This is a genomic window from Parasediminibacterium paludis (assembly GCF_042651445.1).
In the GTDB taxonomy this organism is placed as follows: Bacteria; Bacteroidota; Bacteroidia; order Chitinophagales; family Chitinophagaceae; genus Parasediminibacterium; species Parasediminibacterium paludis.
Window position 1 is genome coordinate 1 of sequence record NZ_JBHSDC010000029.1, and the last position, 57671, is coordinate 57671.

The following is a 57671-nucleotide window of genomic DNA, read 5'->3' on the forward strand; positions in this document are numbered from 1 at the left end:
CAAAGCTAACCGCAACGAGGAAAAAAGATTAAAAAATCAATAAACAGAGTTTTTTCACAGTCTGACGGCTGACCGTCGACGGTTGACCGATTAAATCGTCATCATTTCTTTTTCTTTTGCAGCCAAATGCTTTTCAACCAACGCTATATGCTTGTCGGTAAGATCTTGGGCTGCTTTTTCTGCGTCTTTTACAGCGTCTTCGCTTAAGCCCTCTTTTTGCAATTTTTTAAATTGCTCAATAGCATCTCTACGAATATTTCTAATCGCTACCTTGGCTTGTTCGCCCTCTGCTGTTGCTTTTTTAAATAATTCACGCCTTCTTTCTTCGGTTAATGGTGGCATAAACAAACGAATTTGTACACCGTCATTTTGTGGCGTAACGCCAATATTTGCGCCCATAATTGCTCTATCTATTTTAGGCAACATAGCTTTTTCCCAAGGTTGAATGGTTAATGTTCTAGCATCTTGCACCGTTACATTAGCCACTTGATTAATGAGTGTTGGTGCACCGTAATATTCAACAGTAATGCCGTCTAACATTGTGGGTGATGCTTTTCCAGCACGCACTTTTACAAGTTCTGCTTCTAAATGATTGATGGCTTTTTGCATGGTCTCTGCTGCATCATCTAGTATTAAATCTACTTCTTCCTGCATGGTAATGTTGTTTTTTACGTGCGGCGAATTTAAGGAATGTAATTAAAAATTGCTGCCGTTTAAATTTATTAAACCACTAATAAAAAAGCCAATACGTTTGTATTGGCTTCTAGTATTGTGAATAGTATTATTTATTGTACCACTATGGTAAACGTTTTTTGTGATTTCGCTGTGCTCACTGTTACTACATAGTTACCCTTTGTAAGTAATGGCAGTGTGTGTTGCAATACCATATTACCATCGTTTACGTTTACAGTATTTTGCTGCAATACTTTACCATTTAAGGCCGTTAATTTAATAGTTGCTTTACCAGCTTTTTGCTCGTTAAACACAATATTGATGCTATTGCTATTAACCAATGTTGGATATAATTTTAAGCCGCTAGTTACTTGAGCATTTATTGTGATGGCGGCTGAATAATTTGACGTACCGTCTTTATCTACTAGCTTTAAGCGGTATGTGTTACTACCATTGTCAGGGGCATTATCTATAAATGTATAGCTACTGCCACCAATATTTTGCGCTGCTACCGTACCTATAGTGTTCCAAGTACTGTTGTTGGCCAATTTTTCTATGTTAAAATTATTAGCATTTATTTCTGCATTTGTTTTCCAATTTAAACTTATCGCCTCATTATTTGATGTGCCTGTAAAAAACTGCAAGTTTATTGGTAATACAACAGACGCATTATAGTTTGCATGGTTGTTATCATCATACCTTAAAACAGAAATAGATTTAGCTAATTCAGAAGCATTATTTAAATCTATCAAGCTTCTAGTACTTGAAAATACATAGTATTTGACAACTGTAGACGTAGATGGTGCGGGAATTTTAAAATAGCCGGTTGTTTTACTCCCTGTTAAGTGAGTGGTATCATTGGGATCTGAACTTTGTCCTTTTATAATTGAAGTTGTAACAGCACCTGAAAAATCACTTCCACCAGTAACATAACGCAAATAGAAATTTTCTTGATCAGAAGGTTTTCTGTCTAAACTAACAAAAACAAAAACAGAATTATCAGAATTGATCTTTTGTGAAGTCACCGTAATATTTGCTGGAACAGAATCAGTTCTTCCTACATAGAATTGTGTATTAGGGCTAGCTGAGTAACCATAATCATTCATTACGAAAGTATAATAGCCAGCAGTAGCCATATTTAAGCCCATATCTGTAGTCCCGCCATAAACAGCAGTACTAACCCCATCAAGTGTTGCTTGCATGACACCATTAAACACCCACTTGTTATTATATGGGGTTGCTGTTGGCCCAGATATAAATAAAAAACCGCCGCCTGCACCACCGCCACCTAGCATATTCACAGGCTGAACATCACCACCTGTCGCGGCAACATTAATTGTCGTTGCCCACTGACCACGGCCGTCTGTTGGATTTCCTGTAGCAACGGAAACCGTGCGGTAAGTTGTAGTGCGATAATCTGTGCCATAAGGCGTTGTTGTATATCCATTAAAAGAACCTACAATCTGTACCCGTTCTAATGAATATATGTTTTGTGAAGTTCCTTTAGTAACAATGATTACTAAAAAAAAGAGGAGGAGTGGAAGTAAAATTTTTGATTTCATAAAGCGAGTTTTTAATTTAATGTGTAAATTAAACATATTAACTGAATGACAAAATTTTTTGCTTCATTTATTTTTTTAAACTTAATTGTCGGCTTGTTTTATATTAGTTTTAATAATTTTTTCTCTTCAAATAAAGTTTAAATGTAATTTTTAGTTATGAATTTTTTATTCCTATCATTAGCGATTTGTAGTTCTGTTAATATTATCTAGCAATGATAATGCTAAATGCACATGTAAACTTTGTTTTCCTTATAGAAATAAAGGCTGAAAATTTTACTAAAACTTAGCGTTTTTTGTAAATAGGCACTGTGCTGCATGGTTCGCCGTACATAATGCTTTTAGCAAATGGGCGAAGTTTATTGGTAATATCCACATAGGCGGTTTCTGGTATAGCAATATCGCCACAACCCTTTACTACCACACGTTTATCGGTATATTCTTCACCATTTACGGCGGCTAAATTTTTAGTAAGAACGTTAGTAATGAGTTGCTGCTCGTTGCCAAAAACCACATCTTTTGCTATCGGCTGCAAATAACTAGCAGCTAGCATATTAGCCCACATGGGTATTATAGCATCGGCTGTACAAGTAATGGCAACATATTTGTCTTGGTATTGCGTCCAATCGGTGGCCAATAAGGCGGCACGATAGTCTTTCTCTTTTAAAATTAAACCCATAAACAAGTAATCTTTTAGGTCGAACACCGCAATCTCACCTTTTGGATAAAAATCTTCTAAGTCGAATGTAATCAATCCGCTTTCGGCTACTTTATTTACAATACTATCAGACATAATCACATTTAAATATGACTACAAAATTACAACATATTGTAGCGTTGCAAGTTTCGGTATCAGAAACAAAAAAGCCCACAGTGGCGTCACTGCGGGCTTTTGTATTCCTTAAAATATGATCTACTAATAAAATTTAGCTCTATTGTCTTTAATTGTTGCGGCTTTCTTTAAAGCATCGCCACTTCTATAAGCTGCCATTTTTTGCCCTTGCAATATGGATTGTTTTACTGCGTTAGCATCGCTAGTAGTTGCTTTATCTGTAATATTCTCTACACGCACTGCATATACACCACTATTACCAGCAATAGCTTCGCTTACTTTACCTTTTAAACTTGGGTTAAAGGCCGCACCTACCACTTTTAATTCCATACCAATACCAGGTATAAATGGATTGCTAAACAAAACGCTATCAACTTTTTGTACGGCTGTACCTGCGCTTGTAGCAATTGCTTCTAATGTTGCACCTTTAAATTTGGTATCAATAATTTGTTTTGCCTTTTTCTCATTGCGTACTTGTGTTTCTACAAGTGGGCGTAAGGTGGCTACTGAGGGTAAACCTGGTTTGTTAACACTTGTAATAACAGCTACCACGTATTTATCAGTAAGTTCAAATGGTTCTGAAATATCGCCTGCACTACCATCATAAACCCATCTTACTAATTTACGCGCATCATTGCCAGCACCAATGCCAGTTACAGAAAAATCCATGTCTTTAATATCACCTGATGGTAATGGTTGTTTGTTTAGTTTCAAAGCATTTTCGTCGAATGCTTTTTTGTTTTTGCTAGTAGCAGCAAACTGAGACGCTGCGGTTTGCGCAGCAGAAACTGTTTCGTTGCTTGCAATAATTGCTTTAGATAAGTAAGCTATTTTAAACGCAGGTTGTGGGTTTTTTTGACCCAATACTTCGATGTAGTGGTAACCATACTCTGTTTTTACCACACCTTTCGTACCTACTGGTTTGTCGAAAGCAAAATCGTTAAAGGCTCCTACCATTTGCCCTTGTGGGAAGTAATCGTATACGCCACCTTTGTCTTTACTACCAGGATCTTCTGAGTATCTAGCACATAAGGTATCGAAGTTGGCGCCGCCTTTAATTGCTAATTCAATACTGTCGATCAATTTTTTACCTACAGAATCTGGTTTTAATTGTTGGCCACTTCTTGGGTCGGCTGTTGCAACTAAAATATGGCGCACTTTTACGCTATCAGGCCATTGTTTTACACCAATCATTTTTGCAATGGTATAGTTACTAGCATCCAAATAAGGTCCATAAGTTTGACCAACGCTTAGTGCCGTGATGCTATCTTTATTAGCTTGTTGCATTTTGGTTTTACTTAAATAGCTATCATAAAATTGGATATCGCTACCAACTTTTGCTAAATAAGCTTTCGCATCTTGTGCAGCAGCAAAATCAGCTTTTAATTTATTGATTTGGTCAAGAGCAGCAGCACTATCAGCAGCACTTGGAGTAGTTGCAAAACCCACATAACTAACAGTTCTGCTTTCTTCGTCTCTATCAAATTCTTTATGGTGTTTTTTAGCGTAAGCTAAAATGTCTTCCTCAGTAAGTTTAATAGTACTATCTACAACTGAAGAATAGGGCACATTTACATAACTAATAGAAGCAACCGCACCATTATCCGCTTGCGTTCTTTCAACTAGCCATTTAGGTGCATACGCAGCACCTTGTAACAAGGCTGCATATTTTTGACGCAATGTTTGTTGTACAGTTGGCTCTAAGTAAGCCTTATTAATCATATCAACTTGTTCAGCATTTTTGCTTTTCTTAATTTGAGCAAAAGCATTTTTTGCATCAGCCACTTTAAATTCACCAGTTTTAGGGTCGGTAAACTCTCTTTTTAGTGGTGAAAAATTTGGGTCAAATAAAACATCTGATAACTCTTTATCACCAACACTAAGACCTAATTTATCATATTCTTGTTGATTGATGATTTTATCAACTTCTTGCGACCAAACACCACCAATTAATTGTTCACGAGAACCTGCTTGCTGGCCATACATTTTTTCGGTAAATGTGAGTTCCTTGTCAAAATCAGTTTTATCGATAGTAACACCATTTACTTTACCTAAAGTAGAAGTATTACCAAAAATACCCCCACCTCTACCGCCAGAAGCTCTGTCCGATTGAAGGATAAAAGCAATTAAAGCCAAAGCAATCAGGGTAATAATAATCCACCCACCTTTGTCACGAATCGTTTGAATAATAGACATAATAGTTTTATTAGTGAAATTTTTAAGGATGGCAAAAATAGGGGAATAATGCGTTTACACAAATTGTGGAAAAAATAGTCAAAACAAATCGTGTAGCGCATTATAGATGTGTACAAACCTTGGGCATTTTTTATAAAAAATAGAGAACGCTCTACTTCAAAAAATATAGAAAAAATTACCCACAATAAGGTTGTTAATAATTTGGTAACATAGGGCATAAGTCCATTTTTTTAGAAATATTTTGTGCGTAGAAATGGATTAACTGCATTTGGAAAAACAGTAAAAAAGTTTAAGGGGTATATTTTTATCCTTAGTTATCCCTGTTATTCTCATATTAATAAGCTGTGGATTATTAAATGTGTGTAATCTGATTAATCCTCATTCACAAATGTTAAAAAAGCATTCATAGTTAGCAACAGTAAGCATTTTCTTATGTTAATTATTTGTGGGTTTAAGTGCATAAGCCTGAGCTAACTAACTTCGCACTTAGTGGATAAGTAAGTTATCCCGAAATCCACAGACATAATAGTAGTAGTGGGTTTTATAAATAAAGTATTATTAAAAGAATATTAAGGCAGTTATGAACATTGAAGTAGCCACACAACAAATGTCTGAAAAAGGATTTTTGGATATAACCTTAGATGCTAGATTGGATCTATTTGCAGAGATAGAGAAATTGAAAAAAGAAAAGAATGCCATAGTGTTGGCACACTTTTACCAGGAGCCTGATATTCAAGATGTGGCAGATTATATTGGTGATAGTTTGGGGCTTGCCCAAAAAGCCCAAAGCACTAATGCTGATATGATTGTTTTTGCAGGTGTGCATTTTATGGCCGAAACGGCAAAAATTCTCAATCCGACTAAAAAGGTTTTACTGCCCGATTTAAGAGCTGGATGCTCTTTGGCTGACTCTGCCCCCGCCGACCTGTTTAAAGCCTTTAAAGAGAAGCATAAGGACCATTTAGTAATATCCTACATTAATTGCACAGCCGAGATAAAAGCTCTCAGTGACATTATTTGTACAAGTAGCAATGCAGAGAAGATAATCGACAGCTTACCAAAAGACCAACCCATCATTTTTGCGCCAGATAAAAATCTTGGTGGTTACTTAAATAAAAAGACGGGTAGAAATATGTTACTATGGAACGGTGCATGTATGGTACATGAAATTTTTAGCTTAGAGAAAATTACCAAATTAAAAATTCGCCATCCTAAAGCACAGCTAATTGCACATCCCGAATGTGAAGAAGCCGTGTTGCAAATTGCAGATTATATCGGAAGCACTACGCAATTATTAAAATATGCAGTAGCTAGTGATGTGCAAGAATTTATTGTAGCTACCGAAACGGGCATTTTACACCAAATCCAAAAAGATGCACCACAAAAAACATTTATTCCAGCGCCACCAAATAATAATTGTGCTTGCAATGATTGTCCTTACATGAAATTAAATACACTTGAAAAATTGTATTTGTGCATGAAATACGAACTTCCAGAAATATTGATGGAAGAAAATTTACGCCTTGCAGCGAAAAAGCCAATGGATAGAATGTTAGAAATAAGTAGAGCCGCAGGGTTGATTGGATAATTTACGATTGGAATGATTTTAATGAGTATTTTGATTTTTAATCATTTATTTCATTAAAATCATTCCATTCATTGAATTAAAACACTTCTTTTACCGCGTCGTAAATTACTTTTGGTTTACCTAATGTATAATAATGTAATACAGGTACACCAAATGCTTTTAATTCCTTGCTTTGTGCAATTAGCCATTCTGTACCCACTTGTTCACATTCAGCATCAGTTTTACACTTCATGATGGCATTGCTTAAATCTGTAGGAATATCCACATGAAATATTCTTGGTAATACAGATAATTGTTTCTTATTCGTCAATGGTTTCAAACCAGGAATTATTGGTACAGTAATTCCCATGTCTCTACAAGTTTTTACAAAATCAAAAAACTTTTTATTATCAAAAAACATTTGGGTCATAATATAATCTGCACCTGCATCTACTTTTTCTTTCATGCGCTGCAAATCAATTTCTAAGTTCGGTGCTTCAAAATGTTTTTCTGGATAGCCTGCTACACCTGCACAAAATCTTGTTTTACCACCATTTTTTATATCCTCATCAATATAAATGCCGTGATTCATATTGGTGACTTGTTTCAATAAATCAATACCGTATTTATGACCATCTGTTTCTGGCTCAAAGCTCGCTTCATTTTTGGCAGCATCGCCACGTAATACCAATACATTATCAATACCTAAAAAATCTAAATCTATTAAAGCATCTTCTGTTTCACGCTTGTTAAAACCACCGCAAATAATATGAGGTACAGCATCTATTTGATAATGATTCATTATAGCAGCGCAAATGCCCACCGTACCGGGTCTTTTTCTTACTTCTACTTTCTCAAATGTTCCGTCTAGCTTTTTCTTAAACATGGTTTCGCTCCGGTGATAAGTCACATTGATCCAACTTGGTTTAAAATCCATTAAAGGATCCAAATGGTCGTAAATAGTTGTAATGGTTTTACCCTTTAATGGAGGTAGTATTTCAAATGATACCAAGGTATCTTTTGCCTGTGCTATGTGGTCTGTTACTTTCATCTTCTCAATTATAGGGCTGCAATATAAACCAATGATTAAAAGATTGTGGCTATTTGAACCAAATATGCTGCTATAAAGCCCACAAATGCTGCACAATTTTCATTTTACTGGTTTTCTACAATTGGTAAACAATCTTTAAAGTAGCCATAATCATTTCACACAGTAGTGTAGAACGTTTATTTTTGTTCAAATAGATTTACTGTGAGTTTAACCATACATACTACCAATTTACAAAAAAGTTATAAAGGCCGTACCGTTGTTAATAAGGTTTCGGTGGAAGTGAAGCAAGGTGAAATAGTAGGTTTGTTAGGACCAAATGGGGCAGGTAAAACCACTACTTTTTACATGGTGGTAGGTTTAATAAAACCCGATGATGGCAAAGTCTTTTTAAATGAAGTTGATATAACTAAATTACCTATGTACAAGCGCGCCCAAATGGGCATTGGTTATTTACCACAAGAAGCAAGCGTATTTAGAAAATTAAGCGTTGAGGATAATATTATGGCTGTGTTAGAAATGACAAAATTGAACAAGCAACAACGGCATGAAAAATTAGAGACCTTGTTAAGTGAGTTCAATCTCCACCATGTGCGTAAAAACAATGGTGACAGTTTAAGCGGTGGTGAAAGAAGGCGAACCGAAATAGCACGTGCTCTAGCTGTTGATCCAAAATTTATTCTTTTAGACGAACCATTTGCCGGTGTAGATCCGATTGCTGTTGAAGATATTCAATCTGTGGTGGCAAAATTAAAATATAAAAATATTGGTATTTTAATAACTGATCACAATGTAAATGAAACGTTGTCTATTTGTGATAGAGCTTACTTATTGATTGAAGGTAAAATATTTAAACACGGCACCGCAGAGCAACTAGCAGATGATGAGCAGGTACGTAGGTTGTATTTAGGTACCAATTTTGAATTAAAACGTAAGGATTGGATTATTGATATGGTTCGAGAAAATGCGGAACAGGAAACGGTTACACAAGAAGATAGTTTATAAAGTAAAATAGGCTGGGTCTTAAATGACCTAGCCTATTTTTTCAGGGTATTTAACAATTTAATTAATGTTTCTCACCTTCGTTGTATTTCTTTTCAGCAGCTTTTGCTTTTTCAAAGTCTAATACCACACCGTTAATGCAATAACGTAAGCCTGTTGGTGGTGGGCCATCTTCAAAAACATGACCTAAATGCGATTTACATCTACTACATTCTACTTCTGTGCGCTTCATGCCGTAACTATTATCTGGTAAATAAATCATGGACGATTTACTTATAGGTTCATAGAAACTTGGCCAACCGCAGCCACTTTCAAATTTTGTATCACTTTTAAATAGCGGATTACCACACACAGCGCAATAATAAGTACCTACTTCTTTAGAAGTTTCGTATTTACTTGTGTACGGTCTTTCAGTTCCTTTTTGTCTTGCTACTTGATACACTTCTGGACTTAATATTTTCTTCCATTCTTCATCTTTCAGTGTTACTTTAGAACTATCTGTAGTACTGTATACAGGATTCTTTTTATTGTTTTCCATGGTTTCTTTTTTGTTATTACTGTTTTGGGAATAGCAACTTTGAAAGGTTAAAGTTACTAATAAGGCTATTTGATATAGTTTCATATTGTGGTTTTTATAATATACGATTTATTGGTTAGAATAGTTGTGAATGATAGATTAATAGATTTTTAAAGTAAGACGCAGTACCTGAAATTTCTTACAAAATCTATTCGTTTTAACAAATTGGAAACAGTTTTAGTTGCAAGATGTATATTTGCTACTCAAGCAACTCCTTTACTTACAATGTTCAATATTATTTTGTTTGGTCCTCCAGGTAGTGGAAAAGGTACCCAAAGCGAAATGCTAATCGCCAAATATGGTTTAATTCACTTATCTACTGGTGATATTTTACGAAAAGAAATTGCAGCAGGTACACCACTTGGCCTAGAGGCTAAAAGTATTATGGATAAGGGTGAATTAGTACCAGATGAAGTTGTTATAGGTATGATAAGTTCGGCTTTAGAAGCAAATCCTGAAGCAAAAGGGTTTTTGTTTGATGGTTTTCCTAGAACTACTGCTCAAGCGTCAGCTTTGGATAAATTATTACAACTTAAAGGCACAGAAATTGGTATAGTACTAGCTCTTGAAGTGTCTGAAGAAGAATTAGTAAAACGTCTTTTAAATAGGGGATTAACAAGTGGACGCAGCGATGACACAAATGAAGTTGTCATAACAGCAAGAATTGCTGAATACCGGAAGAAAACTTCTGCAGTAGCTGACTATTACCAACAATTTGATAAAGTAAAAAATATTCAAGGCGAAGGTTCTGTAGAAGAAATTTTTACTTTATTAAGTAATGAAATTGATAGTCGCTTATAGATATTGAGCAACCAAAACCAACTGCTAATCCCACAAAATTTGTGGGATTTTTGTTTGTCTAAACCTTTACTTAGAATGATTAATTGGATATCGGTGATTTTCTTAATGCACTTTAGGGTTGGGGCGTTAAATTTTCTATCGCTGCTTTAATTGCTGTTAAAAATTCATCAACTTGTGCTTTCGTTAATGCTAAAGAAGGTAATAAACGAATCACGTTTGGTTTTGCTTCGCCAGTAAATACTTTAAAATCTGTCAATAAAGTTTTCTTCAAATCCTTAAGTGGTTCTGGTACATCAAAACCAATCATTAGGCCTTTGCCACGTACATTTTGTAAAGCGGTTATTTTCTTTAATTCTTCTTGCAGATAGTTGCCTACACTTGCAGCATTTGCTATTAAATTATCTTGTTCAATAACTTCTAGTACTGCCAATGCAGCCGCACAAGCCAATTGGTTACCACCAAATGTGGTACCTAGCAAACCATATTTGGGTTTAATGTATGGTGCTATCAAAATACCGCCAATTGGAAAACCATTACCCATACCCTTTGCCATAGAATAGATATCAGCATTCACACCAGCGTGGTCATGAGCAAAAAATAAACCGCTTCTACCATATCCGCACTGTACACTATCCGCAATAAATACTGCATTGTATTGGTTGCATAAACAGCGAATTAATTGAAGAAAACTATCATTGGCTTCAATAATACCGCCAACACCTTGTATCCCTTCAATAATGACAGAAGAAATGTCAGTGGCATGCTTTTCAAAACAAGCTTTTAAGGCAATTTCATCATTAAAAGGCAAAAAGATAACATTTTCAGTCTCATTAATTGGCGCTACAATAGATGGATTATCTGTAACTGCCACTGCCAAAGAGGTACGACCATGAAATGATTTACTAAAAGCAATCACTTTCTTTTTGCCATTATGAAAGCTAGCGAGTTTTAAAGCATTTTCGTTAGCTTCTGCACCGCTATTACAAAGAAATAATTGGTAATCTTCTTTGTCACTTACCTTACCTAATTTATCTGCTAGTTGCTTTTGTAATGGAATAATAACCGAGTTTGAATAGAAGGCAATTTTTTCCAATTGTTCTTCAATACTTTTTACCCAATGAGGATGCGTATGACCAATGCTAATAACCGCATGACCACCATACATGTCCAGATATTTTGTGCCATTTTCGTCCCACACATGACTGCCCAGTGCTTTAGTAATGGTGATATTATTAAGCGGATAAACGTCAAATAGTTTCATTTTATAACACGAATTTTAAAGAATTACTTCAATTAAAAGCTAGTAGGTTTTAAACGTAGGCCAAGTGTTTCATCATAGCCAAACATTAAGTTCATATTTTGCACTGCTTGACCAGAAGCACCTTTCAATAAATTATCAATGGCAGAATGCACAACAATGGTGTCTGCTATAATTTCAATATTGATAATACATTTATTGGTGTTAACTACTTGTTTTAAATGTATAGCATCAGAGGTTTTTTTTGTAAAAGGTTCGTTGTGATAAGCAGCATCAAAGGCATTAATAATAGTTTGTTTGTTACCTTTAAACTTAAAGGTTGAACTAATAAAAATACCTCTTGTAAAATCGCCACGCCAAGGCACAAAGTTGATTGCTGCTAAAGATGCATTACTGCCAGCTTCTTGGTGTAATGATTGCATGATTTCGCCCAAATGCTGATGCGCTAAGGTTTTATATGGTGAGATATTATTGGCTCGCCAGCTAAAATGCGATGTAGCACTTAAGCTTTGACCAGCACCTGTGCTGCCAGTAATACCAGTTGTGTATACATCTATATTGTTAAGTAACCCAGCTTTAGCAAAAGGTAATAAACCCAATTGTATAGCAGTTGCAAAACAACCTGGATTAGCAACACTATCAGCTTGCTTAATGGCTTCTCTGTTTATTTCTGGCAAGCCATACACAAAGTTTCTAGCTTTAATAGAAGCATCTGCTGCTAATCGAAAATCGTTACCAATATCTATCAGTTTAATATGGTTTGGGATATCGTTTTCTTGTATAAATTTCTTTGCCTCACCATGGCCAGCACAAAAGAAAATAACATCTACATTGTAATGGTGTGTTGCAGAAAATAGAATATCAATTTCACCAATTAAATCAGTGTGTACTTTGCTTAAATTATTGCCTGCATTGCTGCCACTTTGTACAAAAGCAATTTCTATTTTAGGATGATTGATTAATAAACGAATTAATTCACCACCTGTATAGCCTGCACCACCTATTATACCTGCTTTAACCATTAGTTATTTATTGCTTTCTACTACCTTGTGAAAAATAGAAGTTTGGTTGCCGAAAATTTTACTAAATCCTCTTACATCTTCACCAGTAAAGCCAGTGTTCATTTCACCATATTTACCAAACTTCGCACTCATTAAATCGTAAGGACTTTCTATACCTATTACTTGAAAACGGTAAGGCATTAATTGTACAAACACATCACCAGTTACATTTTGCTGACTATTAGTGAAGTACGCTTCTATATCACGCATTACTGGGTCTAAAATTTGGCCTTCGTGTAACCAATTGCCATAAAATTGTGCTAACTGATCTTTCCAGTTTAGTTGCCATTTAGTAAGCACATGTTTTTCTAAAGCATGGTGTGCTTTTAAAATAACCATTGGTGCTGCTGCTTCAAAACCCACACGGCCTTTTATACCGATAATAGTATCGCCAACGTGAATATCTCTACCAACACCATAAGCATCAGCTATTGTTTGTAAATATTGTATTGCTTTTGCAGGATGATTGAAAGATTGACCATTTACTGCTGTTAATTCACCTTTTACAAAGCTTAATTTAACTTCTTCGCTATCTGTTTTGGTTACTTGTGTAGGCCATGCACTTTCTGGCAACATACCTTTACTTTGTAAGGTTTCTTTACCACCTACACTTGTGCCCCATAAACCTTTATTAATGCTGTACATGCTTTTTTCAAAGTTCATGTCAACACCTTTTTTCTTTAAATAATCTATTTCTTCCTCACGGCTTAGTTTCAAATCACGTATAGGCGTAATGATTTCTACACTAGGAATCATAATGTGGAAAATCATATCAAAACGTACTTGATCGTTACCAGCGCCAGTACTGCCGTGTGCTACAGCTACAGCGTCTAGTTTTTTTGCGTGTTCTGCAATATGTAACGCTTGGCTTAATCGCTCTGCACTTACACTTAGTGGATAAGTATTATTTTTTAAAACATTACCATAGATTAAGTATTTAATAATGCTATTGTAGTAGCTCTCAATTGCGTTTACAGTGGTGTGTGTTTTTACGCCAAGTTTATATGCATGAGCTTCTATTTGTACCAATTCCTTTTCATCAAAACCACCTGTGTTTACAATTACACTGTGTACATCAAAACCTCTGTCTTCAGTAAGATATTTTACGCAGAACGTTGTATCTAAGCCTCCACTAAATCCTAGAACAACGTTTTTGTTTGCTTGTGCCATGTTTTTGGTCAATTATTTAAGTAGAAAAAATTTTAAAAATAGATTTCGCCTTGCTATCTTTCGATTGTTCGTTTTTCTTATTAAACCAACGCAAAAGTTTTGACTGCTTTAGTCTAGAAAACCTTTCATATAAACTTGAATTCTCTTTAAAATCTGCGGCTGTTTCTTTCGGTTCTGCTTTGTCTGCGGGGTCAAAAAGCATGGCCGTGCACATACAATTTTTACGTCCCTTGCTCATTAATATATCGTAGTTAACACAGCTTTTACACCCAGCCCAAAATTCTTCGTCATCCGTTAGTTCGCTGTAAGTAACAGGTTCGTAGCCGAGGTCGCTATTTATTTTCATTACCGCTAAGCCCGTTGTAAGTCCAAAAATTTTGGCACTTGGGTATTTCTCTCTAGATAGGTCAAATACTTTTTTCTTAATTAATTTGGCAACGCCACTTTTTCTAAATTCTGGCGAAACAATTAAACCACTATTGGCCACAAATTTCCCATGGCTCCACTCTTCGATATAGCAAAAGCCCACCCATTGACCACTATTCATAAGGGCAATAACGGCTTTGCCCTCTAACATTTTTTTTGCGATGTATTCTGGGCTGCGTTTAGCTATACCAGTGCCTCTTGCTTTTGCAGACGCTTCCATTTCGTCTGTGATACGAAGCGCATAATGTGTATCGAGATGATTAGCTACACGAACAATAATATCCTGCTGTTCCAACTTGAAAAATTAAAAAAATGAGCGATGCTTGTTAAAACGTCTACACTTCTCTTGTAAGTGTTTGTAAGTCGGGAAAGGTTCACTGATAGGGGCAACTGCCAACTGCTCGTCCTATCAGCAACCGCGTCGTGGTCGCGGATTAAAAGCAGGCATTACAGGTAAAAACTGTATTGCTGTTTGATTGGAAGTTGTATTTTTCAACTGCTTTTAGTTTGTTATTGTTAATTAAAGTGGTAAAAGTATAAAGATTCATCAGATTATTGTATAAATATTTAAGAAAGTTTGGTTAAGGATTGCATAAGCACCTCTCAAAAACCAGTCTTTCGCAATTTTTGTTTACATACTTCCTATCTTTTGTTTCTTTGTAGCAAAATTCTTGAATGCAATTACCTTCTACTTTATTGGAAAACGCAGTGGCACAATTTGCCAAGTTACCAGGTATTGGTAAAAAAACTGCATTGCGTTTGGTTTTGCATTTATTAAAGCAAGATGTAAACGATGTGCAATATTTTGGCGAAACCATAGCTAAGATGCGCAGAGATATTCAGTTTTGCCAGCGTTGTTTTAACGTAAGTGATGGTGCTTTGTGTAGCATTTGTAGCAACGGTGCTAGGAAGCAGCATCTCATTTGTGTAGTAGAGACCATTCGTGATGTTATTGCCATAGAAAGTACACAACAATTTAATGGTACCTATCATGTGTTAGGGGGAATTATTTCTCCGTTAGATGGTATTGGGCCTGATCAATTAAATATTGAAACTTTAGTAGAGAGGGTAGAAGCTGAACAAACAGAAGAATTACTGTTTGCTTTAAACCCAAATATTCAGGGCGACACCACCATTTACTATATTCAAAGAAAAATAGGTCACCTACCTTGCAAGGTTACTACCATTGCACGTGGTATTGCTTTTGGTGGCGAACTAGAATATGCTGATGAGATGACATTGGCTAGAAGTATTGCTAACCGTTTACCTATTGGTCAATATGTAAAATAAATTACTGATTATAGCGATTTGAATGATAAATAGATTTAACTCATTGAAGGTTCTACCCAAGCGCCACTTTCTTTTAGTAGGTTTATCAGTTCGGTAACAGCAATATCACTATCAATATTTTTCTTTACCACCTCTTTACCACGGTATAATGTTATTTTACCGACGCCACTACCTACATAGCCAAAATCTGCGTCAGCCATTTCACCAGGACCATTGACTATGCAACCCATAATAGCAATTTTTACACCTTTCAAATGGTTCGTTACAGTTCTAATTTTTGCAGTTGTTTCTTGTAAATCAAACAAGGTTCTACCGCAGCTAGGGCAAGAGATATATTCAGTTTTCGAAATTCTTGTACGTGTAGCTTGTAAAATGGAGAAGGCTGTTGAGTTTATAAATTGCTCTACAGAAGTATTGTTACTATAATTTCTTCCTGTCGACTGTTGACTACTCACTACTGACTTTTCGTAGCTCTCTGCTGTCATGCCAAAACACACACCATCACCAAAGCCGTCTAATAGCAATGCACCTGCTTCTGTAGCATAGTGAATTAAATGTTCATCAGTAGTTTGCCAATGACTATCTATTGTAAGAATTATTGGATTTTCTATTTTTCGCTGAATCAATTCCATACACATTCTGCGAATAGATTGCATGGCATTTTTGTTGGTTGATGATAAGCAAATGACAATAGACGGATTATTTGCTAATTCATCCAAAAATGTGAAATCATTGATGGGTGTTTCATCGTTAAAGCAATCTAGCATTACGAAGTTGATGTTGCTATTTGTACTTTCAGCTTCAAGAAAACCCCTCGCATCATACATAGGAAAATATTTACTTTTATCGTTTGAAACAGTGCTGTACTTTGGCCAAGTAATTACCTTCAATGTACCAGGTAATGCAAAATCTAATTCTGCCTTGCCAGTAAATACATAATCTGCTGCCGCATCACTAATATTCCATTTATCGCTTGCCTCATCATATTTGTAACCAATACTTTCTAGTGATGTAGGCGTTATAGTTTCTAACTTGCTTAAATCAGCAATTACCACAGGCACTTGATTACCACCAATATTGCCAACAGCAAATGTTTTTCTACGGCTATAAGTAAATGGTGAGTAAGGTACTTTTTCTATACTTGGCACATTACTATGGTCAGTTGACTGTTGACCTTTGACTGCATATCTTTTCACCAAATCTTTACACACAGGTATTTCAAATTCAGGATCTTCGGTTAATGATACACGAATGGTGTCGCCAATACCATCTTCTAACAAAGTACCGATACCAGCAGCACTTTTTACTCTACCATCTTCACCGTCACCAGCTTCTGTAACGCCTAAGTGTAAAGGATAACATTCACCAAACTCAGCATCCATTTGTTGTATTAATAGGCGATAAGCTTGCACCATTACTTGTGGGTTACTCGCTTTCATGCTTAATACAATATTGTGATAGCTTTCGCCACGAGCAATGCGCAAAAATTCCATGGCACTCTCTACCATACCGTTTGGAGTATCGCCATAGCGGCTCATTATTCTATCACTCAAACTACCATGATTGGTACCAATACGCATAGCGGTACCATATTCTTTACAAATTTTTACTAGTGGTGTAAAGCGCTCTCTTATTCTATCTATTTCTTCAGCATATTCAAGGTCGGTGTAATCTATTTGTTCAAACTTCTTTTTATCTACGTAGTTACCGGGATTAACTCTAACCTTTTCTATAATTCTTGCGGCAATCTCTGCTGCGTTTGGTGTAAAATGAATATCAGCAATTAGCGGTGTGTTATAACCACGTTTGCGTAATTCGTTTTTTATGTTTAGTAAATTTTCTGCTTCTTTTTTAGATGGTGCTGTTATACGCACTAGTTCTGCACCAGCTTCTATACAGCGTATCGTTTGTTCTACCGTTGCAATGGTATCCATGGTGTCTGTAGTCGTCATGGTTTGCAAACGAATAGGATGGTTATTACCCAAAAGTAAATCGCCAATTTTTACCTCTTTGGTTATTAAGCGATTGTATTGTGTTAATGAATTACAGTATAGTTGCATGGATTGAAGGTGCTAATGTGATGATGTGTTAAAACTGTACAAATTTACAATCTTGTGTATAAAATGTTCTAATACAAAGTGGTATGTTGTTACCAATCTTTCTCGTATTTACTTGGTTTATTCTTTTGTTGTTGTATTTCTTTCTGTAAACGCTTCTCCTCGTTGCGTAACATTTCTAGTTGTTTGGCTGCTTCTTCTTTATTTAAAGGCTTCTCCTTTGGTGGTTTTTCTTGCTTTTGTTGCTGTTGTTGTTTTTGCTTATTTATTTCGGTCAATAACTTTTGTAAATTTTCCCTCGCTTGTTCATCGTTGTTATTCAGTTTTAGTGATTGCTTTAACGATTGTATGGCTTGCTGATATTGTTGTTGTTTAATTTCTGCCGCGGCTTTATTATAATAAGCTTTTGCTTGTAATTCTACGTCCGTGGAAGTTTCAGCCGTCGTCTGATATTGTTTTATCGCATCGTTGTATCTGTTTTGCTTAAACAATGTATTACCTTTATTAAATAAGGCTGCCGTATTTTTATTATCAATTTTCAAGGCTTCGTCGTAAAGTGCTTCAGCGTTTTTTATGTCGCCTTTTTTGTACAACTCGTTGGCTTTAATAACGGTATTATTTGCTTTTTGGGCAAATGTGACGTTAGTGATGAAGATGCTTAATATGATATAAATAATTTTCAATCAAATTGTTTTTTTCTCACTTATAAATATTTCAACCAGCAATAAGGCCACACCAATAGCTAAGAAAATGGTGTAATATGATTGGTAATCGACAAAACCACTATTATTAATTGGCTTTGTTTCCATCTCTTTTAAAGTATTAATTAATCGAGCACTAACCTCATCAGTTTTATTTAAGGTTTGATACGTGCCTCCTGTTGTCTTTGAAAGTTCTTCTAGAAGGTCTGGATTTAATTTAGTGATAATGGTTTCCCCATTCACATCTCTTTTAGCGTCATTGGTACCTGCTTCTTTTATAGTAGCGCCCCCCACAGTACCTACTCCTATAGTATGTAAAACAACCCCTGTTTCTGTGAGTGTCTTAGCAGTTTCTACTGCTTTCTCTTCGTGGTCTTCACCGTCGGTTATTAATATGGCCGCTTTATATTTTTTCTCTCGGACATCTAAACTATTGTTGCAAAGGGTTAGCGCTTCGCTTATCACTGTACCTTGTAGATTCACCACGTCAGTATTAGCATTGCTTACAAACATTTTGGCAGCGGTTACATCTGCAGTTAATGGCATTTGTAAATATGCTTGGCCAGCAAAAAGAATTAAGCCAACTCTATTGCCTTGCAATTTGTCTAGGAGTTGGTAAATTAATTCCTTGGCTTTATCTAACCTTGTTGGTTTTTCATCTTCACTCAACATGCTTTTGCTTACGTCAAGCAATATCATCACATCAACGCCCTTTGTAGCAGATCCCTTTGGTAATAATGGCATACGCAAATTGGCAGCGCTAAGAATCAGCAATCCTATACATACAATTACTGCAACAATTTTTATTTGATATTTCTGATGTGAATAGTTGCTTGTTAATTGAGTAACTAATCTGTTATCGCCAAGTTGTTGTTGCTTCTTTTTTTTCCAATGTATTACAAATAGAAATAGCCCTACTAATGGTAGTAGAATAGCTAAGCCAAATAAAAATTCTATGTATTGAAATTGAAGCATGTATTGGTTGCAAGTTACAGGTTACTATGTTTCTAGCTTTATGTACCTTACATTCTTGATAAAAATTAATAAGCCGCAAAATTTTTGCGGCTTATTAATATCTTGATTATGGTCGGTAAATTATTTTTTACCTTCAAAAAAGCCATAACCTTTCAAAATGCGTTTTAGCATATCAACTCGTAAGTTAGTCATTGGTATCTCTTTTGCACCTTCGATATTCAATACAAAAAAGTAAGGGTGATGATTTTCCTCAACCCAACCCACAACCCAACCAAGCTGTGTACCCTTTTCTGTAGTACCGAGGCCTGTTTTGTATGCTAATGTATAGTTGGTATTATTTTCACGAATCATCATTTTTCTTACAATCTCTTGGCTTCTGCGTTGAAAGCCTAATTGGTAGAAGTACAATTTCTTTACAATGCCTAGTTGTTCGTCAGCAGTAATTTTTAATGAATTATCTAACCAAAACGTATCGATAGCTGTTTTAATTTTTGCAGTGCCATAGTGCATACTATCTAGGTATTGCTGCATGGTATCTTTACCTATTCTTCTGGCTACTTCTTGGTAGTAAGGTACAGCTGAGTATTCAAAAGCTTCTGCCATAGTAAGATCTTTGTTCCAATTTTTAGCCGTATCGCCGTTGGGGAAAGTTCTCACTTTTCCGTCCCATTTAATGACCATTTTTTCATTTACCACTTTACCTGTTTCTATACCTATTAAGCTATTTACAATTTTAAAAGTAGATGCAGGTAAAAAGCCAGTGTCTTTATAACGATTGAGGTTATAAATAGTAAATTGACCTGTACCGTTATCAAACATGGCGAAACTGCCGATCACCTTACTGCTATCGAAAATGGGTTTTAAGCTATTATCAATTGTAACATTATTGGGGCTACAAGCTGCAAATACACTGATAAGTGTTATACTTGTAATTATTTTTAACAGTGTGGATGATCTGTATCTCATTGAAAAAATTTAGTGGTGCAAATGTAACTGTTACAAGAAAGATTATTACACATGTCAACAGCAGAAAAGCAAATACCAACAATAAGATCAACAAAGCTTTTTAAGTATGGTTTTGGCTTGGTAAATAATCCTCTAAAAGCGATTTCAGATATTATTGATAACTATGGTGATATTGCTTCATTAAAAATTTCTAAAATTGGTTCTATCATTTTTTTGAACCATCCAGATTATGTAAAGCATGTTTTAAAAGATAATCAAGACAATTATTCTCGTCGTAAAGCTGTCAAGCAACCTTCTTTTAGTGCCTTACAAGATTTATTAGGTAATGGTATTTTCATGAGTGATGGTGAAGATTGGGAACAGCAACATAAAATGTTGCGTAATTTATTTTCCCCCATATCAATTGCAAGTACACTGCCCATCATTGAAGAAGAATTACTATTAGTTACTAAACGATGGCAAACGCAAATTACAACATCATCAATCATTGATGTGGAACAAGAAATGCATTTGTTGATGTTACGTATCATGTTGCGTACACATGTTTGCAGTAATCTCGTTTTTCCCTATCACGATATTTTGGACACGCTCAAATCTTTTATGAATGCTTCAAACTCTAAAAACATATTCTTAGCACAATTAAAAGCTTTTATTCTAAAACCTTTTGGCGTAAAGTACCACTATAGAAAGCCACAGCAATCACTTGAATGGATGATGGCTTTTGTAGATAAATTGATAGAAGATTTGTTACATGCGAAATATGTACCAAACGGTTTATTTGCAATAATGTTAACTGACTATAATAATGGTATCGTTTCTAAGCAAGATATTAAAGACCAGTTATTAAATTTTTTATTCGCTGGTTTTGATACAACTTCTACTGGTATTACTTTCACATTGTATAATTTAGCTGCATATCAGCCTATTCAACAATTGGTAAAAGACGAAATTGCAGTTACCAAAAGCCAACCATTTTATACACTTGAAAAAGTAATTAAAGAAACGCTACGGTTGTATCCACCTGTCTGGTCGTATGCTCGTGAAGCCATTGCAGATGATATAATTGATGGTTTCTATATTCCTGCCAAAACCCTTGTTTTAATTAGTTCCTATGCTTTACATAGGCATAAAGACTTTTGGCAAAATGCAGACGCTTTTAATATTGACAACTTTGAGAAAGACAATTTTAAAGGAAAAAATTTTGTATATATCCCGTTTGGTCAAGGGAAGCGCATGTGTATCGGGAGAGCTTTGGCTGATTATCAAATGATGGCAATTCTGCCACATTTGCTGAGGACATTTCATTTTACAACTGTTAATGAAAAAAAGCCAATTATTAATCCCAATATTATTATAAAAGCCACTAAACCAATTAAATTGCGGGTAAGTTTGGCGTCTTAATTTTACTGATTGAACTGTAAAAAATGTCTAATAATAAATTTATCGTTAAGGACTTTCCTATTGACAAAAAGATTGTGGCAGATATTGCTGCATTTAATAAGTATGTTAATTTGATGCATGGTCTTTTTCAAGTTGATATTTCTCACATTCGTCAGCAAATAAAAATTGCTAAAAGAGAACAGAATCTAAATATTTCAATATTAGCTTGTCTTCTATATTGCTTTGCGCAAGCTTTAGATAAACACAAAGCTGCCTTTGCAATGGTAGGTAAGGGCAACAAATATTATCAATTTGAAGAGGCGGATGTTTTCTTTCCTTTTGAGTTGCAACAAGATGGCGATAAAATAATATGGTATAAAATTATCAGACGAGTTAATAAAAAATCTATTCTAGAGTTAGAAGAAGATTTGAAGAAAATGCTCCAAATGAAGAAAACGTTTACAAAGGTAGAACGATTGTTTATGCAATTTCCAGGTTTTTTAAGGCGTCTATTTTATCGAAGAACCATGCGTAATCCATTAATACGGAAAGATTATGTTGGCAATGTGTATTTCAGTTCTACCATACACAGTGGCAACACACGTGTCATTTCTTATGGTTTGCCCACGCATTTTCATTCAGTAGGTATGTTCATTGGTACTTTTATGGATGTGAAAAACATAGAACCACAAAAACCTAATGCAAATATCATTGGTGCTACATTATCGCTTGATCATTTAATAAGTGATGGACCAATGCTTGCAAGGTTAATTCGTGAGTTTGTTTTTCAGGTTGAAAATTTTAAACTTTTGTAATGGTAGAGCCACCTAAAAATATCCCCTGGTACAAGATTCCCTACCATTCTTTTAGCATGCTAAAAAACCCATTGAAAGCGATCTATCAAATGGTAGAAAGCTATGGAGATATCTTTGCATTTAAGATTGGTAATATGCGTAGCATCATTTTCTTAAATCATCCGGATTATGTAAAGCATGTATTGAAAGATAATGTAGATAATTATTCGAGAGGAAAGGCACTAAAAATGTCTACAACGGGTTTAGAAGAAATGCTTGGTAATGGTATTTTTATGAGTGAAGGAAATGATTGGGAATTTCAACACAAATTGTTAAAAAATTTATTTTCGCCAACTGCCATAGAAAGTACCTTACCAATTCTGCATGATGAGATTGATCAATTTATCACAAAATGGTCTAACGTTATTGCGAACAGTCCTATAGTGAATATTGAGTATGATATTCATTTGTTGATGTTACGAATTATGCTGCGCAGTCATGTATGTAATAATTATCCATTTAATTACAAAGAGGTATTTGACACTTATAATGCTCGTATTGAAGCCTCAAGTTGGAACGTTGGCGCAGTATCTGAAGCAAAGTCCTTTTTCTTAAAGCCGCTTGGCATTAATTATACCTACAAGAAACATCAACTGCAAATAGATAAGTTAAATTCATTCTCGGATAAGCTTGTACAGGAATTATTGAATGGTGAGTTTGAACCAATTGGTCTATTTGCGCTTATGCTTAGTGAGTTTAAAGAAGGACGTGTTACAGAAAAAGATATTCGTGACCAACTTTTCAATTTCTTATTGGCGGGTTTTGAAACGACTGCCACTGCAATTTCTTGGCTATTATATAATATCGTCGCTCAGCCTAATTTGCAAGCACTTTTAAAAAATGAATTAAAGGTCGCTGCAACTTCAAAGGATGCATTGTTAAAACAGCCATCTTTCTTGCAATTAGCTATTAAAGAGTCCTTAAGGTTGTATGCACCAGTTTGGTCTACAGCTCGCGTTGCCGTTAACGATGATGTGATAGGCGGGAAGTTTATTAAAGCCAAAAGTATTGTTGTTGTTAATTCTTATGCATTACATCGACACAAATTGTTTTGGCCATCGGGAGACAGGTTTGATATATCTAATTTTGAAAAAGATAATTTTAAGGGCAAAACATTTGCTTATATACCATATAGTCAGGGTAAGCGTATCTGCCTAGGTATGGCTTTGGCTGATTACCAAATACAAACTATTACCAGTGCTTTGTTAAAAGCGTTTCATTTCGAAACTACTTCTAACAAAGCACCAGAAATTAAAGCAAATATTATTATAAAGGCTAGTCCTTCTTTGCAATTAAAAATTAGTAAAGCAAGCGAATGATATTATTTCAGTACCCCTAATTGTCTACCAACTTTTACAAAAGCGGATATAGCCTTGTCTAAATGTTCTTGATTGTGCGCTGCACTTAATTGTACACGAATACGAGCCAAACCTTTTGCTACAACCGGATAGAAAAATCCAATAACATAAATATCTTCTTCAAGTAAGGCAGCTGCAAATTGTTGCGCAATCGTTGCTTCGTATAGCATGATTGGTACTATTGGATGATCACCAGGTTTTATATCAAAGCCAGCTTCCGTCATTTTTGTTCTAAAATACTTAGTATTGTATTCTAATTGATCCCTAAGCGTTGTTGTTTCTGTTAGCATATCTAATACAGCAATAGACGCGCCTACAATGCTTGGTGCTACTGTATTTGAAAACAAATAGGGTCTTGAACGTTGGCGTAGAATTTCTATAATTTCTTTTCTGCCTGATGTAAAACCACCACTAGCGCCCCCCAATGCTTTGCCGAGTGTACCTGTTATAATATCTATTCTTCCCATCACATTTCTATATTCATGTGTACCTCGACCCGTTTTACCCAAAAAGCCTGATGAGTGACATTCATCTATCATGACAATTGCATCGTATTTATCTGCTAGGTCGCAGATTTTATCAAGTTGTGCAATCGTGCCGTCCATGCTAAAGCTACCATCTGTTACAATAATTCTGCTGCGTAAATGAGCTGAAGCTTGTAATTTTTGTTCTAAATCTTCCATGTTATTGTGATCGTAACGGTAACGTTGCGCTTTGCACAAACGTACGCCATCGATAATACTAGCATGGTTCAATGAATCACTGATAATGGCGTCTTCTTCGTTGAACAATGGTTCAAATACGCCACCATTAGCATCAAACGCTGCTGCGTACAAAATGGTATCTTCTGTACCCAAGAAGGAGGCAATCTTTTGTTCTAATTCTTTATGTATATCTTGCGTGCCGCAAATGAAACGTACGCTACTCATACCGTAGCCATGTGTATCTATGGCTTTGTGTGCTGCTTCTATTACTTTAGGATGTGATGACAAGCCCAAATAGTTATTCGCGCAAAAGTTCAAAACCGTTTTACCATTTACAACAATTTCAGCCCCTTGTTCACTTGTAATGATGCGTTCCCTTTTAAATAATCCAGCTTCATCTATTGTTTCCAATTCTTCAGTAAGTCTTGATATAAATTTTTCATTCATTGCTTTGTAGTTTTAATTTATATAATATGTTGCTATGACTCAATACAGATCAAAGAGTATAATACATTTATCTGTTAAACTTTGTACCATTATTAAAAGGTGATACATTATTTTTGCTCTCCTATTATTATAACAGGTGAGTTGTCCGAGTGGTTGAAGGAGCACGCCTGGAAAGTGTGTATACGGGAAACTGTATCAAGAGTTCGAATCTCTTACTCACCGCGAAGCGTTCCGAAATGGGCGCTTTTTATTTTGCCTCCCTCACCATTTTGACATTACCGGTTCTTTTTAGTACGCCCCAATGCTGTAACTCGCCTTTTATAGCGCGTTTAAATGATCTAAAAAGTACAATCATCATTAACCAACGATAAATGATACGCTGCGGTATCAACCAAATCAGTTTTGTAGGGTTTTCTTTATCAAACAAAAATGATAATGCAGCAATTGCAGCATCCACTATTGTAAATAAAATATAATACAATCCTATCAGCTTAGCATTATCAGTTAATAAGCCAATAAGCATTAGTAAATCAGCGAGTGGCGTAAAAAACGGGATAATATATTTAAACAGTAAAATATCTGGCATTGCTATAAAGCCTAGCGATCGATGATTGACGTTTAGCATCAAATCTCTATGTTTATAAAAAGTTTGCATTACACCAAAACTCCATCTATAGCGTTGCTTCATAAATTGTTTCACAGTTTCTGGTGCTTCTGTATAGGCAATAGCTCTTGGTTCGTTAGCAATCGTATAGCCTTCTCTTATTATTCTTATGGTGAGGTCACAATCCTCTGCAAGAGTATCTGTGGTAAATCCACCTGCATCTATTATGGCTTGTTTCTTAAATGCACCAATTGCACCAGGTACCACTGTAATAGCATTTGCATACGCAAAACCTTTTCTGTCAAAGTTTTGACTGGTGATGTATTCTATACTTTGCCATTTGGTAAGTATGTTTACTTCATTACCAACTTTTACAATGCCAGCTACCGCCCCTACTTCTTTTTCGTTTCCAGTCTTTTCAACAAAGAAGTTTTCCATCAACTTGCTGACTGCATTTTGCGCAAGTTTTGTGTCAGCATCTATACACACTACATACGATGCGTTTGTTTGTGCAATACCTAAGTTTAAAGCAGAAGCTTTACCGCCATTGACCTTTGTATATAATTTTATTATTGGATGATTGCCAAAGGCGTTATTTACCTTTTGCCAAGTAGTATCCTTGCTTCCGTCATCTACAAAAATGATATTAAAGTTCGCATAGTCGCATTTAAGCAAATTATTTAATGAGTCAATTATATTTACTTCTTCGTTATACGCGGGAACAATAATTGATACCAATGGAAGGGGGGTTGGCATTATTGGAGCAAGCCGTTGTTCTTTTTTCTTTTGTATGATTGCGAGTACACCCAAGGTAAGTAATCGAATAGCGCTCAATAGCATGAATACTAAAAATAAGGCATAGAATATATAACCGCTCAGATAGCCTATCTCAGCAATTGCATAATTTACCTGAAGTAAGTAATATCCATTTCCATGAGGTACTGGTGGCATAATTTCATCTGTTTTTTTCCCGAGTAAATTTGCCACAGTTGTAAATTCATAACCCTTAGCCTTAAAATAACGAATTAGCATACCTGTAGCTAGGACAGTTTGGCTTCTATCTCCGCCAGCATCGTGTAATAATATAATGTTGACACTATCGCCAGAAGCGAGGTGATCATCATACGCTCTCTTAACTCTATTAAAAATTGTATCTGCTGTAAAATTTTTGTACAAACCTTTTTGCCAATCCTCAGGGTCTAAACCTTCGCCCACTGTAATATAATTTCTACTTCTACTTAAGGCAACTGGTTCTATCTCTTCGTGTTTTTGTGGTTCGTAATCTGCATTAAATGGCGCCCTAAATAATATGGTACTGTGGCCTGTAATACATTCTATTAACAACCGTGTTGCATCCATTTCTAGTAATGCACGTTGGTTGCCAACGGCACTCATATCAGGGTGTGTAAATGTGTGATTACCAATTTCGTGTCCTTCTCTAAAAATACGTTTTACTAGCGGAATGTTTTTCTCAGCTTCTAAGCCTACAAGAAAAAAACTAGCCTTTACGTTATAATAAGCTAATGTGTCTAATATTTGTTTGGTATATTTTGGATCTGGGCCGTCGTCGTATGTTAATACAATTTCTGGCTTACTTGTATAGCCCCATTTTTTAACAACATAGCTTGATGGAAGTGTAACATAGTTTTCTTCGGATATTACCATGTCCGCACTATCAAGTTCACATTTTATATTGCCATCTTTTGGTGTAGATACCACATCTAAAATTTCTCCTTGACCCATAAAGTCAACTTCTGATAAGCCTGTTACTTTGCTAAATTCATTGAAGTCAAATTTTCGTAAAGCTTGTTTTGTCATTGGTAGGTTGTAAAAATCCCAAAGACGATTGTCTTCTGCGCCGAGACGCCAAATGGCAGTTCCCGCTAAGCCGTATTCTGTTGCAAACCTTAGTGTATTAAAGTTTGTCGCGGCGTCTGTAAAATGAACTTCATGCAATATCTCATGCTCATCATAGTATTGATAATGCAGGTTATAACTATCATTATCAAAATCTACAATGCCATCACTCTCTCTTGCTGTTACTAATGCTTGTTGATAAGTTAGGGGTGTATTTTCAACTTTGCCATTCTTCCAATCGTAGCCATAAGCCGCGATGTTTAATACAATTTTCTTTGCTGGTACAACTTTAGCCAAATGGTCTACCGCAGCTTCTATCCATCTTTGTCCACTTATAGGTCCAGGGCCAGTACTTTCAGAGTGTTCGTCATACGCCATTAAAAAAATATAATCGTTATAGTTGGACAAACGTTTATAGTCGTAATCTTCATTAAACGGCGATACGTTTTGAGTAACCATAAAACCGTTCGCATGCAGAGTAGTGTATAATTCTTTCTGAAAGTTGTTGAGCGTTTCGTTATTGGATTCTTTTAGTTCTTCAAAATCTACATTGATTCCGGCAAACTTGTATTTGATAATTAGTTTCAGTACATCTGCGATGAGCCTATCTTTTTTAGCCTTATTATTTAGTATCCTATGTAAAGCAGCGCCACTGAACACACTATTATAGTTGTTAGATAATATCGGCATTACCTTCACCTTTGCCGCTTTAATCACATCAAATCCCTTTTTGTCTATATTGGCGATAAGTGTATCTGATTTTGGGTCAATGAAAAACCACTCTGGTAATACAAGGTTTACCTTGTTAATATTTCTTCTAAGCGATAAAAACGATTGAGGATCCCAGTTAACATAAAAAGCGGCTCTTATACCTAAACTATCGTTAAATAATGAAGAAGTAGATAGGTCTAGATTTGGATTTTTTTGACCGACACCTTCTCCTTTTGCCCATTTTTCTTCTATGAATTTCCGCATACCTCGATACTCTCTGCCCATTTTACTTTCTCGATATTCTGGTATTTTTTCGGTTAATACTTTTTTAATCGCTCTGCCTTCGAGTGGGATATCTGGTAGGGACGCATTAAATAATGCAATGAGAACAGCTGCTAAAGCTACCAATGCCAATACTAGTATTATTCTGCCAGCCCATTTAAAGCGCTGCCATCTTGTAGGGTTATTCGTTTGAAAAATTTGCGAGTTATCTTGAGCCATATGAATATGCTACCAAAGTTGTTGAATGCTTTATTATAAACGTAACAGCAGCTATAAAATTATAACTATTACTAGCATTTGCTTTGTGCAAAGGTATTAGGACTTGTTATCTATAGTATCCATATTTTTCAATTTCTCCGCGAACACTATCTGTTACTAAGTATTGAATACTCTTCTTGTCTTTTATTAATTGTCTAATTGCTGTCGCTGAGATATCTAATAACGGCGCATTTAGAATGGTCATGTTTTTGTTGATAGCGTTGTTGCTTATCAGAAATTTTGGTCGTTGATAAATAATCAGAGGATAATTTTTTTGCAATACATCTGCGTTTTTCCATTTGCTTATGTTGATGAAACTATCTCCGCCTAATATGATACTAAATTGATGGTTTGGGTATTTTTCGGCCAGATAAATAAGTGTATCTATCGTGTAGGAGGGCTTCGGTAGTTTAAACTCAACGTCTGAAGCTTTTAGTTTGTCATTATTTGCTATCGCCAATTGCACAAGGTGTAGGCGTTGATATTCGTTTAGTAAGCTAGCTGCTGGTTTTAATGGATTCTGCGGACTTACAACGAGCCATACCTGGTCTAGATTTGTATGTTCTATTACATGGTTGGCTATTATTAGATGCCCAATGTGGATAGGATTAAAGGAGCCAAAATACAAACCAACCTTCATGTGATTACGCTTTTGAATGATTTATACAACCTCTTCTATAAAAATATTATTAGCCTCGCTTAATCTAAGGCTTAAGTTGTACCCAGAAACTGCAATGGATATTGGGTCTCCGAGTGGCGCAACCTGAATGATTTTTACTATTTCTCCGGGCACACAACCCATTTCCATTAGTTTAATGAAGATATCATCTTTCTCAAAAGAATGTATAATCGCTTTCTGACCAACTCCTAAATCACTTAATCGTTTCATTGTATCTATTGTAGTGCAAATGTAAACTTGCGCAATAGGTTTTTGTTACGAAATTTGATATAACAAATGTAGATACCATCATGCAAACAGTTTCATTTCACACTGCCGATAAACAACTGACCATAAGAAATAGGGCATTATTAAAACAGTTCATTGCCAACATCTTTGATCTAGAAAACAAACCTTTAAAAAAACTCGATTACGTTTTCTGTTCTGATGAATATCTGCTACAAATAAATAAAGACTTTCTAAACCATGATTACTATACAGATATTATCACCTTTCCTTTGTCGGATAAGCAAGAGGCCATTACGGCCGAAGTATATGTTAGTTTAGATCGAGTAAGGGATAACGCTAATCAACATGGCTCGACTATACACGATGAAACCCTCCGTGTATTGTTTCACGGTGCGCTTCATCTTTGCGGATACGGCGACAAATCCCCAAGAGAAGCTGAGAAAATGCGTAATAAAGAGGATTATTATATTAACCAGTTTCACGTGGAACAATAATTAGTCTTGAAATTTTTTCAAACATATCTTTTGTGTCACGTTTCACGTGGAACGTGGCGTTCCCTTAAGAAGTTTCACATGTCGTCAAGGGCTTGTTTTATCTTTGTCTTTCAATTGAAGTAATGATGTTTCCAGAATACGATGTAATAGTGGTAGGTGCGGGTCATGCAGGTTGCGAAGCGGCAGCTGCGGCAGCTAATCTTGGTAGTAGGGTGCTGTTGATTACTATGAATATGCAAACCATTGCCCAAATGAGTTGTAATCCTGCCATGGGTGGTATAGCTAAGGGGCAAATAGTACGAGAAATAGATGCAATGGGTGGCTACAGTGGTCTTGTTTCAGACAAGAGTATGATACAGTTTCGCATGTTAAATGTGAGTAAAGGTCCTGCAATGTGGAGCCCTCGAGTGCAGAGTGACAGAATGCAATTTGCTGCTACTTGGCGTGAAATGCTTGAACAAACACCCAATGTTGATTTTTACCAAGATATGGTGAGCTCGTTAATTATAAAAAACAACAAGGTTTGTGGCGTAATTACAGGTATGGGTAATGAAATAAAAGCCACATCGGTGGTAGTTACTAGTGGTACTTTTTTAAATGGTATAATTCATATTGGTGAAAAACAGTTTGGTGGTGGTCGTGTAGGTGAGAAGGCTGCAACGGGTATTACAGAACAATTGGTAGCTTTTGGTTTTGAAAGCGATCGTTTAAAAACAGGAACGCCGCCTAGAATCGATGGTAGAAGCCTAGATTATTCTAAAATGGAAGAGCAAAAAGGAGATGATATTATTACGGGCTTCTCTTATTTAGACATAGAAAAAATAAAGCCAGAACAGCAAAGAAGTTGTCATATTACTTACACAAACCAAACAGTACACGATATTCTTAAAACGGGGTTCGATAGAAGTCCCATGTATCAAGGGCGTATAGAAGGTCGTGGCCCAAGATATTGCCCAAGTATTGAGGATAAGATTAACCGTTTTGCCGAAAGAGACAGACATCAACTGTTTGTAGAACCTGAAGGATGGAACACTTGCGAGATATACGTAAACGGCTTTTCTACCTCTTTGCCAGAGGAGGTACAAATAAAAGCCTTGCGCACAGTACCAGGTTTTGAAAATTGCAGAGTATTTAGGCCAGGTTACGCTATAGAATATGATTATTTTCCGCCTACACAATTAAAATATTCGTTAGAAACCAAGTTGGTGAGTAACCTTTTCTTTGCGGGTCAAATCAACGGTACTACAGGCTATGAAGAAGCGGCTTGCCAAGGGTTGATGGCCGGTATTAATGCGCACCAAAAAGCAAAAGAACTTGAGCCGGTAGTACTTAAGAGAAGCGAAGCTTATATTGGTGTATTGATAGACGACCTCATAAGTAAAGGCACAGACGAGCCCTACAGAATGTTTACAAGCCGTGCTGAGTACCGAACATTGTTGCGTCAAGATAATGCAGATTTGCGCTTAACAGAAATGAGCTATAATTTGGGCTTAGCATCAAAAGAACGATTGGATAGGGTATACAAGAAGCAAGACAGTGTTAAGCAAATCACATCTGTTTTAAAAGATTTTAACGTAGAAGCGGATGACATTAACCCATATTTTGAAACCATTCAGTCATCACCAATAACAGAAAAACAAAGGGCTAATAAAATTATTTTACGACCAAACGTGGGCTTAAAAGAGATGATGCTTGCAATTCCAGCACTTGCCTTACACTTGAACGGCTTTGATGAAAAAGAACTAGAACAAGCCGAAATACAAGTTAAATACGAGCGGTATATAGAGAAGGAACAAGAACTGGTAAACAAAATGGGGCAGCTAGAAAACATGATTATCCCTGATTCTTTTGATTACGATAAAGTGAATGCCTTGTCTAACGAAGCATTGCAAAAATTTAAAAAAATTCGTCCACACACTCTTGGTCAAGCTAGCCGAATAAGCGGAGTAAATCCAAGCGATGTACAAATATTAATGGTATACATGGGTAGATAGATTCAGCACATTTCTGCATATCTGTAATAAAGAGTTTCAAAAAGCTATATCAATTGGTAAGCTTGTTTTGAAACTCTTTGTCAATTATAGTGTTTTAAGGTACCTTCAGTTCATAAACGAACAAACGCTATGAAATTAAGACAACTACTATTATTGCCCTTTGTTACTTTATTACTTTGGGCTTGTAATCAAAAAAGTGAGAACAAATCTGTAACGGTAAAAGAATATTTTGCCCCTCACGACTCAGGTGTGCAATCTGCGGGTGTAAAAATGATACCTGTTGTTACGTCTATTGGTACATTTAAAGTGTGGACCAAAACCATAGGTAATAACCCCAAAATCAAGGTTTTAATGTTACACGGCGGTCCAGCTATGACGCATGAATACCTTGAAAGTTTTGAGAGCTTCTTTCCACAAGAAGGTTTTGAAATGATAGAATATGATCAATTAGGTTCTTACTACAGCGACCAACCAAAAGACAGTAGCCTTTGGACTATCGATCGCTTTGTTGAAGAAGTAGAACAAGTTCGTAAAGCATTACATTTAGATAAAGACAATTTTTATTTATTAGGTAATTCTTGGGGCGGTATGTTAGCTATGCAATATGCGCTCAAATACCAACAAAACTTAAAAGGCTTAATTATCTGTAACATGATGGCCAGTTGCCCAGATTATGGTAAATATGCCAATGATGTATTGGCAAAACAAATGGATCCCAAAGTATTAGATACCGTTAGAGCAATAGAAGCAAAGGGCGATTTTAAAAATCCTAAATACATGGAATTGTTAATACCTAACTTTTATAACCAACACCTATGCCGCTTACCAGAATGGCCTGATGCTGTAAATAGAGCTTTTAAACATGCCAATAATGAGGTCTATACGATGATGCAAGGTCCAAGTGAGTTTGGTGTAGGCGGCCGTTTGGCAAATTGGGATATTAAAGCAAGATTACCAGAAATTAAAGTACCCACACTTACAGTAGGAGCTAAACACGATACCATGGATCCTGAACATATGAAATGGATGAGTACGCAAGTACAAAAAGGGCGCTATCTGTATTGCCCAGAAGGTAGCCACTTGTCAATGTGGGACGATCAAGCACACTTTTTTCCTGGTGTTATCGGCTTTATAAACGACGTAAACAATGGCCAATTCAAATAATAAAATTTAAAATTCATGTTTTTTTCAAGCCATTCATCATTTTTATTGATGAGTGGCTCTTTTTTGGCCACACATTCAGTAGCTTTAGCCTTCATCACAAAGCAAACTGAGTAATTTATGAGAAAATTGAAGCTATTGCTTTCGGGGCTTTTGTTTACGTTTTTATTACAGGCCCAAGAAACATTTCCAGTTAATGGTGTTGCAGACAAAAGGGACGGCTGTTATGCCTTTACTAATGCCACCATCGTCCAGTCGTCAACATCTATTTTACAAAAAGCTACACTTGTTATTCGCGATGGTAAAATTGTAAGCGTTGGCTCCACAATCAGTATTCCTAAGGACGCTGTTGTAGTAGACTGTAACAACAAGTTTATCTATCCGTCGTTTGTAGATATTTATAGCGACTATGGCGTAGCGACACCGCAACGTCAGCTTGGTGCCGGTGGTTTTAACTTTAATGCTCCAGCACAATTAACATCTAATACAAAAGGCGCATACGCTTGGAACCAAGCAGTTAAACCAGAAACGGATGCTGCTAAATTATTTACCGTAGACGAAGCAAAAGCAAAAACCTACAGGGAAAGTGGTTTTGGTACGGTGTTAACGCACGTGAAAGATGGTATCGTTCGTGGTAGTGGTGCAGTTGTTACTTTGGCCAACACAGAAGATAATTTTGCATTACTAAAAGAAAAAGCATCAGCCCACTATTCTTTTAGTAAAGGTACTTCTACGCAAAGCTATCCTAGTAGTGTAATGGGAAGTATTGCCTTATTGCGCCAAACTTATTTAGATGCACAGTGGTACAAAACGAAGCCTGCTACAGAAGGTATCAATTTATCATTACAAGCTTTTAACGATTTACAATCATTGCCACAAATATTTGAGGCAGAAGATAAATGGGTTGACTTGCGTGCAGATAGAGTAGCTAAAGAATTTGGAACGCAATACATTATAAAAGGTGGCGGTAACGAATACCAACGTATAAAGGAAATAGCTGCTACTAAAGCCACTTACATCTTATCGTTAAATTATCCACAAGCCATGGATGTTGAAGATCCAAATGATGCAAGATTTGTATCATTGGCCGATATGAAACATTGGGAATTAGCACCCACTAATCCTTCGGCATTAGAAAAAGCAAATGTGAACTTTTGCTTAACGGCAGCAGACCTACGTGACCCTAAGTTATTTTTAACCAATTTACGGAAAGCCATTGAATATGGGTTAACACCTACAAAGGCATTCGAAGCGCTTACTAAAACGCCCGCTACATTATTAGGTATTTACGACAAAGTAGGTAGTTTAGAAGCAGGCAAATTGGCTAACTTTTTAATTACTACTGATAGCATTTTCTCTGAAAAAGCGGCTATTTTAGATAACTATGTACAAGGCAAAAAATACGTTGTAAAAGCAGATGGCTGGAACGATGTAAAAGCAACGTACAACTTAGCAATTAATGCACCAAGTGGTGTAATCAATTATGTATTAGATGTTAAAAGCTCAGCCACAGCCTCTGTAATTGGTAAAGATACACTTACACCAAAATTCAGCTTTGATGGTAAAATTGTAAAATTGAGTTTCTCACCAGTAGCACCAAGAAGAGGCGGTGGGTTTGGTGGTGGTAATGCAAGTGGCGCACCTACAGGCGGTTTCGGTGGTGGTAGAGGCAATTTTGGCACAGCAGCTACACAGTTTCGCTTAAGTGGTATTGCCAATGGCGATGTTTGGAGCGGTACAGGTGAAGACACTGCAGGTAATCGTGTTACTTGGACAGCTTCTTTTGTAAAAGCAAATGTTTCAGTTGATAGTACAAGAAAACGTCCTACACCGCCTTTGCGTTTAGGAAAAGTTACTTTTCCTTTTGATGGCTATGGTAACGAAGAATTACCAAAGCAAGAAACCATGTTGATTAAAAACGCAACAGTTTGGACTAACGAAAAAGATGGAAAACTAGAAAATACAGACGTATTAGTAAAAGATGGTAAAATTGCCAAAGTGGGCAAAAACCTATCTGCTGATGGTGCTAAAGTAATTGATGGTACAGGTAAGCACTTAACAGCTGGTATAATAGATGAACACTCACATATTGCCGCCGCTTCTATTAACGAAGGTGCACAATCAGTTACCTCTGAAGTAAGAATAGGTGATAACTTAAATCCTGAAGATATCAATATATATCGTCAACTAAGTGGTGGTGTAACTTCTTCACACATTTTACACGGATCTGCAAATACAATCGGTGGTCAAACGCAATTAATTAAACTACGTTGGGGTGCAAATGACGATGATTTGAAATTTAAAGGTTGGGATCCTTTCATCAAATTTGCATTAGGCGAAAACGTAAAGCGTACCACTTCTCAAAACAATAACCGTTTTCCGGATACAAGAATGGGTGTAGAAGAAGTATTAAACGATGCATTTGCGCGTGCGGTAGACTACCAAAAAGCCATGAAAATAGACCCCAAAACACGTAGAGATTTAGAGTTAGATGCATTGGTTGAAATATTAAATAAAAAACGCTTTATCACTTGCCACTCTTATGTACAAAGTGAAATCACAGCTGCTATGCGAGTAGGCGATAAATATGGCTTTAAGTTCAACACATTTACACACATACTAGAAGGCTATAAAGTGGCCGACAAAATGAAGGCACACGGCTCTAATGCATCTACCTTCTCGGATTGGTGGTATTACAAAGTAGAAGTTACCGATGCTATCGCATATAATGCAGCTATTATGTACAAAATGGGTTTAAACGTGTGTATTAACAGTGATGACGCCGAAATGGCGCGCCGCTTAAACCAAGAAGCTGGTAAAACGGTGCGATATGGTGGCGTACCAGAAGAAGATGCTTTGAAAATGGTAACCTTAAATCCTGCAAAAGCATTGCATGTAGAAGATAAAGTTGGAAGTATTAAAGTAGGTAAAGATGCCGATTTAGTATTGTGGAGCGATAACCCACTTAGTATATATGCCAAAAGTTTGTACACTATTGTAGATGGAACGGTTTATTTTTCTAGAGAAAACGACGAAGCCGCTAGAAAGAAAATAGCAGCAGAACGTAACCGCTTAATCTCAAAATTAAATGGCGAGAAAAAAGCAGGCACACCAATGAGAGCAGCTGAACCTAGCTGGCAAGTAATATTAAGCTGTGGCGACCACGGTCATCACAATGGCTTAATTACAATAGACGAACAAGAAGGCGACGGTAAAAATTAATCATCTATTAAAGAACCAATTATGAAGAAAATATTTTGTTCTCTATCAGCTATCTTATTGCTAGCTGGTATAGCAACAGCGCAGGAAGTAGTGTATCCTACACCAGCCTTTAAGGGTAAATTATATATTACCAATGCTACGATACATATAGGCAATGGTCAGGTGGTTGAAGGCGCTACAGTAGAAGTAAATGATAGTAAAATTGTACAAGTATCTACAACCATAACACCAGCAAGTGGCGCCAAAATAGTAGATGGCAAAGGCAAGCATGTATATCCAGGCTTAATATTATCGTCTACCGACCTTGGTTTAAAAGAAATTGCCAATGGTGTACGTGGTAGTAACGACTTCACCGAGTTGGGGGACTACAACACCAGTATTCGCTCTATTACGGCCTACAATACAGATTCTCGGGTAATTAATGTGCTTAAATCTAATGGTATTTTATTGGCAAGTGTGGCGCCAGAAGGCGGCGTTATTAGTGGTTCATCTACTGTGGTACAGCTTGATGCATGGAACTGGGAAGATGCAGCTTATAAAATGGACGGGGGCATTCACGTAAACATGCCTAGCTTCATCGCACGTACTGGTAGAAGAGGCGGCGGCTTTCGTGGTTTTGGTGCTGCAGCGGGCGAAGCAGTAGACCCTAATAAAGCAGCTTTAGATAAAGTAGATGAAATCAAAACTTTCTTTAGTGAAGCTAAAGCTTATTTGGCCGAACCTACACACACTGCTACCAACTTAAAACTTGAAGCTGTAAAAGGATTGTTTGACAAAAAACAAAAGCTATTTGTACATGCCGACCAAGTAAAGCAAATGTTGGTGGCTATCGACTTTGCAAAAGAGTTTGGCTTTAGCGTGGTCATAGTAGGTGGCAGCGAAAGTTTTTTAATTGCTGATTTACTAAAAGCCAATAATATTCCGGTTATTCTAAATCAATCTCACGCTTTACCAGCTACTGAAGATGATGACGTAGACCAACCCTATAAAACGCCAGCAGCTTTGCAAAAGGCAGGTGTATTATTTGCCATCAATGACGCGTTTGATGAAGCCCGCTACCGCAACCTCAGTTATAATGCAGGCACAGCCGCTACTTATGGTTTAACCAAAGAAGAAGCCTTATCTGCTATTACACTAAACGCAGCTAAAATACTGGGGATAGATGCAACTACAGGTTCTATAGAAGCAGGTAAAGACGCCAACATAATCGTAACCGACGGCGATATACTAGACATGAAAAGTAGCAATGTAGCTTATGCATTTATACAAGGTCGCCAAGTAAGCCTAGACAATAAACAACAACAACTGTACGAAAGATATAAATACAAGTACGGTATTAAATAAGTACACCGTTTTAATTTTCAATATAAGCCGTTACACATCTATATGTAACGGCTTTTTTGTGTAAAAAATACTGCCTAACTACCTTTGTATCTATCAGTAAAACACATCATTCATGGCGCAAGAACAAATAGATATTTTTGAAAGAATGCTTAAAGGCGGCACTATTGATAAAGACGATCCACAATTACCAAAAATTTGGCAAGGTGTAGCGGCAACTATTAAGCTTTCTGCCAGTTTGAATCACGCACAAACCATAGACGAAATTAGAGAGCGGTTAAGCGAGATTATTGGTAAGGCAATAGATATAAGCACAACTGTTTTTGTGCCATTTTATACCAATTTTGGAAAGCATATTACTATTGGTAAAAATGTATTTATCAATCACGCTTGCAGCTTTTTAGACCTAGGCGGCTTAACTATCGAGGACAATGTATTAATTGGTCCTAAAGTAAACCTCATTACTGAAAACCACCCTATCAACCCAAGTCAAAGAAAATCATTGGTACTTAATGGCATCGTCATTAAACAAAACGCATGGTTAGGCGCAGGTGTAACCGTATTACCAGGTGTAACTATTGGCGAAAATGCTATTGTAGCTGCAGGCGCTGTAGTAACTAAAAACGTGGCGGCAAATACGATTGTAGGTGGTGTGCCAGCAAAATTGCTAAGTTCAATTACTGATATAGAATAAGTTGTTTTAAAAACAATATAAACATGGAAGCTAAAGCACATTTGTTGAACAATCCGCTAAATTTTATTGGTTTTGGTAAACCCGTAAGCCCACCAAATAAGTAACATTTGTAGCGGTAATCTTACAATGGTAAGCCAAGCATAAGGTTGCTGTGTATGAAGAAAGTTTAGCATCATTTGTACGTTTGCAGGAAACACTGCAAGCAACAATAAAATAATACCCCAAGCAGAACCCCGTCTTGTGCGTATTGGTAACAGTAGCCCGCCTAGTAATACTTCAAAAACACCGCTAAGTAGCACTAATATTTCGTGATAGCCAAGCCAAGCGGGCATCATTGTGAGGTAGATGGTTTTGTGCCAAAAATGATTAACTCCTGCCAATATATATAATATCGACATGCTATAAAGTGATAATTGTCGCACAAATATATTTTTATTTCAAAGCTAGTGAAATTGTGGTCCTATACTGTTTGATACCAAAAAAGCCCCCAAATCATAGCATTAAACAGCTACAATAATTAAGTATAATAAAGTCTATGTAACTATTTGCCTTAGCAAGTGACGATTATTTTTGTAGATTTGACAAACGCATGCTTTACAGAATAAACTAGCTAAAGTACTTATTTATACATGTTTCTAGTTTTAAATACTCCGTCTATACATGCTAATACAAAGTATTAACATTTCGTTTTACAGTATGGCATGAGATTTTCGTCAGTATTTGTAAATATGTTTTATCGACCTAAACGTTACATCATGAAAACCCTATTCAAAATAGCAGTTACTTCGCTTGTCATTGCTACTAGCGCTACATCCTGCTATGTATCACAGACTACTAGCGCACCACGTCCTGTTTACCAAGAACCTCAGCAAGAAGCTGATGAGATTTCTTTTTCTACTTTTTATACTGAATTATCGCCTTATGGTCGCTGGATAGATTACCCGCAATATGGTCGTGTATGGATAGCCAACCAACCTGGTTTTGTGCCTTATCAAACAGATGGTCATTGGACCTATACCGCTTATGGCTGGACATGGGTATCGGATTATAACTGGGGCTGGGCACCGTTCCATTATGGTCGCTGGAGTTACGATAACTTTTATGGCTGGCTATGGATACCTGGCTACGAGTGGGCACCTGCATGGGTAAGCTGGCGTAGTGGTGGTGGCTACTATGGTTGGGCGCCGCTATCACCAGGCATCAGTATTGGTGTAGAAATTGGCTTTAATACAATACCACAGCACTACTGGTGTTTTGTACCTAACCAATATATGGGTAGTAATAACATTCGCAACTATTATGCAGTTCGGAATAATAATGTAACCATTATTAACAATACCACAATTATTAATACAACCAACCAATATCGTGGTGCAAGATACTGGCAAGGACCAGATAGGAACGATGTAGAACGCTATACAGGTAGGTCAATACAGCCATATGAGTTGCACGATGCGAACAAACCAGGTCAGCAAGTAAGTAATAATAACATCAATGTGTACCGTCCAAGAATTAGACAAAATGATATGGAAAAAGGCACACCAAGTTTTATTGACAACAAACCAAGACCAGGTCAGTTGCCTACTACTGCTGCGCCTAATAGAGATATGCCTAGCAATGACAACAATCCTAATAATACTGCGCCACCAAGTAGACAATACACACCTCCTGCCAATACACCTGCCTTACCTGAAAGGCCAAGACCATCTGTCCCACAGCAGCAACCGCAGCAGCCTGCAGATAACGTAAGGCTGCCACAGGTACCACAAAACCCTGATAATAGACCGATGCCTAGTAGACCACAGTATACACCACCTACTAACACACCTGCCGTTCCAGAAAGGCCAAGACCATCTATGCCACAGCAATCCCAGCAGCCTGTAGATAACCCGAGGCTGCCACAGGTACCACAAAATAGAGATAATAGACCGATGCCTAGTAGGCCGCAGTATACACCACCTACTTATACACCCGTTGTGCCACAAAGACCCAGGCCATTAGTACCACAACAACAACCACAGCAGCCAGTAGAACTTCCAAAGCCAATGCGAGTACCGCAAACACCCAATAATAAGCCACCACAACAACGTCCTCAGAGCGTAAAAAAGCCACAGGATAATTAATATAAAGCCCAAAACCTTTCAAACGGTTTGGGGCTTTTGTATTAATATTCTTTAACAGCGGTAGGACTTTTAAATATCACCAGTTGCCTTGCACAATTATATCCTTTGTTTGCTATTCAGTTTTATTAAAGCGTAGGTATTGTAAGCTGAAAAACAATAGCAGTTATCCGCTACATTATTATAAGGCACAAAGCAATCTTAATGGAATTAATAGCGACTGCTTTGCATTTTTACAGTAACAGTTTAGTCGCGTTAACTAACCTTTTTTGCACTGTTTTACTCTCTGTTGCTATACAAAACAGCAAGTTTTAAATGGCAGAAACTAAGCGATAACAATTTTGTGCGCTACAAAAAAAATTTCCTAGCTAGGAAAAAAAATTAGCATGGTAGGAAAGCATCATTTCCTAGCTAGGAAAAAAAATTGCCTAGCTAGGAAATTTCTAGGGTGTAATTTGCTGTGGGTTGTTCGGTGTTGTTGGTATCTTAGCTTACCGTCTATCTGCCCAACTTATCAACAACGGCAGAAAAATACCTTTATCGAAATTCTTTATTTATAATGGCAAAGCAATGTTTGGCAACAATGGTATTATTGTTATTAATAAGCACCTATTCTGCTTGTAATGCGCCTTTACCAGCACCAAAGCCAAGCCTGCCACTAGTTATTGATGTGCAGCCATTGGGTAGTATATCTACAAGTCTAGTACAAAAAATGTTAGATACTTTGCGCAAACATTATCAACATATTCAAGTATTGCCAGCTCAGCCTTTACCAAAACACGCGTTTTATCCTGCAAGGCAGCGCTTCAGGGCAGATAGCTTAATAGTATTTCTGCAACAAAATACACCTGCCAATCACGCAACTATTGGCATTACCAATGTTGACATTAGCACCAGCAAAGGCAATATTACAGATTGGGGTGTCATGGGCTTAGGCTTTTGTCCAGGTAAAGCTTGTATTACTAGTAGTTATAGGCTTAATAAAATAGCTATAGCATCTCAACTCTTTAAAGTAGCTATTCACGAACTTGGCCATACACAAGGCCTAAAGCATTGTAGTGTAAGTTATTGTTTTATGCAAGATGCCAAAGGAGGCAACCCTACCAATCTAGAAACAGACTTTTGCCCTAGTTGTAAAGCAACACTTATCGCAAAAGGATGGGTGTTTTAACAACTAATGACACGTTACTTGCAATTAAGTCCATCAAAATCCTAGCGTTTATTTAATAATTGCCTGAATATCTACATCGTCTTCTATATTGTGCATTTCGCGAAGAATTTGTGGGTAGCGCCATGCCACACGCACACTAGTAGGTTTTACAGAAAAACGTTTTGGGTTTGGCAAACAGGCAATAATCATGGCGGCCTCTTGGCGACTTAGTTGTTGAGCCGATTTACCAAAATATTGCTGCGCAGCAGCCTCAATACCAAAAATACCTGGCCCCATTTCTATGGTATTTAAATACACTTCTAATATGCGCTTTTTGCCCCAAATCAATTCTATCAATAAGGTGAAATAAGCTTCTGGCACTTTGCGCACATATTTTAATACACCGCCACCGCCAAAAAGAAATACATTTTTCGCTGTTTGCTGTGTAATGGTACTCGCTGCTGCGCCGAGTGCTAGTTTCTTTTTTTTGCCTTTTCTAGGCTTAAAGCTTTTTTCTATTGCATCTAAATCAAAGCCGTTATGGTCGGGGAAAGTTTGGTCTTCACTAGCAATGGCTGCAAGCTTTACATTGTACGAAATCTTATCCCAGCTAACATAATCACGCTTTAAGCCATAACTAAAGCCATTGGTAATTTGTGTGATGGTAATAGGCGGCATTACCCAACGGCAAATGATTAAATACAATAAAGACGACACAAACATGACAAGTAATATGCGCTTGGTAAAGCGCCAAATACGTTTGCCCAAAGATGGTTTTGAAGTTGCTTTTTTTGCCATAATACTTTGTTGCTACGAATTACGGTGAAATGCCTGACACTTGCTACAGCATCGCTATATTCTAGGGCTTAACAATATGATTTGAGCTATAAAGCTGGTACTTCTTGCCAAGAATATAGGTGTCTTTATGGGCGCGGTGTAGTAAGGTACCTAGTGCAAAAATGCCCGCAGCAATGCCCAATCGCGTACTATTTTCAACAGAAAAAACCGGTTCGTTTTTACCGATACCGTTGATGACATTTAAGCCAATATAGCCTGCACTACCTATTTGCAGCAACGTGCCATTGGTAAGAAACGATAGACCGTCTGCCGTTTTTGGTAGCGCATAAATTTCGTTAAGATGAATTTTAAACAAGCCAAAACGTACCGTATCTATAGTAGGTAAGCCAAAGTAATTGGCTATTTGCCGTATAGCCATTTGGTCTATAAATAAACTATCTTCCTTAATTCGTTTAATGCGTCCTTCAATCCATTGTTTATTGCTTAGCTGAAAGCGTATATAGCTTGTAGGAAAATATGTTTGAATGGTTTGATTGTGCTTACGCAATATTACAAAACCTTGCTGTGCGTTAACGTGTAGGTAAGTGGTGATAAACAATAGCAAAATCAGTTGCCTCATAACACAGTAGTAATGCTAACTTTTGAAATATAAATTAGCACAACATGAAGATAACGATATGCAATTAGTACATAGGTATTTATTTGTTAAAAAACAGTTGCCTTACAATTAAAAATAAACCAAAAATTACCATTAACGCACCTACAATTTGGTTGATAAGATGGAGGTTTTTCTGCGTGAGCTTAGGCTTTAAAATGCCCGCTAGTTTTACTTTTAAAATATCCGTACAAAGTACGGTAAGTAAGCAGGTGCCGTATACAATAAAGCGATATCTGCGCGGATAAGTTTCATTAGCAGCGTCTGCTATAATAGTAGTGCTCCAAGCAAACCAAAATAAAAATATACCTGGGTTTAAAATATTGATAATATAGCCAGAGGCAAAAATGCCCGCCAAATCTCTTTTGCGTAGCACTTTGGCTTCTAAAGTAGGATCTTCGTGTGGCTCTTTTTTAAAAAAATAACTGTAAATGCCTAACCCTATTAAAAAACAGCCACCGATGAGTGCAATCATTTTTTGGTGGCTTAAAGCTTCTTGAAAAAAACTACCAAAGAAATTGCAAATAACTACAACGCTTATGTCGCTCAAAGAAATACCTGCAATAAAAGCATACCCAGCTTTGTGACCATTATTAATACTTTGCTTAATAATAGCAAAGATGATTGGACCCACTGAAACGCCCAATAAAATACCCAAAATAATTCCCTTAATAAAGCCTGCCAGCATGCACTCAATTTATAGTGGCTAAAGATAGTACAACCATTTAATGCAGGTGATTAGTTGGTAATAAAATATCATAATCCTACTAAATGATGCACATTTATTAGGACAATTACTACCTAAAATCGCCTTTCGATTAACGAAAATTAAGGCTGTTGGCACAATTAGTACCTGTATTTAGCCCATTTCGTAAATGGCATTTGTTACTTTTGTGTTAGTTAAATATTTAGTTATGATTAAGACAGGTAATCCCATCATCAGTATATATACAGAGATGACGCCCAATCCAGAAACAATGAAGTTTGTGGCTAATAAGTTATTGTATCCTGGTAAAAGTATTGATTTTGCTGATGAAAGCTTAGCTGGTCCTTCACCTTTAGCAAAAGAACTATTTAGTTTTCCTTTTATAAGAAGTGTATTTATTGCGAGTAATTTTATTACCCTTACCAAAACCTCTGATACAGAAGATTGGCAAGATGTAATACCTACCATCAAACAATTTTTAAAAGATTACTTGGAAAATGGTGGTGTAGTGGTAAACGATGACGAGGTAGCTAAAACCAAGCAAGAAGCCAGCAATACCGTTAGTGCAGACGATGACGATATTGTAAAACGTGTAAAAGAATTACTAGAAAACTATGTAAAACCAGCTGTGGAAATGGATGGCGGCGCTATACAGTTTAAAAGCTATAACGATGGTGTCGTAAATTTAATGTTGCAAGGTAGCTGCAGCGGTTGCCCTTCTAGTATGATTACTTTAAAAGCTGGTATTGAAGGTATGATGAAACGCATGATACCAGAAGTAAAAGAAGTAGTAGCCGAGGCAGAATAAACGAATTTGTTGTGATGGTTGAATATTGAAAGCATCTCATATTATAGAGATGCTTTTTTTATAAAATTAACTGTAACGCGGTAAACCTTAAAACTATTAGCAAGCCTTACAAATTACTGCTTATGAATGTTTCTTAAGAAGAAGCGCTTTCACAGTATCTATTTTTACATCTTTGCCTTGCTTGATGGCATTACTGTTTGGTAGCACAAGTATGTCTGGTAAAACGCCTCTACCATCTTGGTGTCTATTGCTATCAATCACCAATCTATATAATGGTAATATGATACGTAATTTGCTATTAGGCAAAATTACCGTAGGCAAAAACATGGCTGTATTACCATAATAACCACCGCCACTTTCTTCGCCAACAATGGTAACATTCTGCTGACCTTTTAAGTTGCTAGTAAATAGTGTTGCTGCCGAAAAGCTTAAACCACCCTGCAACAAATAAATATTGCCATTAAAATGATATTTTATTGCTGGCCGAGATATTTTTCTTTCCTCTATTTGTTTATGATACCTGCCGTCGGCTTTCTTTTTGCTAAAAAGGTGCATCGGTAGCCATAAAAAGTAAGACTGTGGTATGTATTTTTTATAATGAATATTATTGGTTATGGCTGCAACCGTATCACCAGTTTTAAAAGGCTTGTCTATAAAATACTTAGTTAAAAAAGTACTGTTTTCAAGCTTACCCCCGGTATTGTCGCGCACATCTATAATGATGTTTTTAACGCCACTTAGTGTAATGCTTTTCATACTTTTTCTAAAAAAAGGTTTTAGTCTATCGCTAAAAGTGCCTACATGTAACAAAGCTGTACTATTGGTAGTATCTATAGTTAAAGAGCGCTTAGCAAATAATTGTGCTTGCCTTTGTTGATGCTTACTTGGCTGCTTTGCACTTGGTGTTGTGGTTACTGCTTTTTTTAGGGACGTATCCTTTGTAGTAGTTACTTTTCTCGTGGGCCAAAAGTTTTTAACCGTTACTGTTTTAGCTTCCCCTTTTTCATTGATATAATCTACCCGATACGTACTATCTACACCAAAAGCGAGCTTGTACCAATTAGGAAAATTGCTACTAATTACCTGACTTTTAAAACCGTTACTATTACCATCTGTGCTTATGAGTGGAAACATGTTAGCCATCAATTGATGCGTATTTCTGCCATTGATGGCTGTAATAATGGTACCGCGTTTAAATGTTGAATCTCTCGGGAAAAAACTACCCAAAACCACCATACTATCGCCCCATGTTTTTATAGATAGTGGAAAACACGGATACCGATGTTGTTCTATTGCCTTACTATAGTTGGCTGAGAATCTAACCGAAGTGTGCCCACATTTTATTTGGCTAATTATTGTGGCAACTTTGTTTCTAAAAGCCACTTCGTCAAGTGAGTCGGTAATGGCATTAATAGCAGCAGAAAATGCCGCATCTATGGTGTCTTTTGGTGTGTACCAATACAAGCTTGGATGATTGGCTTCTAGTATTTTTTTCAGCAGCACGACATCTCGTTGGAGTTGCGGTGCTGCTGTTTTTTGGTTAAATTGATAATGCTTTATTTTAGATGATGTGCAAGCTGTAAATACACAAGCGAAAGCGATGATACTTACTAAACGTTGCTGCATACGAATATTGAGAATATAATAATTTACAAAGCCAATAGCTACTTTACAAAAGCGTTCCAGCCTTGTGCGGTAATAGGATGCGTATTGCCACCTTTCGTTTGAAATTTACAACCTTCTTCAATATCTGTCATGTATCCAATTACAGCTATCTCTTCATTTAACGTTATTTTATCATAATCTTCTTGTTTCAAGGTAAATATCAGTTCGTAATCTTCACCACCACTAAGCGCACAAACCGTAGGGTCTAAACCAAACTTAAAAGCTGCTTTACGCGCCGCATCATGTATGGGCAATTTTTCTTCGTAAATATTACAGCCAAGATTACTTTGTCTACATAGGTGTAAAATTTCGCTGCTTACACCGTCGCTTACATCCATCATAGAGGTTGGTACAATATCATTTGCAGCAAAAAATTCGATGATGTCTTTTCTTGCTTCTGGCTTCAATAATCTACCTACTATATAATCTTCACCTTCTAGGTCTGGTTGTATTTGTGGGTTTTCTAGATAAATTCTCTTTTCTCTTTCCATCAGTGTTAAGCCCAAAAAGGCACCACCTACATCACCGCTTACGCAAATTAAATCGCCTTTTTGTGCAGTGCTGCGTTTCACAAATTTGTCTGGCGCTACTTCACCAATGGCTGTTACAGAAATGATAAAACCTTTTTGTGAAGAAGAGGTATCGCCACCAATTAAGTCTACACCATGTTTTTCGCAAGCCACATAAATACCTTCGTAAAATTCATCTAAAGCTTCTACACTAAAACGGTTACTAAATGCTACGCTTACCGTAATTTGAGTAGGTGTGGCATTCATGGCGTAAATATCACTTAGGTTTACCATCACACTTTTGTAGCCAAGGTGCTTTAAAGGTGTGTACATCAAATCGAAGTGAATACCTTCTATTAATAAATCGGTAGTAATGACTGTTTGCTTACCAAAATGATCAATTACAGCCGCATCGTCGCCAACGCTTAAAACAGTTGATGCATTATGTGTTTCAAAGTTTTTGGTAAGATGCTCTATTAGGCCAAATTCGCCCAAACTGCTTATTTCAGTTCTAGTATTTTCTGACATAAATTTAATTTTTCTTATGCAAAAAAGAAACGTCTTTTTACACTTCTATTTTTGCTGAATAACGATATGAATGTACAAGTGAGTGACACAACCAAAGCTTCATAGTACTACAAAAGCTGGTTACATCACAAATTAACTTATATTATAAATTGCCCCCGTTCACTACCATATGTAAATCAGTGTGAATGTGACCATTGGTAGCTATAATGCCTGGCTGATACGGGTTATAATGATTGCCTTTTAAATCGGTAACTTTACCACCGGCTTCTTCTACAATTAAAAAGCCCGCTGCGCTATCCCACGCTTGTAGTTTGTGCTCGTAAAAACCATCGAAACGGCCACAAGCCACCCAGCATAAATCGATAGCAGCACTACCTAGCCGTCTTATAGGAATGCCATTCCGAATGAGTTTTTCAAACACTTGCAAAGGACCATTTGGCTCATCTAAATAAGTATATGGAAAGCCTGTAACCAAGCAACTTTCAGCTAGTTTTTCTTTTTTGCTTACATTAATTATTTTATCGTTGAGCGTTGCGCCAAAACCACGTTGTGCAAAAAAGAATTCGCCGATAAAAGGATTGTATACGGCGCCCATTTCCATTACGCCATCTTTTTCAAGCCCAATACTTACACAGCAAATAGGAATGCCATTGGCAAAATTTACGGTGCCGTCAATTGGGTCAATAATCCATTTATAATCGCTGTTTTGCGCCAGCGAACCAGCTTCTTCACTTAAAATATAATGGTCTGGATAATTGGCTTTGATGGTAGCAAAAATCGCTTCTTCGCTTTTAAAATCAGCTTCGGTAACTAAATTGTTGATGCCTTCTTTGTTAGAGATGGTAAATTGCTTATCAAAATAGTCTTTCATTACTGCAGCACCTGCCTGTGTTGCATCTAGTAAGGTTTGCTTTAAACTCATGCTGCAAAAATAACCCTTGCATAGGTTGTATTTTAAAATGATTTGCGCATATTTGGAAACTGGGCGTTAAAAATCGTACTTCGCAGTCGTAAGAGGATAGGTTGTAGGTAATTGGTGATGGATATTTCTCCAAAAATCACGAATGATAAATCACAAATTGATTGATGCTTGTTTCCATAATTATTGTTAATTACAACGTAAAATATTTTCTAGAACAATGCCTCAACTCGGTATTAAGAGCTACCGAAACCATTGAGGCAGAAATATTTGTGGTAGATAATAATTCTACCGATGGCAGCCTGCCCTATTTAGAGTCAAAATTTCCTACCGTTCATTTTATAGCCAACGCCCATAACGAAGGCTTTGCTAAGGCCAATAACAAAGCTTTACAATATTGCAATGGCGATTATATTCTATATCTTAACCCAGATACGATTATTAGCGAAAATTGCATTCAGCGGTGCGTACAGTTTTTTGAAACCAATGCTGATTGTGGTGGTGTGGGTATCAGAATGATTGATGGTAGTGGCAATTTTTTACCAGAAAGTAAACGGGCTTTCCCTTCGCCAAGAGCGTCCTTTTTTAAGCTAGCGGGGTTGGCAAAATTGTTTCCACAATCCAAACTATTTAACCAATATGCGCTAGGTCATTTAGACGAATATAAAAACCACGAAGTAGATGTATTAGCAGGGGCGTTTTTAATGAGTCGCCGCTCTATTCTGGAAGCCTTTAAAGGTTTTGACGAGATTTTTTTTATGTATGGTGAAGATATAGATCTAAGCTATCGTATTCAAAAAGCAGGCTATAAAAACTACTATCTGTCTGATGTAAGCATCATTCATTTTAAAGGCGAGAGTTTAAAAAAAGGGAGTAGTAACCACGTGAAAATGTTTTACGGCGCTATGAGCATATTTGTGTTGAAACACTTTGGTAAAAGCAAAGGCGCATTATTTGCCAATGGTATACGCATGGCTATTTTGTTAAGAGCGATGATTGCTTTCCTAAAAAGGGGTTTTAAAAAAATAGGCTTACAAATTTTAGATGCCATAACTATTATGGCTTCGCTGTTTTTGATAGAAAAATGTTGGATACATTTTCAGCGGGACGGGCAGCCATTTCCACAAGCTTCTGAGCCCTTTTTTATTATCATTTTTGCTATTATTTACCTTATCGCCGCAGCATTATCTGGCATGTATGACAAATTGTACAAACCCACAAAAGCTATTTGGGCAAGTTTTATAGGCATTGTAGTAATGATTGCTTCTTACTCACTTTTGCCAGAAAGGGAACGTTTTTCTAGAGGCGTTATCATTATTGGTGGTTTGCTTGCAGGCGCATTGGTTACAGCTTCTAGATGGGTTTTTGTGAAACTTGGTTTTATAGAAAAGCAAAGAGACGATAGTACCATTAAGCAAACCGTTATAGTAGGTAGCATTGAAGAGTTTAATGGCGTTGCAGATATTTTTAAAAAAGCGGGTTTAGAAGAGCGCATTGTGGGCAGAGTTGCTATTGGCAATGATACAAACGCAGCGATTGGTAATTTACATCAACTGTACTTGTTAATTATATCCATGCAAATAGAAGAAGTGGTGTTTTGCGAAGGCACATTAACTTACTACCAAATAATACAAACTATTCAAACGCTGCCGCACCATATTAGTTATCGTTTTATAGGTAAAAATACAAGCAGCATAGTAGGCAGCGATAGCAATGCTACAACAGGTGAAACCTTTACTGCTGAAGGTTTTTATCAAATTAACCAGCCTTATCACAAACGCATGAAAAGATTAGTGGATGTATACGTCTCGCTAATAATATTAATTGGCTTTCCAGTGCATTTAGTATTGCTAAAAAATAATTCACAAGTTTTTAAAGATGCAATTAGTGTTTTAATTAATAAGAAATCTTGGGTAGGCTATTGTACCCATCCGTTACATCTGCCATTAATAAAAGGTGGTATAGTTTCTTGCTATGGCCTACGAACAAAAGCAAAACATCCTTTAAATCAAGATGCTTTACAAAAACTAGATACTTTATATGCTAAAAATTACGATTTCTGGCAAGATGTGCGCTTGCTTCTGAGAAATTATAAAAATTTGAGCGCTTGATTTGTCAATTGTGGTATTATTAAAACGCATGACTAAGATTATCTTTGCAACAATTTGTTTAGTTTCGTTAAAAGCATCACCATAACCCCTATTTGCTTAAGATGGCTATTATCGACATTACGTTTCCTGCAAAAATTCTACGTGTGCTTGGCTTACCCGAAAGCAGCCCTAGGCGTACGCAATTAAAAGTACTAAAGAAATTGTTGCGGAAGGCTAGATTCACAGAGTTTGGTCAGCAGTATCGCTTTGATGAAATTCTACTTAGTAAACATCCCGGCAAAAAGTTTCAAGAACTTGTACCTACTTACAACTATAATAAAATTTATAAAGACTGGTGGCATAAAACCCTTGAAGGCGTGCCTGATGTATGCTGGCCGGGTAAAATAAAATTTTATGCTTTATCCTCTGGCACATCTGAAGCCGCAAGTAAATACATACCTGTTACCAACGACTTGTTGCGAGGCAATAAAGTAACCATGTATAAGCAATTATTTAGCTTGCGTAATTATGAAGACATTCCGGTAAAATCTATTGGTAAAGGTTGGCTAACACTTGGTGGCAGTACCGAACTACAATGGGATTCTGTGGGTTTTTATGCGGGCGACTTAAGTGGTATTACACAAAAAAAATCGCCTATTTGGTTTCAGGCATTTTACAAACCGGGCAAAAAAATTGCAAAGCAAAAAGACTGGAACAAGAAACTTGCAGATATAGTAGAAAAGGCTCCACAATGGGATATAGGTTTTATAGCAGGTGTACCAGCTTGGGTATTAATGTGCATGGAAATGATTATTAAGCGCTACAACCTTAATACCATTCACGATATATGGCCAAACCTTGCTTTTTATGTACACGGTGGTGTGCATTTTGAACCTTACAAGCAAAGCTTTGATAAAGTATTAGCAAAGCCATTAACATATATTGATACTTATTTAGCAAGCGAAGGTTTTTTGGCTTATCAAAATGAGCAAAATGCTTGCAGCATGAAGTTAAATATTGGCGAACACATCTTTTTTGAGTTTGTACCATTTGATGAAAAAAACTTTGATAGCGATGGCGAAATGGTAGACGAACCTGAAACACTGATGATTCATGAAGTAGAAGAGGGTAAAGATTATGCTTTATTAATAAGCACTTCTGCAGGTTCTTGGCGTTACTTAATTGGTGATACCGTAAAATTTACTAATACGGACAAATGCGAAATTGTCATCACAGGTAGAACCAAACATTATTTAAGTTTAGTAGGTGAACATTTAAGTGTAGATAATATGAACAAAGCGATTCAGCTTGTAAGTGAAGAGCTACATATTTCTATACCAGAATTTACTGTTACAGGTGTACCACATGGCAATTTTTTTGCCCACCATTGGTATTTGGCTTGTAACGATAATGTGAATTCAGAACAATTGCGCTATTTAATAGATGAAAAATTGAAGGAATTAAATGATGATTATGCCGTAGAACGTAAAAGCGCATTAAAGGATGTATTTCTAGATATTCTTTCCGAAGAAGACTTCTTGACATTTATGCGTATAAAAGGCAAAATGGGTGGTCAGCACAAATTTCCTCGCGTATTGAAAGGGAAAATGCTTCAAGATTGGCAAACATTTTTAGAGCAAACAAAAAAGCCTGTTAATTAAACAGGCTTGTGTATAGATATAAATTGTGATGAACTTAAAGCGAATTAGGCTAGCACAGTAATTAAGCCTTTAATAATAGCGGCTAATTTAACAGCTTCAAATACCCTGCTCTCTGAACTTCCATGTTGTAACACAGATTGCTCATGCGAAGTCACACACATTTCGCAACCATTTACAGATGATACAGCCAAACTAACCAACTCAAAAAATTCTTTACCTAAAACTGGGTTCATCATAATGCTCATTTTGATACCAGCAGGTTGGTTGCTATAGAAATCTTTCTTAATAAAATGGCGAAAACGGTAGAAAATATTGTTGGTATTCATTAAAGCAGTGCAGGCAATAATTTCTGAAATCTCAGCGTCGGTGGAGCCAGCTTCTTTAGCTAAAGTGGTAAACGCCTCTTTTAGTAAATCGTATTTTTCATTAACGGCAATTGACAATGCTAACAACAAACTTTCTTTTCTTGAAAGGTATTGTGCGTAGCTTAGCACATTGCTAACGTTAATTTTCAAGTCTTTAATAAATCTTGCTTCTGTGTTTAGCAATACTTGCGCATTAGCAGAAGGTGTGTAGTTTGGTATGTTTAACTCGTTTAATAAGTTTACAAATGTTTCGTTTTGAATAGCTATGCTCATAATTTTTATTGTTTGGGATTAAAAAAGGACATCTTATCATTGATAGAAAAGATGTCCTATAAGTTAATGAACTCCGATTGATTAGTTCATGTTCAACTCTTGAGTCAATGTTTTTTGATCGTTTGTCCAATTGCAAGGGCAAAGTTCATCTGTTTGTAAAGCATCTAATACACGCAATACTTCTTGAACGTTACGGCCTACATTAAGGTCGTACACGCTTACCCAACGTACAATACCTTGAGGATCGATGATGAAAGTAGCACGGTAAGCTATTTTTTCTTCTGCATCTAAAATACCTAATTCTTCAGCCAACGATTTTGAAGTATCTGCTAGCATTGGGAATTTTAAATCACGTAAGTCATTGTGGTCTCTTCTCCATGCTGCGTGTACAAATTCGCTATCGGTAGATGCACCAATTAACACTGCATCACGGTCAGAAAAATCGCTTGCTTTTTTATTAAACTCGGCAATTTCTGTAGGGCATACAAAAGTGAAGTCTTTTGGCCACCAAAACATAACTGTCCATTTACCGCTTGTTTCGTTGGTTAGTTCTACGAATTCTTTACCTTTTTCGATAGATACAACTGCTTTTTTCTTAAACTGTGGAAAAGTGTTTCCAATAGATAATACACGATTACTCATAATATGTGTTTTTTAAATGTTTACTTGCTTGGTTCAAGTGGCATTTATGCAATCGCTGAAAATCGTGCAAATGTGAGGGATTTTGTCAACAGCTTTAATTGATATTATCTATAAAACAATAGCTTTAAACTATGGCGCTACTTATGACTGCTTTTGTAGTAATAAAAAAAGCCACAAAGCGATGAAATGTGCTTTGTGGCTCTTATTATATTAGCCTTTGCAGTAAGATATTATTTACTCAAGTTCATACTTCTTTCTTTGTACAAAGTTCTAAAGTATGGGTCACGAAGGTCTTTAATAAAACGAATCGCTTCACCAGTACTCTTCATTTCTGGTCCTAATTCTTTGTTTACACCAGGAAATTTTTCAAAACTAAATACCGGCTCTTTTATAGCATAGCCTTCTAGTTTCTTTTCCATTGTGAAATCTGTAAGCTTGTGCGCTCCTAACATTACTTTGGTAGCAATATTTAAGTAAGGTATACCGTAGGCTTTCGCAATAAACGGCGTGGTACGCGAAGCACGTGGATTGGCTTCAATTACATACACTTTATCGTTTTTAATGGCAAATTGTATGTTAATTAACCCTTTAATATTCAATGCTCTTGCAATTTTTTCACTATAATATTCCATGGTGGTAATGACCAGCGGTGTCAAATTAAAGGCAGGTAAAACGGCGTTACTATCGCCACTATGAATGCCTGCTGGTTCAATGTGTTCCATTACACCCATTACATGGAAGTTTTCACCATCAAAAATGGCATCCACTTCTGCTTCTTGGCATCTATCTAAGAAATGGTCAATTAAAATTTTATTATCAGGTATGTGTTTTAAAATACTGATGCAAGCTTTTTCTACTTCTTCATCATTAATTACAATACGCATACGCTGACCACCTAATACATAGCTTGGACGAACCAACACTGGGTAACCTACTTTATTAGCAACTTCAATAGCTTCCTCTGCTGTATAAGCCGTACCATAATCTGGGTAAGGAATATCTAGTTCTTTCAGCAAGTCGCTAAAACGACCTCTATCTTCAGCAATATCCATACTATCGAAGCTAGTACCAATAATTTTAATGCCACGGTTGTGTAGGCGTTTTGCCAATTTCAAAGCCGTTTGGCCACCCAACTGCACAATAATACCTTCAGGTTTCTCTAATTCGATTATTTCCCACAAGTGTTCCCAAAACACTGGTTCAAAGTATAATTTGTCGGCAATATCAAAGTCAGTAGAAACAGTTTCGGGATTACAGTTTACCATAATTGCCTCGTAACCGCACTCTTTTATTGCTAATAAGCCGTGCACGCAACAATAGTCAAACTCAATACCTTGACCAATTCTATTAGGTCCACTGCCTAAAACGATGATTTTTTTCTTTGAAGACGAAACGGATTCGTTGGAATTAAGTGTACTGCTCATTTTTAAGAAATTGTGCAAATGTAACGGTACGGAAGTTTTGTTCAATTTATTTTTTACCGAAAATGCTTTTACTTCAATAGTTATAACTCTAAAAATCAGTATGCAAGGGGCTTGTAGCTGTCTTTCATGCTGTAATTTTTTAAAAAAATGACTGTAAAAAATGAGTCTAATCCTAGCCCGCCCAACCTTCTCTATCCAAACTTCTATAATGGATGGCTTCAGCTAGATGCTCAGGTTTAATATTTTCAGATGCTGCTAGGTCTGCAATGGTGCGGCTCACTTTTAAAATGCGGTCGTAGGCTCTTGCACTCAGGTTAAGGCGTTCCATGGCACGTTTTAGCAACGCCTCGCCTACAGGTTCTATTCTACAAACTTCTCGTAGTTGTTTACTCGTCATTTGTGCGTTGGCATAAATACCATCTTGCCCATCGTAGCGCTTAGCTTGTATGTCTCTTGCTGCAATCACCCGTTCACGAATACGCGATGAATCTTCACCTTTACTCACTTTGCTCAATTCACTAAACGCCACAGGCGTTACTTCTACATGTAAATCAATTCTATCGAGCAATGGTCCAGAAATTTTATTTAAATATTTTTGAACTGCACCCGGTGGGCAAGTACAAGCTTTATCAGGATGGTTATAAAAACCACAAGGGCAAGGGTTCATGCTTGCTATTAACATAAAATTTGCAGGAAAATCCAACGCAACCTTGGCTCTCGAAATAGTTACTTTGCGTTCTTCCATAGGTTGACGCATTACTTCTAGCACTGTTCTTTTAAATTCTGGTAATTCATCTAAAAACAATACACCATTATGCGCCAATGATATTTCACCTGGTTGTGGCACACCACCACCACCTACTAATGCCGCATCAGAAACCGTATGGTGCGGGCTTCTAAAAGGTCGTTTATTAATAAGCGACGCATTTTCTGGCAATTTGCCTGCAACACTGTGAATCTTGGTCGTTTCTAAAGCTTCTTGCAAACTGAGTGGCGGCAAAATGGTTGGCAAGCGCTTGGCGAGCATGGTTTTACCTGCACCCGGCGGACCAATTAAAATTGCATTATGGCCACCGGCAGCTGCTATTTCTAAAGCACGTTTGATATTTTCCTGACCCTTGACATCGTTAAAATCAAAATCGAATTCGTATTGATTACTGAAAAATTCTTCTCTGGTATTTACATCAACAGGTGTTAACGATTGTTCATCTTTGAAAAAACCCACTACCTCGCATAAATGTTCTACACCATATACTTTTAAATTATTTACCATGCCTGCTTCCCGGGCATTTTGCTTGGGTAAAATCAAACCTTTATAACCTTCTCGCCTTGCTTGTATGGCTATTGGCAATGCGCCTTTTATGGGTTGAATGGTACCGTCCAAACTTAGTTCGCCCATCATTACATAATCCTTCAAGCGCTCTGGATCATTTATTTGGCCGCTTGCTCCTAAAATGCCAATAGCAATTGGTAAATCGAAGGAGGAGCCACGTTTGGTAATATCTGCTGGTGCCATATTTACTACCAATTTAGTGCGAGGCATCTCGAATTGGTTGGTTTTAATAGCACTTTCTATGCGCTGTAAACTTTCTTTTACAGCATTGTCAGGTAGGCCTACAATAAAATATTTTAAGTCGCCACCACCAATATTTACTTCAATTGTTATAGCAATAGCATCTACCCCATTCACTGCGCTACCAAAGGTTTTTACCAACATAATGCTTTGTATTAAAATGATATTTAGCAAGCAAAACACATTAAACGGTTACTTGCTTAAATTCTACATACTGCTAACTTTGGGGTTAGAAATGGTACAATATGCAAATGAAATATTTATTGATTTTGATTGTGTTATTGGGATTACTATCCTGTGCCGAAAATAAGCAACCTTCAGATTCTAACAATATAAAAAATGAAGATATAGCGAAAGATAGCAAATATCAAGCTGGTAGAAGCTTGTATATTACCAATTGCGCCACTTGTCATAATCTACGTTATGAGTTAACTGGACCCGCATTACAAAATGTAGAACAACGCTGGAAAGATAAAGCCTTGCTATATGCTTTCATAAAAAACTCGCAAGCTGTGATTGCCAAAGATGCTTACGCGAAAGACTTGTACAACCGCTACAACAAGGTAGAAATGACGCAGTTTACATGGCTTAAAAACGAAGAGATAGATCAGTTATTACACTATATTGCTATAGCTAGTAATAAAAAAGATTAACGAATGAAATGGCTAACTGCAATATTGATTATTGTTTTTGTTGCGCTTGGTTGCAAACAAAAAAATAATGCCATTTCAACCGATACTATTTCTGAAAAAGATTCTGCTATAATTATTAATTATATAGCTGGTAAAAAGTTGTTTGAGAGCAATTGTTCAGTTTGCCACCCTTTGAATAAACATGTGAATCCACAAATATTAATTGGTATCGAAGACCGCTGGAAAGACAAAGACTTATTGTACGAGTTTATTAGAAATTCACAAGCGGTAATAGCTAAAGATGCTTACGCGAAAATTATGTATAAAGAATACAATAAAACAGCAATGCCTAGTTTTCCAAACTTAACTGATAAGCAAATAGAACAAATGCTGTTGTATGTAAAAATTACGCTTCGGTAAAAGCCCAAAAGTGAACAAAGCGATGCAGTGTGCGACGCAATCACAGCCAAATACTAGTCCCAAAGCTGGTGACAAAAATTTTCTACAACAACACTCTTTTTGCTTGTTCTGCAATTTTTTTCTGTTTCCAATTGTACCAAGATATGGGTGCGGTTTTCTTTAATACGGTATCAATGGTGCGCATGCCAAACAAATTCCATGCACCATGCAGCTTGCCACCAATATTGTTTTGTAGAGCCCGCAAGCTCATGGCAAAACCGCTGTCTAAATACTCCATATGGTGCCAATAGCCTGCGGGCATAAATAA

At 36.6% G+C, this 57671-nt stretch carries 50 protein-coding genes and 1 tRNA gene (1 of these 51 running past the window's edge); 21 read left to right on the top strand and 30 right to left on the bottom strand.

Translation table 11 applies throughout. The annotated features are described in order from the left end of the window. Positions 1-90: 90 nt before the first annotated feature. The 4 genes from frr to ACFOW1_RS13885 form a co-directional block, all read right to left on the bottom strand. Positions 91-654 carry a ribosome recycling factor gene (frr, locus tag ACFOW1_RS13870; protein WP_379015056.1) on the bottom strand — a complete coding sequence of 188 codons (564 nt, stop codon included), beginning with the start codon at positions 652-654 and terminating at the stop codon, positions 91-93. Between the two features lie 131 nt (positions 655-785). Then, complete coding sequence (locus ACFOW1_RS13875) at positions 786-2234, bottom strand: T9SS type A sorting domain-containing protein (protein ID WP_379015058.1); 1449 nt, start codon at positions 2232-2234, stop codon at positions 786-788. A 283-nt stretch (positions 2235-2517) separates the two neighbouring features. Next, positions 2518-3024, bottom strand: coding sequence for a DUF2480 family protein (locus ACFOW1_RS13880; RefSeq protein ID WP_379015060.1), 507 nt, complete (start codon positions 3022-3024; stop codon positions 2518-2520). 123 nt (positions 3025-3147) lie between these two features. Beyond that, positions 3148-5259 carry a peptidylprolyl isomerase gene (locus tag ACFOW1_RS13885; RefSeq protein ID WP_379015062.1) on the bottom strand — a complete coding sequence of 704 codons (2112 nt, stop codon included), beginning with the start codon at positions 5257-5259 and terminating at the stop codon, positions 3148-3150. Positions 5260-5839: 580 nt separating this feature from the next. Between ACFOW1_RS13885 and nadA the strand changes: the two genes are divergently transcribed. Continuing rightward, positions 5840-6847 carry a quinolinate synthase NadA gene (nadA, locus tag ACFOW1_RS13890; RefSeq protein ID WP_379015064.1) on the top strand — a complete coding sequence of 336 codons (1008 nt, stop codon included), beginning with the start codon at positions 5840-5842 and terminating at the stop codon, positions 6845-6847. Between the two features lie 76 nt (positions 6848-6923). Here the strand turns inward: nadA and ACFOW1_RS13895 are convergent, their stop codons facing one another. Next, positions 6924-7877 carry a methylenetetrahydrofolate reductase gene (locus tag ACFOW1_RS13895; protein ID WP_379015066.1) on the bottom strand — a complete coding sequence of 318 codons (954 nt, stop codon included), beginning with the start codon at positions 7875-7877 and terminating at the stop codon, positions 6924-6926. 201 nt (positions 7878-8078) lie between these two features. On the opposite strand from ACFOW1_RS13895, the gene lptB reads away from it, so the two are divergent. Further along, entirely contained in the window at positions 8079-8879 is an 801-nt protein-coding gene (gene lptB, locus ACFOW1_RS13900) for an LPS export ABC transporter ATP-binding protein (RefSeq protein WP_379015068.1), read from the top strand. Positions 8880-8940: 61 nt separating this feature from the next. On the opposite strand, the gene msrB is transcribed toward lptB, so the two are convergent. Next, positions 8941-9498 (bottom strand): peptide-methionine (R)-S-oxide reductase MsrB, encoded by a 558-nt coding sequence (gene msrB, locus ACFOW1_RS13905; RefSeq protein ID WP_379015070.1) that lies wholly within the window; start codon positions 9496-9498, stop codon positions 8941-8943. Between the two features lie 120 nt (positions 9499-9618). Between msrB and ACFOW1_RS13910 the strand changes: the two genes are divergently transcribed. Beyond that, a complete protein-coding gene (locus ACFOW1_RS13910) occupies positions 9619-10254 on the top strand; it encodes an adenylate kinase (protein ID WP_379015072.1) in 636 nt (211 codons plus the stop codon). Between the two features lie 112 nt (positions 10255-10366). On the opposite strand, the gene ACFOW1_RS13915 is transcribed toward ACFOW1_RS13910, so the two are convergent. From ACFOW1_RS13915 to ACFOW1_RS13930, 4 genes are read right to left on the bottom strand one after another with little or no spacing between them, the layout of a single operon-like run. Continuing rightward, positions 10367-11515 carry an aspartate aminotransferase family protein gene (locus ACFOW1_RS13915; protein ID WP_379015074.1) on the bottom strand — a complete coding sequence of 383 codons (1149 nt, stop codon included), beginning with the start codon at positions 11513-11515 and terminating at the stop codon, positions 10367-10369. Positions 11516-11547: 32 nt separating this feature from the next. Next, a complete protein-coding gene (gene argC / locus ACFOW1_RS13920; RefSeq protein WP_379015076.1) occupies positions 11548-12534 on the bottom strand; it encodes an N-acetyl-gamma-glutamyl-phosphate reductase in 987 nt (328 codons plus the stop codon). 3 nt (positions 12535-12537) lie between these two features. Beyond that, entirely contained in the window at positions 12538-13743 is a 1206-nt protein-coding gene (gene argG, locus ACFOW1_RS13925; protein ID WP_379015078.1) for an argininosuccinate synthase, read from the bottom strand. A gap of 16 nt (positions 13744-13759) precedes the next feature. After that, positions 13760-14464, bottom strand: a complete 705-nt coding sequence (locus tag ACFOW1_RS13930; RefSeq protein WP_379015080.1) for a GNAT family N-acetyltransferase — start codon at positions 14462-14464, stop codon at positions 13760-13762. A 380-nt stretch (positions 14465-14844) separates the two neighbouring features. On the opposite strand from ACFOW1_RS13930, the gene recR reads away from it, so the two are divergent. Continuing rightward, positions 14845-15459: a recombination mediator RecR gene (recR, locus tag ACFOW1_RS13935; protein WP_379015082.1), complete on the top strand. Its 615-nt coding sequence runs from the start codon at positions 14845-14847 to the stop codon at positions 15457-15459. A gap of 35 nt (positions 15460-15494) precedes the next feature. Here recR and ispG read toward each other — a convergent pair whose 3' ends face one another. The 4 genes from ispG to ACFOW1_RS13955 all read right to left on the bottom strand — a co-directional run bounded on the left by ispG (position 15495) and on the right by ACFOW1_RS13955 (position 20158). Next, positions 15495-17519: a (E)-4-hydroxy-3-methylbut-2-enyl-diphosphate synthase gene (gene ispG, locus ACFOW1_RS13940; protein WP_379015084.1), complete on the bottom strand. Its 2025-nt coding sequence runs from the start codon at positions 17517-17519 to the stop codon at positions 15495-15497. 89 nt (positions 17520-17608) lie between these two features. Further along, complete coding sequence (locus tag ACFOW1_RS13945; RefSeq protein ID WP_379015085.1) at positions 17609-18199, bottom strand: tetratricopeptide repeat protein; 591 nt, start codon at positions 18197-18199, stop codon at positions 17609-17611. After that, the gene (locus ACFOW1_RS13950) at positions 18200-19192 is read right to left on the bottom strand and encodes a VWA domain-containing protein (RefSeq protein WP_379015087.1); all 993 of its coding nucleotides are present in this window, start codon (positions 19190-19192) and stop codon (positions 18200-18202) included. A gap of 120 nt (positions 19193-19312) precedes the next feature. Next, positions 19313-20158: a penicillin-binding transpeptidase domain-containing protein gene (locus ACFOW1_RS13955; protein WP_379015089.1), complete on the bottom strand. Its 846-nt coding sequence runs from the start codon at positions 20156-20158 to the stop codon at positions 19313-19315. A gap of 51 nt (positions 20159-20209) precedes the next feature. Between ACFOW1_RS13955 and ACFOW1_RS13960 the strand changes: the two genes are divergently transcribed. The 3 genes from ACFOW1_RS13960 to ACFOW1_RS13970 are packed head-to-tail and all read left to right on the top strand — an operon-like array spanning position 20210 to position 23711. Next, a complete protein-coding gene (locus ACFOW1_RS13960; protein ID WP_379015091.1) occupies positions 20210-21559 on the top strand; it encodes a cytochrome P450 in 1350 nt (449 codons plus the stop codon). A 23-nt stretch (positions 21560-21582) separates the two neighbouring features. Next, on the top strand, positions 21583-22353 hold the full coding sequence (locus tag ACFOW1_RS13965) for a hypothetical protein (protein WP_379015092.1): 771 nt from the start codon (positions 21583-21585) through the stop codon (positions 22351-22353). Between the two features lie 56 nt (positions 22354-22409). Then, complete coding sequence (locus tag ACFOW1_RS13970) at positions 22410-23711, top strand: cytochrome P450 (RefSeq protein WP_379015093.1); 1302 nt, start codon at positions 22410-22412, stop codon at positions 23709-23711. A gap of 2 nt (positions 23712-23713) precedes the next feature. Here the strand turns inward: ACFOW1_RS13970 and kbl are convergent, their stop codons facing one another. After that, complete coding sequence (gene kbl, locus ACFOW1_RS13975; RefSeq protein ID WP_379015095.1) at positions 23714-24901, bottom strand: glycine C-acetyltransferase; 1188 nt, start codon at positions 24899-24901, stop codon at positions 23714-23716. A gap of 135 nt (positions 24902-25036) precedes the next feature. Here kbl and ACFOW1_RS13980 point away from each other — a divergent pair. Further along, a tRNA-Ser gene (locus ACFOW1_RS13980) sits at positions 25037-25123 on the top strand. Positions 25124-25148: 25 nt separating this feature from the next. Here the strand turns inward: ACFOW1_RS13980 and ACFOW1_RS13985 are convergent. From ACFOW1_RS13985 to ACFOW1_RS13995, 3 genes are all read right to left on the bottom strand, one after another. Next, the gene (locus tag ACFOW1_RS13985) at positions 25149-28574 is read right to left on the bottom strand and encodes a polysaccharide deacetylase family protein (RefSeq protein ID WP_379015097.1); all 3426 of its coding nucleotides are present in this window, start codon (positions 28572-28574) and stop codon (positions 25149-25151) included. Positions 28575-28680: 106 nt separating this feature from the next. Further along, complete coding sequence (gene nadD, locus ACFOW1_RS13990; protein ID WP_379015099.1) at positions 28681-29253, bottom strand: nicotinate (nicotinamide) nucleotide adenylyltransferase; 573 nt, start codon at positions 29251-29253, stop codon at positions 28681-28683. A gap of 21 nt (positions 29254-29274) precedes the next feature. Further along, entirely contained in the window at positions 29275-29502 is a 228-nt protein-coding gene (locus ACFOW1_RS13995) for a FeoA family protein (RefSeq protein WP_379015100.1), read from the bottom strand. Positions 29503-29582: 80 nt separating this feature from the next. On the opposite strand from ACFOW1_RS13995, the gene ybeY reads away from it, so the two are divergent. From ybeY to ACFOW1_RS14025, 6 genes are all read left to right on the top strand, one after another. Then, positions 29583-30014: an rRNA maturation RNase YbeY gene (gene ybeY / locus ACFOW1_RS14000; protein WP_379015101.1), complete on the top strand. Its 432-nt coding sequence runs from the start codon at positions 29583-29585 to the stop codon at positions 30012-30014. A 125-nt stretch (positions 30015-30139) separates the two neighbouring features. Then, positions 30140-32008 (top strand): tRNA uridine-5-carboxymethylaminomethyl(34) synthesis enzyme MnmG, encoded by a 1869-nt coding sequence (gene mnmG / locus ACFOW1_RS14005; RefSeq protein WP_379015760.1) that lies wholly within the window; start codon positions 30140-30142, stop codon positions 32006-32008. 129 nt (positions 32009-32137) lie between these two features. Next, positions 32138-33172 (top strand): proline iminopeptidase-family hydrolase, encoded by a 1035-nt coding sequence (locus tag ACFOW1_RS14010; RefSeq protein WP_379015102.1) that lies wholly within the window; start codon positions 32138-32140, stop codon positions 33170-33172. A gap of 117 nt (positions 33173-33289) precedes the next feature. Continuing rightward, positions 33290-36391 (top strand): amidohydrolase family protein, encoded by a 3102-nt coding sequence (locus ACFOW1_RS14015; protein ID WP_379015103.1) that lies wholly within the window; start codon positions 33290-33292, stop codon positions 36389-36391. A gap of 21 nt (positions 36392-36412) precedes the next feature. Next, a complete protein-coding gene (locus ACFOW1_RS14020) occupies positions 36413-37735 on the top strand; it encodes an amidohydrolase family protein (RefSeq protein WP_379015104.1) in 1323 nt (440 codons plus the stop codon). Between the two features lie 112 nt (positions 37736-37847). Then, positions 37848-38426 carry a DapH/DapD/GlmU-related protein gene (locus ACFOW1_RS14025; protein WP_379015105.1) on the top strand — a complete coding sequence of 193 codons (579 nt, stop codon included), beginning with the start codon at positions 37848-37850 and terminating at the stop codon, positions 38424-38426. A 56-nt stretch (positions 38427-38482) separates the two neighbouring features. Here ACFOW1_RS14025 and ACFOW1_RS14030 read toward each other — a convergent pair whose 3' ends face one another. Beyond that, a complete protein-coding gene (locus ACFOW1_RS14030) occupies positions 38483-38824 on the bottom strand; it encodes a DoxX family protein (RefSeq protein WP_379015106.1) in 342 nt (113 codons plus the stop codon). A 357-nt stretch (positions 38825-39181) separates the two neighbouring features. Here ACFOW1_RS14030 and ACFOW1_RS14035 point away from each other — a divergent pair, with 357 nt between their 5' ends. Both ACFOW1_RS14035 and ACFOW1_RS14040 read left to right on the top strand, forming a co-directional pair. Then, positions 39182-40549, top strand: a complete 1368-nt coding sequence (locus ACFOW1_RS14035; protein ID WP_379015108.1) for a DUF6600 domain-containing protein — start codon at positions 39182-39184, stop codon at positions 40547-40549. Positions 40550-41105: 556 nt separating this feature from the next. After that, positions 41106-41717, top strand: coding sequence for a matrixin family metalloprotease (locus ACFOW1_RS14040; protein WP_379015110.1), 612 nt, complete (start codon positions 41106-41108; stop codon positions 41715-41717). Between the two features lie 48 nt (positions 41718-41765). Here ACFOW1_RS14040 and mtgA read toward each other — a convergent pair whose 3' ends face one another. The 3 genes from mtgA to ACFOW1_RS14055 all read right to left on the bottom strand — a co-directional run bounded on the left by mtgA (position 41766) and on the right by ACFOW1_RS14055 (position 43837). Next, a complete protein-coding gene (mtgA, locus tag ACFOW1_RS14045) occupies positions 41766-42494 on the bottom strand; it encodes a monofunctional biosynthetic peptidoglycan transglycosylase (RefSeq protein ID WP_379015111.1) in 729 nt (242 codons plus the stop codon). 61 nt (positions 42495-42555) lie between these two features. Next, on the bottom strand, positions 42556-43113 hold the full coding sequence (locus ACFOW1_RS14050; RefSeq protein WP_379015112.1) for a hypothetical protein: 558 nt from the start codon (positions 43111-43113) through the stop codon (positions 42556-42558). A gap of 79 nt (positions 43114-43192) precedes the next feature. Continuing rightward, entirely contained in the window at positions 43193-43837 is a 645-nt protein-coding gene (locus ACFOW1_RS14055; protein WP_379015113.1) for a LysE family translocator, read from the bottom strand. A gap of 226 nt (positions 43838-44063) precedes the next feature. Here ACFOW1_RS14055 and ACFOW1_RS14060 point away from each other — a divergent pair, with 226 nt between their 5' ends. Continuing rightward, on the top strand, positions 44064-44663 hold the full coding sequence (locus tag ACFOW1_RS14060) for a NifU family protein (RefSeq protein WP_379015114.1): 600 nt from the start codon (positions 44064-44066) through the stop codon (positions 44661-44663). A gap of 120 nt (positions 44664-44783) precedes the next feature. Here the strand turns inward: ACFOW1_RS14060 and ACFOW1_RS14065 are convergent, their stop codons facing one another. The 3 genes from ACFOW1_RS14065 to ACFOW1_RS14075 all read right to left on the bottom strand — a co-directional run bounded on the left by ACFOW1_RS14065 (position 44784) and on the right by ACFOW1_RS14075 (position 48287). Then, complete coding sequence (locus ACFOW1_RS14065; RefSeq protein WP_379015116.1) at positions 44784-46289, bottom strand: S41 family peptidase; 1506 nt, start codon at positions 46287-46289, stop codon at positions 44784-44786. Between the two features lie 38 nt (positions 46290-46327). Then, positions 46328-47365, bottom strand: coding sequence for a thiamine-phosphate kinase (gene thiL / locus ACFOW1_RS14070; protein WP_379015117.1), 1038 nt, complete (start codon positions 47363-47365; stop codon positions 46328-46330). Positions 47366-47507: 142 nt separating this feature from the next. Continuing rightward, the gene (locus tag ACFOW1_RS14075) at positions 47508-48287 is read right to left on the bottom strand and encodes an inositol monophosphatase family protein (RefSeq protein ID WP_379015118.1); all 780 of its coding nucleotides are present in this window, start codon (positions 48285-48287) and stop codon (positions 47508-47510) included. 164 nt (positions 48288-48451) lie between these two features. Here ACFOW1_RS14075 and ACFOW1_RS14080 point away from each other — a divergent pair, with 164 nt between their 5' ends. Further along, positions 48452-50395, top strand: coding sequence for a glycosyltransferase family 2 protein (locus ACFOW1_RS14080; RefSeq protein ID WP_379015119.1), 1944 nt, complete (start codon positions 48452-48454; stop codon positions 50393-50395). 101 nt (positions 50396-50496) lie between these two features. Further along, complete coding sequence (locus ACFOW1_RS14085; protein ID WP_379015120.1) at positions 50497-52035, top strand: GH3 family domain-containing protein; 1539 nt, start codon at positions 50497-50499, stop codon at positions 52033-52035. A 44-nt stretch (positions 52036-52079) separates the two neighbouring features. Here ACFOW1_RS14085 and ACFOW1_RS14090 read toward each other — a convergent pair whose 3' ends face one another. The 4 genes from ACFOW1_RS14090 to ACFOW1_RS14105 all read right to left on the bottom strand — a co-directional run bounded on the left by ACFOW1_RS14090 (position 52080) and on the right by ACFOW1_RS14105 (position 56456). Continuing rightward, positions 52080-52673 carry a carboxymuconolactone decarboxylase family protein gene (locus tag ACFOW1_RS14090; RefSeq protein WP_379015121.1) on the bottom strand — a complete coding sequence of 198 codons (594 nt, stop codon included), beginning with the start codon at positions 52671-52673 and terminating at the stop codon, positions 52080-52082. An 81-nt stretch (positions 52674-52754) separates the two neighbouring features. Then, positions 52755-53315: a peroxiredoxin gene (locus ACFOW1_RS14095; protein WP_379015122.1), complete on the bottom strand. Its 561-nt coding sequence runs from the start codon at positions 53313-53315 to the stop codon at positions 52755-52757. A gap of 230 nt (positions 53316-53545) precedes the next feature. Next, the gene (locus ACFOW1_RS14100; RefSeq protein WP_379015123.1) at positions 53546-54739 is read right to left on the bottom strand and encodes a carbamoyl phosphate synthase preATP-grasp domain-containing protein; all 1194 of its coding nucleotides are present in this window, start codon (positions 54737-54739) and stop codon (positions 53546-53548) included. Positions 54740-54911: 172 nt separating this feature from the next. Beyond that, complete coding sequence (locus tag ACFOW1_RS14105) at positions 54912-56456, bottom strand: YifB family Mg chelatase-like AAA ATPase (protein WP_379015124.1); 1545 nt, start codon at positions 56454-56456, stop codon at positions 54912-54914. 107 nt (positions 56457-56563) lie between these two features. Here ACFOW1_RS14105 and ACFOW1_RS14110 point away from each other — a divergent pair, with 107 nt between their 5' ends. Further along, positions 56564-56965 (top strand): c-type cytochrome, encoded by a 402-nt coding sequence (locus ACFOW1_RS14110; RefSeq protein WP_379015125.1) that lies wholly within the window; start codon positions 56564-56566, stop codon positions 56963-56965. Positions 56966-56968: 3 nt separating this feature from the next. Continuing rightward, a complete protein-coding gene (locus ACFOW1_RS14115) occupies positions 56969-57364 on the top strand; it encodes a c-type cytochrome (protein ID WP_379015126.1) in 396 nt (131 codons plus the stop codon). Between the two features lie 82 nt (positions 57365-57446). On the opposite strand, the gene ACFOW1_RS14120 is transcribed toward ACFOW1_RS14115, so the two are convergent. Further along, on the bottom strand, positions 57447-57671 hold the 3' portion of the coding sequence (locus ACFOW1_RS14120; protein WP_379015127.1) for a cupin-like domain-containing protein. It continues 654 nt past the right edge of the window; only the last 225 of its 879 coding nucleotides appear in the window; the start codon falls outside the window, past its right edge — the gene reads right to left on this strand; the stop codon is at positions 57447-57449.

Excerpts from the sequence above, each read along its gene's own strand:
- ACFOW1_RS14110 (WP_379015125.1), top strand. The coding sequence starts at position 56,564 with ATGAAATATTTATTGATTTTGATTGTGTTATTGGGATTACTATCCTGT.
- ACFOW1_RS14080 (WP_379015119.1), top strand. The coding sequence starts at position 48,452 with ATGCTTGTTTCCATAATTATTGTTAATTACAACGTAAAATATTTTCTA.
- ACFOW1_RS14075 (WP_379015118.1), bottom strand. The coding sequence starts at position 48,287 with ATGAGTTTAAAGCAAACCTTACTAGATGCAACACAGGCAGGTGCTGCA.
- ACFOW1_RS14065 (WP_379015116.1), bottom strand. The coding sequence starts at position 46,289 with ATGCAGCAACGTTTAGTAAGTATCATCGCTTTCGCTTGTGTATTTACA.
- ACFOW1_RS13875 (WP_379015058.1), bottom strand. The coding sequence starts at position 2,234 with ATGAAATCAAAAATTTTACTTCCACTCCTCCTCTTTTTTTTAGTAATC.
- ACFOW1_RS14090 (WP_379015121.1), bottom strand. The coding sequence starts at position 52,673 with ATGAGCATAGCTATTCAAAACGAAACATTTGTAAACTTATTAAACGAG.
- ybeY (WP_379015101.1), top strand. The coding sequence starts at position 29,583 with ATGCAAACAGTTTCATTTCACACTGCCGATAAACAACTGACCATAAGA.
- thiL (WP_379015117.1), bottom strand. The coding sequence starts at position 47,365 with ATGTCAGAAAATACTAGAACTGAAATAAGCAGTTTGGGCGAATTTGGC.
- ACFOW1_RS14100 (WP_379015123.1), bottom strand. The coding sequence starts at position 54,739 with ATGAGCAGTACACTTAATTCCAACGAATCCGTTTCGTCTTCAAAGAAA.
- ACFOW1_RS13950 (WP_379015087.1), bottom strand. The coding sequence starts at position 19,192 with ATGCTTCAATTTCAATACATAGAATTTTTATTTGGCTTAGCTATTCTA.
- nadA (WP_379015064.1), top strand. The coding sequence starts at position 5,840 with ATGAACATTGAAGTAGCCACACAACAAATGTCTGAAAAAGGATTTTTG.
- ACFOW1_RS14010 (WP_379015102.1), top strand. The coding sequence starts at position 32,138 with ATGAAATTAAGACAACTACTATTATTGCCCTTTGTTACTTTATTACTT.
- ACFOW1_RS13985 (WP_379015097.1), bottom strand. The coding sequence starts at position 28,574 with ATGGCTCAAGATAACTCGCAAATTTTTCAAACGAATAACCCTACAAGA.
- ACFOW1_RS14115 (WP_379015126.1), top strand. The coding sequence starts at position 56,969 with ATGAAATGGCTAACTGCAATATTGATTATTGTTTTTGTTGCGCTTGGT.
- kbl (WP_379015095.1), bottom strand. The coding sequence starts at position 24,901 with ATGAATGAAAAATTTATATCAAGACTTACTGAAGAATTGGAAACAATA.
- ACFOW1_RS13955 (WP_379015089.1), bottom strand. The coding sequence starts at position 20,158 with ATGAGATACAGATCATCCACACTGTTAAAAATAATTACAAGTATAACA.
- mnmG (WP_379015760.1), top strand. The coding sequence starts at position 30,140 with ATGTTTCCAGAATACGATGTAATAGTGGTAGGTGCGGGTCATGCAGGT.
- ACFOW1_RS14020 (WP_379015104.1), top strand. The coding sequence starts at position 36,413 with ATGAAGAAAATATTTTGTTCTCTATCAGCTATCTTATTGCTAGCTGGT.
- ACFOW1_RS14015 (WP_379015103.1), top strand. The coding sequence starts at position 33,290 with ATGAGAAAATTGAAGCTATTGCTTTCGGGGCTTTTGTTTACGTTTTTA.
- mtgA (WP_379015111.1), bottom strand. The coding sequence starts at position 42,494 with ATGGCAAAAAAAGCAACTTCAAAACCATCTTTGGGCAAACGTATTTGG.
- ACFOW1_RS13970 (WP_379015093.1), top strand. The coding sequence starts at position 22,410 with ATGCTAAAAAACCCATTGAAAGCGATCTATCAAATGGTAGAAAGCTAT.
- ACFOW1_RS14055 (WP_379015113.1), bottom strand. The coding sequence starts at position 43,837 with ATGCTGGCAGGCTTTATTAAGGGAATTATTTTGGGTATTTTATTGGGC.
- argG (WP_379015078.1), bottom strand. The coding sequence starts at position 13,743 with ATGGCACAAGCAAACAAAAACGTTGTTCTAGGATTTAGTGGAGGCTTA.
- ACFOW1_RS13895 (WP_379015066.1), bottom strand. The coding sequence starts at position 7,877 with ATGAAAGTAACAGACCACATAGCACAGGCAAAAGATACCTTGGTATCA.
- msrB (WP_379015070.1), bottom strand. The coding sequence starts at position 9,498 with ATGAAACTATATCAAATAGCCTTATTAGTAACTTTAACCTTTCAAAGT.
- frr (WP_379015056.1), bottom strand. The coding sequence starts at position 654 with ATGCAGGAAGAAGTAGATTTAATACTAGATGATGCAGCAGAGACCATG.
- ACFOW1_RS13965 (WP_379015092.1), top strand. The coding sequence starts at position 21,583 with ATGTCTAATAATAAATTTATCGTTAAGGACTTTCCTATTGACAAAAAG.
- nadD (WP_379015099.1), bottom strand. The coding sequence starts at position 29,253 with ATGAAGGTTGGTTTGTATTTTGGCTCCTTTAATCCTATCCACATTGGG.
- recR (WP_379015082.1), top strand. The coding sequence starts at position 14,845 with ATGCAATTACCTTCTACTTTATTGGAAAACGCAGTGGCACAATTTGCC.
- argC (WP_379015076.1), bottom strand. The coding sequence starts at position 12,534 with ATGGTTAAAGCAGGTATAATAGGTGGTGCAGGCTATACAGGTGGTGAA.
- ACFOW1_RS14060 (WP_379015114.1), top strand. The coding sequence starts at position 44,064 with ATGATTAAGACAGGTAATCCCATCATCAGTATATATACAGAGATGACG.
- ACFOW1_RS13880 (WP_379015060.1), bottom strand. The coding sequence starts at position 3,024 with ATGTCTGATAGTATTGTAAATAAAGTAGCCGAAAGCGGATTGATTACA.
- ispG (WP_379015084.1), bottom strand. The coding sequence starts at position 17,519 with ATGCAACTATACTGTAATTCATTAACACAATACAATCGCTTAATAACC.
- ACFOW1_RS14035 (WP_379015108.1), top strand. The coding sequence starts at position 39,182 with ATGAAAACCCTATTCAAAATAGCAGTTACTTCGCTTGTCATTGCTACT.
- ACFOW1_RS14025 (WP_379015105.1), top strand. The coding sequence starts at position 37,848 with ATGGCGCAAGAACAAATAGATATTTTTGAAAGAATGCTTAAAGGCGGC.
- ACFOW1_RS13915 (WP_379015074.1), bottom strand. The coding sequence starts at position 11,515 with ATGAAACTATTTGACGTTTATCCGCTTAATAATATCACCATTACTAAA.
- ACFOW1_RS13960 (WP_379015091.1), top strand. The coding sequence starts at position 20,210 with ATGTCAACAGCAGAAAAGCAAATACCAACAATAAGATCAACAAAGCTT.
- ACFOW1_RS14105 (WP_379015124.1), bottom strand. The coding sequence starts at position 56,456 with ATGTTGGTAAAAACCTTTGGTAGCGCAGTGAATGGGGTAGATGCTATT.
- ACFOW1_RS14040 (WP_379015110.1), top strand. The coding sequence starts at position 41,106 with ATGGCAAAGCAATGTTTGGCAACAATGGTATTATTGTTATTAATAAGC.
- ACFOW1_RS14095 (WP_379015122.1), bottom strand. The coding sequence starts at position 53,315 with ATGAGTAATCGTGTATTATCTATTGGAAACACTTTTCCACAGTTTAAG.
- ACFOW1_RS14030 (WP_379015106.1), bottom strand. The coding sequence starts at position 38,824 with ATGTCGATATTATATATATTGGCAGGAGTTAATCATTTTTGGCACAAA.
- ACFOW1_RS13995 (WP_379015100.1), bottom strand. The coding sequence starts at position 29,502 with ATGAAACGATTAAGTGATTTAGGAGTTGGTCAGAAAGCGATTATACAT.
- ACFOW1_RS14085 (WP_379015120.1), top strand. The coding sequence starts at position 50,497 with ATGGCTATTATCGACATTACGTTTCCTGCAAAAATTCTACGTGTGCTT.
- ACFOW1_RS14050 (WP_379015112.1), bottom strand. The coding sequence starts at position 43,113 with ATGAGGCAACTGATTTTGCTATTGTTTATCACCACTTACCTACACGTT.
- ACFOW1_RS13885 (WP_379015062.1), bottom strand. The coding sequence starts at position 5,259 with ATGTCTATTATTCAAACGATTCGTGACAAAGGTGGGTGGATTATTATT.